Source organism: Citrobacter sp. Awk 4 (genome assembly GCF_028069725.1).
GTDB lineage: Bacteria > Pseudomonadota > Gammaproteobacteria > Enterobacterales > Enterobacteriaceae > Citrobacter_D.
The window spans coordinates 1-52,001 of the sequence record NZ_JANEWG010000032.1 but is presented as its reverse complement, the minus strand read 5'-3'; the positions used below and the strand labels follow the sequence as shown (position 1 = coordinate 52,001).

The window sequence follows — 52,001 nt, the reverse complement described above, 5'->3', positions numbered from 1 at the left end:
ATCTATGTGTTTTTAAATGAATTTTTGTATTTTTCGGAAGGAGGTAAACAAAAAGCCGCTTAGCGGCTTTAAGGTCAAGGTAAGTTGGTTATTTTTGCATCAACCACGACGCCTATAATTCGGCAATTCCCGTTTATGGGAATGATTGGGTATTGAGGGTTCAGCGGCTTAAGGAACCGTTGCCCTGCATCGACAACCAGCTTTTTGAAGGTGGCTTCATTGTTACCTTCAAGTTTAGCAACAACCAGTTTACCGTTGATGGGCTCTACTTGTGGATCAACCAGTATAGCCATACCTTCCGGTATGCTCAGGCCTGCAGGCGATGTCATCGAATCTCCCCGGACATCCAACCAGAATGAATCCTCTGAACATTCCACGGTTGTATCATACCAGCGATCTATCGAGCGCCTGTGATATGGCTCCACAGCTTCCATCCAATCCCCTGCGCTCACCCAACTGATTACAGGGTAGCTTCCTTTTGACTCGTTGATTCCGTGAAATGACACATTGTGATCCGCTCTTGCGTCGCTCACCGTGCCGTCAGCATTTACTACAAAACCAGGCATTTTTAAAATGTTAAAAATTTTGGCTATGACCTCCAGATTAGGCTCTCGTCTCGCATTCAACCAATGACCCAGCCCACCCTGGGTAACACCGAGTGTTTCTGCGAGCTGTTCTTGAGTCATTCCGACTTGTTTCATCCTGGATTTAGCCAGGTCCTGCCATCTCTGTTTCATACCCATGATTATTACAATCCGTATTTTTTGAGCAACTTCCATTTTGTATTATTGATTTCAGTGTGCATAGTACATTATGTATTATTTAGATGGGAACTATCCGAATGAGCGGAATCAAGAGCCTTAGGCTGAAAGCCAAGGTTACACAGGGAGAGTTGGCAGCGTTGATCGCCAGTTCTCAGGGGGCCGTGAGCCACTACGAAACAGGTCGACGAACCCCTGACATTGAGGTGGGAAAGCGAATTGTGAGCGCATTTAAAAAGCTCGGATATGAAACCAGCCTGGATGAGGTTTTTTCCGATGAACATACCGGAGAGCAACTTCGATAAGTCAATGCTGCCAGAAACCCACTCACAAGCGGATGCCGAGTGGATTAAGCAGCAGTTACTTAGCCTGACACCCACTGCACGACAAAAAGCTATCCAGCGTTATGCAGTTGTGTATCAGGAGACGTTCGAGGCTGAACCCGTTTCCTACCGCAAGGAGAACCGGGCAAGGCATGAAGCAAACACAAGGCTTCGCCTGTTTGTGAGAAATCAGGGCAGAGCCTTACAGGGGTATACCGCCGAACCTCCCCTGGCTGGATCGCAATCGCGCTCCTCATTGTTTCGGGTTTAAAGGTACCAGAGGACTGGTAAGCGCGTTCGACATTGATACTGCGGTTGGTGCCCAGCTCGATACCCTCGGGCTCTGGATTGGGCGTAGCCGCATAGTTAGCCAGCCGATTAGCGGCGTTTATTTCAGCTGGGACACCGATGGGCTTGGATATGACCAGGGCGTCTGGCAGGGGCCGTATGACCCGGACTCGGGCTATACGACCCTGAGCGATGACACCTACCGCATCATTCTGAAGGCGAAAATCGCTATCAACAACTGGGACGGTCGGAATGACTCGCTGCCGCCCATTCTTGACGCTGCGACGGCAGGCTCTGGTCTGAAGATGCAGATCGTCGACAACCAGGACATGACGATTTCGGTCTGGGTATTTCCTGAGACTGATATTTCGGACGTGTCTCTCGAACTGATCGCCGCTATTAAACAGGGCTATCTCACCGTAAAAGCTGCTGGCGTTTGGGCCGGTGATGTTGAAACGCCTTCGGTAGAAACACCATCCGAGGGCTCAAAATTCTTTGGGTTTGATTTAGATAACGAATACATCGGCGGGTTCGATGTTGGAGCATGGGGGACTTTACTCTAATGGCAACAAATAACTTTAAAGCATTCGCGCTTGATCCTAACGCTAACGTCATGTCACAGACTGACTGGGAAGCGCTACCGGCGCTGTTGTCTGGCTTTACTACCGGGAAGGCGGACAGTGCGCAGGTAAACAAAGCCATCCGCCAGTCGACAACTATCGCCGCACTTGTAGGGCAGTTTATTGCAAACTCTGGCGTGGATGCCCTGGACAATGCAGATGTTAACGGGCTGGTGACAAAGTTCACGAACGCGCTTATCACAAACCTCGGTTTGGGAGCGGGTGCACCAGCCATCGGCATTCCGTTCTTCTGGCCGTCCTCGGCGATGCCAAACACTGTCATGACAGAATGGGCCGATATGGTTTTTTTGAAGTTCAACGGGGCGACATTCTCAGCGGCTACTTACCCCAAGTTGGCGCTAATTATTCCTAGTCTTATCCTGACCGAAGCTCGCGGTGAGTTTCCTCGAATTTGGGATGATGGGCGTGGAGTTGATTCTGGGCGTGGATTAATGAGCTTCCAGGCTGATGCCCAACAAAATATGACTGGCAACTTTGGTATCAACGTGAATGGATTATTTTCTGTTGGGTCCGGTTCATTCACTCTTGCTGGAAACACTGTCAGCTCAGAGCCTGCCAATACTCCTAGCGCAGGAACAACAAGGTCGCAAATAAACCTAGACGCATCACGTCAAATTAGAACGTCGACAGAAGTTCGTCCTCGCAACATCGCTTTTAATTTTTTAGTAAGGGCTAAATAATGAAACCTGTTTTCGATGAAAATGGATTGGCAACTGAGCCAGGAAAAGTACGTTGTTTTTATTACAACGCGATGACTTCGGAATATATGGGATGGTCAGACGAATATATTAATATTGGTGTCAGTATGCCAGGGCATTCAACAGATATTGATCCTGGTGATGAGGTGGCCGGGGAAGTTGCTGTATTTACAAATGGTGCCTGGAGTCAGGAAGAAAACCATCGGGGCGAGATTGTCTACTCAACCACTGACGGAATGCCCACCACCATTGATTATATTGGCCCTGTGCATGATGGTTACACTACCATCGCGCCTTCAGGTTCGTATGATAAATGGGATGGTGAAAAGTGGGTAATGGATACTGATGCTCAGCACGCAGCTGATGTTGAAGCGGCGGATCAGCAAAAGACCGTATTGCTGACAGAAGCACAGGAAACAATCAGCATCTGGCAGACAGAGCTACAGTTAGGAATTATCAGCGATGAAGATAAAGCCAGCCTGATCGCGTGGATTAATTACATTAAGGCAGTGAAAGCCGTCGACACGTCAACGGCTCCCTATATTACCTGGCCTACACCTCCGGCGCAGTAGGCCATTCGATATCCGGTGCGCTAGCAGTATCGACTGCTTCCAGCGCATCCAGATAATCAAGCCATAAATTATACTGAGTCAGTTCATCTCCCCTTAGCCTGCCGATCGCTGCTTTGCCGGGCCATTGTTTACTGTTCATGTAATCGTTGGCCTGATGAATCAGTGTCTGTTTCTGTGATTCAGCAACTGCAATTTCCTCTTCATGTGTTGCCGGTGGTAAATCAATCCAACAAGGTTGGTTATTTTCATCATGTGACAACGTTTTACCCTGAGGGAATTGCTGGCTAAATTCTTCTGCCGTTTCGTCAGATATTTCGACTGGATCATTCGGCCAAGTACCCGCATCAACATAATATTGTTTCAGTGCGATTGGAATGATCATGTTTTGTGACGGACTATAAATATAATTGCTCATTAATAACCAACCCCCCATACCGTTACAGTAGATTGAGATTTTGAATATGCTGACGCGACTTTAAATTTTGACCGGTCCACAATACTTGCGCTTGAAAATGGGGTCCCGTTTGTTGCGTAAATAAGTGAATTATTCAGCGCCTGCATTATTGACATACAATCAGTAGGAAAGGGAACAGGCCACGTGGAATCAACCACAAGAAGAGAACCATCAGAAGATTGCGGAACTGATACCGTTCTCCACTGGAAGAATACAGATCTCTGAGAGCCTCCTATCAACACAGGGATAGAAATATAGCCCACAGCGCTGTTTAACGCGGTTGCAGCAGGCATTTTCGAGCCTGTTCCCAAACCGAGGTTTTAGATAATGAAAAATTCCCCTTCGTCTGGCATTGTTCCGACTTTTGTCTGGGGGGAATAGCGTGCTTATTGGCTATGTAAGGGTGTCAACAAATGACCAAAATACGGCTTTACAGAGAAATGCACTCGATAGTGCAGGATGTGAGCTGATATTTGAGGACAAGATTAGCGGCAGAACGTCGGACAGACCAGGACTAAAAAAGGTACTCCGGACACTATCAGAAGGCGATACGCTGGTGGTCTGGAAACTGGATCGGCTCGGGCGCAGCATGCGGCATCTTGTCGTTCTGGTAGAGGAGCTCCGAGAGAGGGGAATAAACTTTCGTAGTCTGACCGACAGCATAGATACTTCTACCCCAATGGGGAGATTCTTCTTTCATGTTATGGGCGCATTGGCAGAAATGGAAAGGGAGCTGATTGTTGAACGTACCCGAGCCGGGTTAGCAGCTGCTCGCGCAGAAGGTCGGATCGGCGGCCGAAAGCCAAAGTTAACGGGTGAGCAATGGGCGCAGGCAGGGAGATTGATTGCGTCCGGGGAAACGCGTCAGCGCGTGGCGATCATTTACGACATCGGTGTCTCGACGCTTTATAAAAAATTTCCAGCCAAACAAGGGAAATAGCGGCAACTGTACCGTATGCAAGAGCAGAGCTGCGGCTATCCGGCGATCGTTCGATATAACGATGAAAATGGAGCTCCAACCCGACGGCAGAGCCGGGTTGGTATTCATTTAGTGAACTATGTTTATTAGCTGCCCCGTAGATACATGATTATTTTCAGTAACCTCAAGGTAGTTAATAGTGAGTGAGGATTCCTGAGCTACTGCATCGGTAAACTCTTTTAGCTCATCTGTTGAGGTAATTTCTGAGCTTGTTTTGATTATAAAAGTTTCACCATTTGATGCTCGTGTAACTGTAATACTAATATCTTGATTTGTAGGACCTGTACGGGTGACGCCCTTGATATAAAATTCATCCTTGCGAGTAAGCTTTTGCCTGTCAACTGATTGCCTTTGAGTGTAGGTATTCAATTGGTCCCTCGAAATGGTTTCGTCACCTAACTTAACGGTAGAAACCTTGGGATCTTGAGCAATATTTTTCAGGAATTTATTCCTGCCGTCCTCTCCGTGAGCTAAAACAGCTCTACTGACATTAGTCTGACCAGTTGTTAGCAGTTGGAGTGTATTCGTTTGAGATTTGTTAAGTGCGTCAGCAGTTGCCTTAACAAGCGATATCTGGTCAGAGGATGATTGCCTTTGTGTATCCCAATACTCATCGGCAACCTTCCACCCAACCGTTCCTGTGGCTATAACAATAGCAACGACGGCACAAAGAGCCTGTCGGCCTGTCATTTTACCTATCGCTTCTTTAAGCACGCTCACAGCTCCGTTTACGATAGCATCTGATTCGCCATCTGCTTGACTTGAACCTTCACTAATATGGTAGACAATGTCTAGTAAGTTCTTGTCTGGATTAGTTAATTTTTGTCTGTTATGGGTGTCATGCCGGATAACAGTAAAGGCTTTTTGAATTTCATTGGTTAGCTCAGCCATACCAAAAAGCATTGATGCTGTTAGCGATGAGCTATACCTCTTTTTATCACCTTTAACATTAATACTTATCGTTGGCCATCCTTTGAATTCTACGTCAGGAAACTCGAACTCATCGGAATCTAAATCCTTTCTAGATAGCATTGAGGCTAAAAAAGAATCAAAATCGCTTTCACTCTGTATGAGATATTTTGCTGCAGCAGTCATAAAATTTACCTGAACAATCCTTCGTCAAAGCCATGCTATCTGGTCTTTGGGCCAGATTTGTACGGCACGTGTTGTAACAGCATAATTAACCGTCGATTCAGATTGGAAGGGATTCGACAGGTATGGTTCTGATTAATTTTATCCCACTGGAAAGGATTGGATAACCTGGTAATTTCCTCAGTCATTAGTAGAGTGAGCGACTAAAAGTAAACTGCTAATCATCAATAAGCCACATATCAGCTTCTTCAAACATTTCCTCCAGCATGCGGTTTAGCTTTTCTCGATCGCTTTTGCTGGCATCACTATTCAGGCTGTTCGCTTGCATCGGTTTAACCTTCACATCGGCATCAGGGAAGATCTGATGCACTCGCTTCGTCAACTCAGCCTGGATGATCTCTCTGGCCCCCTCCAGCCCCTCAACATTTCGCTTGTCATAGATCAGTTCAACGAACATAACAGCCTCCAGAATTACTTGGTTTACATAAATAATTTATACTGTTTATTTGTACAGTGTCAATGATGGCGTGAGAGTGTTTTGGTGGGTTGTTTTGGGGCATCTGTGGGGCAAAAAATACTGAAATGGGACAGATTTGGGGCATTACTTAACATATGAACTTTAGCGAATTACGTGCGCTTTTGTTTTTATCTATCTGAATACGCTAAAGAAAACTCATGCTCTTGGGCGTTCTTTAGTGGTTTTTAAAAATCCCGCTTCACGCAATTGAAGTGACGGGCATATTCTTCAAGGCTGGTAATCCCCAGGCGTACCCACTTTGGGTGCGACCATTGTGGTAATCCGATGTAAATCATAGTGCCTGGAGGATCTCTTCCACACGACGCACGCGGGCAATGCGCGGGAAAATGTGCGTGACGCTGCTTTGGTGTTGTTCAGGACTTCCTGCGCTGCAGGCATCTTCGGCAATGATCAGACGAAAGCCTAGTTCCCAGGCGTTGCGGGCCGTGGATTCCACGCCGATATTGGTGGCGATCCCGCACAGGACGAGCGTGTCAATGCCGCGACGCCGCAGTTGCAGTTCCAGGTCGGTGCCGTAGAACGCTCCCCACTGGCGTTTAGTGACCTCAATATCGCTGTCGGTTTTGCCCAATGCCGCCGGGTAGCGCCACCAGTTTTCCGGCAACGTTTTTGCCGGGGATGGCGCATCGACGGGTTGTTTTAGGGCTTCTGCGTAATCCGATGACCAGCCGACACGCACCATCACCACCGGTGAGCCGTGAGCACGGAATTTTTCCGCCAGACGCGCGGCGCGTTCCACGACGTCTGGTGCGGTATGTGGGCCTGCGGCGAAGGGTAAAATCCCCTCCTGTAAATCAATGACCACCAGCGCGGTGGTTGAGGCGTTCAGTTCCAGCATGATGACTCCCGTATTTTCAACGCTATTGCGGTCTATCTTAGTCGCGGTGTTAGGGGCGTGGGGCAACAAATTTTGTGAATTTATTTGCGTATACGCAATACCTGTGTTGCAAACACGCGTACAGTCAGTGTCTGGTTCGGAGTCTGTTCTGGTTCAAAGTGGTAAGTAATCGAGCCTTGATGGGATAGACTCTTATCGTGCGGCGGAATTTCCAGTATAATAGCCGCCTTTTTTCATTCAGTTGTGACATTCAGCTAACGCTGCGACTTCGTCACCTGCGAGGCAGGCGACATTCCGCCTGCGGCAAAGTTAAGGGATATCTCATGCGTACAGAATATTGCGGACAGCTACGTCTGTCCCACGAGGGGCAGCAGGTGACTCTGTGTGGTTGGGTCAACCGTCGTCGTGATCTTGGTAGCCTGATCTTTATCGATATGCGCGACCGCGAAGGTATCGTGCAGGTATTTTTCGATCCGGATCGTGCGGACGCATTAAAGCTGGCCTCCGAACTGCGTAATGAGTTCTGCATCCAGGTTACAGGTACCGTACGTGCGCGTGACGCGAAAAACGTTAACGCCGATATGGCGACCGGTGAAATTGAAGTACTGGCCTCCGATCTGACCATTATTAACCGTTCAGAATCACTGCCGCTGGACTCTAATCACGTTAATACCGAAGAAGCGCGTCTGAAATATCGCTATCTGGATCTGCGTCGTCCGGAAATGGCGCAGCGTCTGAAAACGCGTGCCAAAATTACCAGCCTGGTGCGTCGCTTTATGGACGACCACGGTTTCCTCGATATCGAAACCCCAATGCTGACCAAAGCCACGCCGGAAGGCGCGCGTGACTATCTGGTGCCTTCGCGCGTTCATAAAGGTAAGTTCTACGCGCTGCCGCAGTCTCCGCAGTTGTTCAAACAGCTGCTGATGATGTCTGGCTTTGACCGCTATTATCAGATCGTAAAATGCTTCCGCGACGAAGACTTACGTGCCGATCGTCAGCCTGAATTTACCCAGGTAGATGTGGAAACTTCCTTCATGACGGCACCGCAGGTGCGTGAAGTGATGGAAGCGCTGGTGCGTAATTTGTGGCTGGAAGTGAAAGGTGTGGATCTGGGTGATTTCCCGATCATGACTTTCGCTGAAGCTGAGCGTCGTTACGGTTCCGATAAACCGGACCTGCGTAACCCGATGGAACTGGTGGATGTTGCCGATCTGCTGAAATCCGTCGATTTCGCCGTATTCTCCGGTCCGGCGAACGATCCGAAAGGCCGCGTGGCTGCTCTGCGTGTGCCGGGTGGCGCCAGCTTAAGCCGTAAGCAAATCGACGACTACGGCAACTTTATTAAGATCTACGGTGCGAAAGGTTTGGCTTACATTAAAGTCACCGAGCGTGCGAAAGGTCTGGAAGGGATCACCAGCCCTGTTGCCAAGTTCCTGAACGCTGAAATCGTGGAAGCCATTCTGGATCGTACCGCTGCGCAAGATGGCGATATGATTTTCTTCGGCGCTGACAACAAGAAAGTGGTTGCCGACTCTATGGGCGCGCTGCGCCTCAAACTGGGTAAAGATCTGAACCTGACCGACGAAACCAAATGGGCGCCGTTGTGGGTTATCGACTTCCCGATGTTTGAAGACGACGGTGAAGGTGGTCTGACGGCGATGCACCATCCGTTTACTGCGCCGAAAGACATGACGGCTGCTGAGCTTCAGGCCGCGCCTGAAAATGCTGTTGCCAACGCGTACGATATGGTGATCAACGGTTACGAAGTGGGCGGCGGTTCCGTTCGTATCCACAACGGCGACATGCAGCAAACTGTGTTTGGCATTCTGGGCATTAACGAACAAGAGCAGCGTGAGAAGTTCGGCTTCCTGCTGGATGCGCTGAAATACGGTACGCCGCCGCATGCAGGCCTGGCGTTTGGTCTGGATCGTCTGACCATGCTGCTGACGGGTACTGATAACATTCGTGACGTTATTGCCTTCCCGAAAACAACGGCAGCTGCCTGTCTGATGACCGAAGCGCCAAGCTTTGCTAATGAAGTTGCGCTGGCAGAACTGAGTATTCAGGTTGTGAAGAAGGCCGAGAATAACTGATATGGCTGCTGTACACGAAATCATTCGCGTTGCATCGCGGCGGCAACTGAGTGAATACCCATGAGCATAGAGAACTATGTGAATGGGATGAACGATGGCAGCCAACAAAGAGGCAGCGTGAAGGATAAAGTGTATAAGCGTCCCGTTTCGGTTCTGGTTGTTATTTTTGCAGAAGATACGAAGCGGGTGCTGATGTTACAGCGACGCGACGATCCTGATTTCTGGCAGTCGGTCACCGGCAGTCTGGAAGAGGGTGAAACCGCGTCGCAAGCCGCCATGCGCGAAGTAAAGGAAGAGGTCACCATTGATGTTGCGACAGAGCAACTGGCCTTAATTGACTGCCAGCGCACGGTGGAGTTCGAAATTTTTAGTCATTTACGCCATCGCTATGCGCCAGGGATCGTACGTAATACTGAATCCTGGTTTTGCCTGGCACTTCCCTCTGAACGAGAGATCGTGTTCACCGAACATCTGACCTATCGTTGGGTTAATGCGGTTGAGGCTGCACAGTTAACCAAGTCGTGGAGTAACCGGCAAGCGATTGAAGAATTTGTTATTAACGTCGCCTGAGAAGGCGCGCTTTTGGAGATACTATTTATGGCAGGTCATAGTAAATGGGCCAACACCAGACATCGTAAAGCTGCGCAAGATTCTAAGCGCGGCAAGATTTTCACCAAGATCATTCGTGAGCTGGTGACGGCTGCCAAGCTGGGGGGCGGCGATCCGGACGCTAACCCGCGTCTGCGTGCAGCTATAGATAAAGCGCTGTCCAACAACATGACACGCGACACTCTGAACCGTGCAATCGCGCGTGGCGTGGGCGGTGATGAAGATACAAATATGGAAACCATCATCTATGAAGGTTATGGTCCTGGCGGCACCGCGGTGATGATTGAATGTCTGTCCGACAACCGTAACCGTACGGTAGCGGAAGTGCGTCACGCATTCAGCAAAACCGGTGGCAACCTGGGTACCGACGGTTCCGTGGCGTATCTGTTCAGCAAAAAAGGTGTTATCTCCTTTGAAAAGGGTGATGAAGACACCATCATGGAAGCGGCGCTGGAAGCTGGTGCTGAAGACGTTGTAACTTACGACGATGGCGCGATTGATGTCTATACCGCGTGGGAAGAGATGGGCAAAGTGCGTGATGCTCTGGAAGCCGCCGGTCTGAAAGCCGACAGCGCTGAAGTCTCTATGATCCCGTCGACCAAAGCGGATATGGATGCGGAAACCGCACCTAAACTGATGCGTCTGATCGACTTGCTGGAAGATTGTGATGACGTGCAGGAAGTTTACCACAACGGTGAAATCTCCGATGAGGTTGCCGCTACCTTAGAATGACGTGGTTGAGCGATAAGATAACAGGAGATGCGTGATGTCCATTATTCTCGGCATTGATCCGGGTTCGCGCATCACCGGTTATGGCGTGATCCGCCAGGTAGGCAGACAACTGACCTACCTGGGCAGCGGATGTATTCGTACTAAAGTGGATGATTTACCGTCGCGTCTGAAACTGATTTATGCGGGCGTGTCAGAAATCATTACCCAGTTTCAGCCGGACTACTTTGCCATTGAGCAGGTCTTTATGGCGAAGAACGCGGATTCCGCGCTCAAGCTGGGTCAGGCGCGTGGTGTGGCGATTGTCGCTGCCGTAAATCAGGATCTACCGGTGTTTGAATATGCGGCACGTCAGGTCAAGCAAACCGTCGTCGGGATCGGCAGCGCGGAGAAAAGCCAGGTGCAGCATATGGTGCGTACCTTGCTTAAACTCCCTGCTAACCCGCAGGCAGATGCCGCCGATGCGCTGGCGATTGCGATCACTCACTGCCATGTGAGCCAAAATGCGATGCAAATGAGCGAATCGAGGCTTAATCTGGCGCGTGGACGATTGCGATAATAGCAAATCAGGCTGGATAAATATCCAGCCTTTTTTTATGATATCGCATTACCTTTTTAGCCATTAACGCAGGAGCGTCATGTGATAGGCAGACTCAGAGGCATTATTCTCGAAAAACAACCCCCGTTAGTACTGCTGGAGACGGGCGGTGTCGGCTATGAAGTGCATATGCCGATGACCTGCTTCTATGAGCTGCCGGAAGCGGGGCAGGAGGCGATTATCTTCACCCATTTTGTGGTGCGTGAAGATGCCCAACTGCTGTATGGCTTTAACAACAAACAGGAACGTACCCTGTTTAAAGAATTGATTAAGACGAACGGCGTCGGCCCGAAGCTGGCGCTGGCAATCCTCTCTGGCATGTCGGCGCAGCAGTTTGTGAATGCGGTTGAACGCGAAGAGTTGGGCGCGCTGGTCAAACTGCCGGGCATTGGTAAGAAAACGGCTGAACGTTTGATTGTCGAAATGAAAGATCGTTTCAAAGGCCTGCATGGCGATCTGTTTACGCCTGCCGCCGATCTGGTGCTGACCTCTCCAGCCAGCCCGGCAACGGATGATGCTGAACAGGAAGCGGTTGCTGCGTTGGTGGCACTGGGCTATAAACCTCAGGAAGCCAGCCGGATGGTCAGCAAAATTGCCCGCCCGGATGCCAGCAGCGAAACAATGATCCGCGAAGCGCTCCGCGCCGCGCTGTGAGGTAGAGGATGATAGAAGCAGACCGCCTGATTTCAGCAGAAAGCACATTGCCAGAAGATGTGGCAGACCGGGCGATTCGTCCCAAACTGCTGGCGGAGTACGTTGGCCAGCCGCAGGTGCGCTCGCAGATGGAGATTTTTATCCAGGCGGCGAAGCTGCGCGGCGATGCGCTTGACCACCTGCTGATTTTCGGTCCGCCGGGTCTGGGTAAAACCACGCTGGCGAATATTGTCGCCAATGAAATGGGGGTAAACCTGCGCACCACCTCCGGTCCTGTACTGGAGAAAGCAGGGGATCTGGCGGCGATGCTCACCAACCTCGAGCCTCACGACGTTCTGTTTATCGACGAAATTCACCGCCTGTCTCCGGTGGTCGAAGAGGTCTTGTACCCGGCGATGGAGGACTATCAGCTCGATATCATGATTGGCGAAGGCCCTGCTGCGCGCTCGATAAAAATCGATCTGCCTCCTTTTACCCTGATTGGCGCAACCACCCGCGCCGGTTCATTAACCTCCCCGTTGCGCGATCGTTTTGGTATCGTTCAGCGCCTGGAGTTTTACCAGGTTGCGGATCTACAGCATATCGTTGGGCGTAGCGCCCGGTATATGGGGCTGGAGATGAGTGATGACGGTGCGCTGGAAGTCGCCCGCCGTGCGCGCGGCACGCCACGTATCGCCAACCGTCTGCTGCGCCGCGTGCGTGACTTTGCCGAAGTGAAGCACGACGGCACCATCTCGGCGGATATTGCCGCTCAGGCGTTGGATATGCTCAACGTTGATGCGGAAGGGTTCGACTATATGGACCGCAAACTGTTGCTGGCGGTGATCGATAAGTTCTTTGGTGGGCCTGTCGGGTTAGATAACCTGGCTGCGGCTATCGGTGAAGAGCGCGAAACGATTGAGGACGTACTGGAACCGTATTTGATTCAGCAAGGCTTTTTGCAGAGAACACCGCGCGGGCGAATGGCGACGGTGCGAGCGTGGAATCACTTCGGAATTGCGCCGCCGGAAATGCCCTGATCTTAGCGCCGGATGGCGCATCTTATCTGCGCCATCCGGCAAAAATACAGGCCTCAACTGGCCTGTTTTTTCATCATGGTGAGGATAAACAGCAGCGCAGCGCACAGAACGACCGAAGGGCCGGCTGGCGTGTCATAAAATGCCGAAAAGGTCAGCCCGCCTGTAACCGCTACCATTCCTACAATTACCGCAACGCCCGCCATCTGCTCTGGCGTTCGGGCAAAGCGACGCGCCGTGGCTGCCGGGATAATCAGCAATGAGGTGATGATCAGCGCACCGACAAACTTCATTGCCACCCCTATCGTTAACGCTGTCACTAGCATCAGCAGCAGTTTCACGCGCTGAATTTTCACCCCATCCACAAACGCCAGATCCGGGCTGATGGTCATGGACAGCAAATTACGCCACTGCCAGAACAAAATCGCCAGAACAATGATGACGCCAATGGCGATGGAGATCAGATCTTCAGGCGTTACCGCCAGTAAATCGCCAAACAGGTAAGCCATCAAATCTACACGGATGTTCGACATCAGACTGACCACCACCAGACCCAGCGACAGGGCGCTGTGCGCCATAATGCCGAGCAAAGTATCGATAGCAAGGTGAGGGCGCTTCTCAAGCCACACCAGACCTGCCGCCAGTATCAGCGTGACGGCGATGACCGCGTAAAACGGATTAACATCCAGCAGCAGACCAAATGCCACGCCTAACAGCGAAGCGTGCGCCAGCGTATCGCCAAAATATGACATCCGACGCCAGACCACGAACGAGCCCAGCGGACCTGCGGCGCAGGCCAGCATGATCCCGGCTAACCAGCCAGGTAACAAGAATTCAATCATGAGTGACCATTTCCCCGGCGTAATACAATACGGCCCTGTAAATCATGGCGATGATTATGATGATGGCGATAAATGCCTAACTGCTCTGCGCCGCGCGGCCCAAACATGGAGATAAACTCCGGGTGCATTGAGACAATTTCCGGCGTACCGGAGCAGCAAATGTGGTGATTCAGACACAGCACTTCGTCTGTTTTGGCCATCACCAGGTGCAGGTCATGCGACACCATCAACACCGCGCAGTCGAGCTCGCGACGCAACTGGTCGATGAGGTCGTAAAGCGCCACCTGGCCGTTAACATCGACACCCTGTGTCGGCTCATCCAGCACCAGCAACTGAGGTTGATTCAATAATGCGCGCGCTAACAGGACACGTTGCGTTTCCCCGCCAGATAACTTTTGCATTGGCGCGTTAATCAAATGGCCTGCCTGAACGCGTTTAAGCGCAGGCAGAATGTCTGATTTATGTGTACCAGGACGTAAGCGTAAAAAACGGTTTACGGTGAGTGGGAGCGTGGTATCGAGATACAGTTTCTGCGGGACATAGCCGACGCGCAGCTGGCCGTTGCGCTTGATAACGCCTTCATCAGGTGTTACGAGCCCTAATACTACGCGTACCAGGGTGGACTTTCCGGCACCGTTAGGGCCAAGGAGAGTCAAAATTTTGCCGGGTCTGAGTTCAAGCGACACGTCAGAAAGGACGCGGCGTTGACCATAAGAGACCGAAACATTTTCCAGTGAAACCAAAGTCGTCATGTCAATTTTAGGCTTGCAGAAGTTATAGAATGTTATAATATCACATTCCACATATTCATTACGATGATTAGTTGCATTATGTTACATAAAAATACGCTTCTTTTCGCAGCATTATCCGCTGCTCTCTGGGGGAGTGCAACACACGCCGCAAATGCCGCCGTCGTCGCCTCTCTCAAGCCGTTAGGTTTCATCGCTTCCGCGATTGCAGATGGTGTGACAGAGACCGAAATTTTATTGCCGGATGGCGCCTCGGAACACGATTACTCACTGCGTCCATCTGACGTAAAACGCTTACAGGACGCGGACTTAGTGGTCTGGATTGGTCCACAGATGGAAGCGTTCATGGAAAAGTCAGTAAAGAATATTCCTGAATCAAAACAGGTAACGATTGCGCAGCTTTCGTCGGTGAAACCGTTGCTCATGAAAGGGGGGGACGATGATGACGATGGGCATGATCATGACCCTGCCCATGATGAAAAAGGTGACGACCATCACCAACACGGCGACTACAACATGCATCTTTGGCTTTCCCCAGAGATAGCGCGGTCCTCAGCGGTTGCAATCCATGAAAAATTAGTGGAACTTATGCCGCAAAGTCGAGGCAAACTTGACGCCAACCTGAAGGATTTTGAGGCACAATTAGCCCGAACCGATAAACAGGTCGGTAACGAGCTCGCACCGCTCAAGGGGAAAGGGTATTTCGTTTTTCATGATGCTTATGGTTACTACGAAAAACACTTCGGACTGACGCCGCTTGGTCACTTCACTGTCAACCCTGAGATTCAACCTGGTGCGCAGCGTTTACACGAAATAAGAACACAGTTGGTTGAGCAAAAAGCAACCTGCGTTTTTGCTGAGCCACAGTTCAGGCCAGCGGTCGTTGAAGCCGTTGCGAGAGGGACATCCGTTCGAATGGGAACGTTGGATCCCCTCGGAACGCGTATTACACTGGGTAAAACGAGCTATTCAGCGTTTCTGACTCAATTAGCGAACCAGTATGCGAGCTGCCTGAAAGGAGATTAACGAGGAAGTGAATACGTGCAACAGATAGCCCGCTCTGTCGCCCTGGCATTTAATAATCTGCCCAGACCCCACCGCGTTATGCTGGGGTCTCTTACTGTTCTGACGCTTGCTGTCGCGGTGTGGCGCCCATACGTTTATCATCCAGAGTCCGCGCCGATCGTCAAAACCATCGAACTGGAAAAAAGTGAGATTCGGTCGCTGTTGCCTGAGGCGAGCGAACCTATCGATCAGGCTGCGCAGGAAGATGAAGAGATTCCTCAGGATGAACTGGATGATAAAACCTCAAGTGAGGTGGGTGTCCACGAATATGTGGTCTCCACTGGCGATACGCTGAGCAGCATCCTGAACCAGTATGGTATTGAGATGGGCGATATCAGCCAGCTTGCTGCCGCAGACAAAGAATTGCGTAACCTGAAAATTGGTCAACAACTCTCCTGGACGTTAACCGCCGACGGCGATTTACAGCGTCTGACCTGGGAAGTCTCCCGCCGCGAAACCCGGACTTACGATCGCACGGCTGCCAATGGCTTCAAAATGAGCAGCGAGATGCAGCAAGGTGACTGGGTTAACAGCCTGATGAAAGGCACCGTAGGCGGCAGTTTTGTCTCCAGTGCGAAAGAGGCAGGTCTCACCAGCGCAGAAATCAGTGCGGTGATCAAAGCCATGCAGTGGCAGATGGACTTCCGCAAACTGAAAAAAGGCGATGAATTCTCGGTACTGATGTCGCGTGAAATACTGGATGGCAAACGTGAGCAAAGCCAGTTGTTGGGTGTGCGGTTACGCTCTGACGGTAAAGACTACTATGCGATTCGCGCCGAGGATGGAAAATTCTACGATCGCAACGGTACCGGCCTTGCTAAGGGATTCATGCGTTTCCCGACGGCGAAACAGTTCCGTATTTCGTCTAACTTTAATCCTCGTCGTCTGAACCCGGTTACCGGACGTGTTGCGCCGCATAAAGGCGTCGATTTCGCCATGCCGCAAGGTACGCCGGTGTTGTCGGTGGGTGACGGTGAAGTTGTCGTGGCAAAACGCAGCGGTGCGGCGGGTTACTACGTCGCGATCCGTCATGGACGCACCTACACCACACGTTATATGCACTTGCGTAAACTGTTGGTGAAACCGGGGCAAAAAGTGAAACGCGGCGATCGCATCGCCCTTTCAGGGAATACCGGAAGATCAACCGGTCCGCATCTGCACTACGAAGTATGGGTCAACCAACAGGCGGTGAACCCGCTGACGGCGAAACTGCCGCGTACTGAAGGGCTGACAGGTTCGGATCGTCGTGATTATCTGGCCCAGGTGAAGGACGTCCTGCCGCAGTTGCGCTTCGACTAACCCGTTTAAACGGTTCCTCTCAAGCCGGTACACGATGTGTACCGGCTTTTTTTGTTTCTGCCAGACAGCTCGCCAGAAACAGTGGGTTGCTTCAGGAGAAAGAAATGGCTATAAGCGCAGCACCAGATACGCTTTTACTTAATAAATCGCGGGTTAAAGTTGAAAGAGCGTGAGTAACTCGCTCATACTCTATACTCGCAATCTGGCTCAGCGTAGCATGGTGAAACGTAAGGGCTAATTATGAAAAAGGAAAACGTCGTGGCAGAAGAAACTATTTTCAGCAAAATCATCCGTCGTGAAATTCCCTCGGATATCGTGTATCAGGACTCCCTGGTCACTGCATTTCGTGATATCTCTCCCCAGGCGCCGACACATATCCTCATTATTCCTAATATTCTGATCCCAACCGTCAATGACGTTACGGCTGAACACGAGCAGGCGCTGGGTCGGATGATCACGGTGGCGGCGAAAATCGCTGAACAGGAAGGTATTGCTGCTGACGGTTATCGTTTAATCATGAATACCAATCGTCATGGCGGACAAGAGGTATATCACATCCATATGCACCTGTTAGGCGGTCGCGCACTGGGTCCAATGCTTGCGCATAAAGGTCTCTGATGATGACGAGAGGATGCGTTGCACTGTCATTGGCTGTGCTGTTGCTCGCCGGCTGCCGTTCTCATCCTGAAATACCGGTGAGTGATGAGCAGACGCTGGTTATGGAATCAACGTTACTGGCGGCGGGGATCACCGCAGAGCCTCCGGCGTTGACGACGTCCGATATTCAGACTTCGGCCTCCTCACGACTTTATAATGAAAGACAAGAACCTGTTACCGTTCATTATCGTTTTTATTGGTATGACGCCAGAGGACTGGAAATGCACCCTCTGGAGAAGCCGCGTAGCGTAACAATCCCGGCGCATTCGTCGGTTACGCTGTACGGAAGCGCCAATTATCTGGGGGCGCATAAAGTTAGACTTTATCTTTATTTGTAAGAGGTGAATCTTGATAACTAAAATACATCGCTACGCTCTGGTAGCCGCGCTGGCGATATTCCTCTCGGGTTGTGTGGCCCAACGAGAACAACCCGCGCCCGTTGATGAGGCAAAACCGACACCGGAACAGCCTGTACAGCCGGAGCAACCTGTGCCTGTCGTACCGACGGTGCCGACGGTTCCTCAGCAGCCGGGTCCCATTGAGCATGAAGATCAGACTGCGCAGCCCGCACCGCGCGTTCGTCACTATGACTGGAACGGCGCCATGCAGCCGATGGTCGGAAAAATGTTGCAGGCGGGCGGGATCGCGGCAGGTAATGTTCTGCTGGTTGACAGCGTAAACAACCGTACCAATGGCTCCCTCAATGCGGGTGAAGCGACGGAAACGTTACGCAATGCGCTGGCGAATAACGGCAAATTTACGCTGGTCTCGGTGCAACAGTTGTCACTGGCGAAACAACAGTTAGGTTTGTCTCCGCACGACAGTCTGGGTACCCGCAGTAAAGCCATCGGGATTGCCCGCAACGTTGGCGCGCAGTATGTGCTCTATTCTAGTGCTACGGGTAACGTCAATGCCCCAACGCTGCAAATGCAGCTTATGCTGGTTCAGACTGGCGAGATAATCTGGTCAGGTAAAGGTGCAGTCCAGCAACAATAATCGGCTGACGCGCGACGAGGTTTTGTCGCGCTATTTTCCGCAATACCATCCCGTCGCCGCGAACAACCGCGGATTAAGCGGCGGGAGTGTCATCATTGAATATGCGACCCATCGTCTGGTTCTTCGCTGTCACCATGACCCTCAGGCGCCGGAGTCGCATTTTTTGCGACAGTACCGGGCGCTCTCCCGCTTGCCCGATACGCTTGTGACCCGTCCCCGATTCTATACGCCAGGCTGGATGGCCGTGGACTATTTAGCGGGCGAGGTAAAATCCAGATTACCGGACGCCGACGCGCTGGCGGGCTTGCTGTATCATCTGCATCAGCAACCGTGTTTTGGCTGGCGGGTAACGCTGTTGCCGTTGCTGGAGCAATACTGGCAGTGTTGCGATCCGGCGCGTCGGACGCCTGGCTGGTTACGACAGTTAAAACGGCTGCGAACAGCGCGTGAACCCCGTCCTCTGCGTCTCGGTCCTTTGCATATGGATGTTCATGGCGGCAATCTGGTGCACACGGCGTCAGGGTTACGATTGATTGACTGGGAATATGCCGGAGACGGCGATATTGCTCTGGAACTGGCGGCGGTGTGGGTGGATGATGCGTTCCAGCATCAGCAGTTAATCGCCGCTTATGCTAAGCGCGCGCATATTGATCCCCGATGCCTCTGGCGACAGGTCCGATTATGGCTACCCTGGGTAATGATGCTGAAAGCAGGGTGGTTTGAGTACCGCTGGCAACAGACCGGCGAACAACAATTTATCAGGCTGGCCGATGAAACCTGGCGTCAGCTAACAACGAAAAAATAAGGAGAGCAGTGTGGGCCCAGTAATGTTGGATGTTGAAGGATTTGAACTGGATGCCGAAGAGCGCGAGATCCTTGCGCATCCGCAGGTAGGCGGTCTCATTCTCTTCACCCGTAATTACCATGATCCGAAACAGCTGCGAGAACTGGTGCGCCAGATTCGGGCTGCGTCGCGCAATCATCTGGTCGTGGCAGTCGATCAGGAAGGCGGACGCGTGCAGCGTTTTCGCGAAGGCTTTACTCGCTTACCGGCCGCGCAATCTTTTGCCGCGTTGCTGGGGCTGGAAGAGGGCGGAAAGCTGGCTCAGGAGGCGGGCTGGCTGATGGCCAGTGAAATGATCGCTATGGATATCGATATCAGCTTTGCTCCGGTTCTTGATGTCGGACATATCAGCGCGGCCATTGGTGAGCGTTCTTATCATGCCGAACCGGAAAAAGCGTTGGCAATGGCGACGCGCTTCATTGACGGTATGCATGCCGCTGGCATGAAAACCACCGGCAAACACTTCCCGGGCCACGGGGCTGTTACGGCGGACTCCCATAAAGAAACGCCTCGCGATCCCCGCCCGGAAGCGGAAATCCGCGCCAAAGACATGTCTGTTTTCCAGGCGTTGATCACCGGGAACAAGCTTGATGCCATTATGCCAGCACACGTGATTTACAGCGATGTGGATCCGCGCCCGGCGAGTGGCTCTGCGCACTGGCTGAAAACAGTACTGCGCGGTGAGCTGGGGTTTGACGGCGTGATTTTCTCTGACGATTTGTCGATGGAAGGTGCGGCGATTATGGGCAGCTACGCAGAACGTGGTCAGGCTTCACTGGATGCAGGTTGCGATATGATCCTGGTCTGCAATAATCGTAAAGGTGCGGTCAGCGTGTTAGATAATCTGTCGCCGATCAATGCAGAACGTGTTACACGTTTGTATCATAAAGGTTCATTTTCGCGCCAGGAACTCATGGATTCTGAGCGCTGGAAAACCGTCAGCGCCCAGCTTATCCAACTGCATGAACGCTGGCAGGAAGAGAAAGCAGGTCATTAATACTCCCGTCAGGGGAGTCGGGTTTTGGTGAGGATGCGATGATTATCTATTTACACGGTTTTGACTCGAACAGTCCGGGTAACCACGAGAAAGTGCTGCAACTGCAATTTATTGACCCGGATGTCAGGCTGATCAGCTACAGCACGAGGCATCCTAAACATGATATGCAGCATCTGCTTAAAGAAGTGGACAAAATGTTGCAGCTCAACGTGGACGACCGCCCTTTAATTTGCGGTGTGGGTCTTGGCGGCTACTGGGCGGAACGGATCGGTTTTCTCTGTGATATCCGCCAGGTGGTGTTTAATCCTAATCTGTTCCCGTATGAGAACATGGAAGGCAAAATTGACCGTCCGGAAGAGTACGCCGACATCGCCACCAAGTGCGTCACCAACTTTCGGGAAAAGAACCGCGATCGTTGCCTGGTGATCCTTTCTCGCCATGATGAAACCCTGAACAGCCAACGTTCGTCAGAAGAGTTACACCATTTCTACGAAATAGTGTGGGATGAAGAGCAAACTCACAAGTTCAAGAATATCTCGCCTCATTTACAGCGAATTAAAGCCTTTAAGACCCTGGGTTAATACGGTCAGACGGTTTTGCAAGACCAGCCTTCGGGCTGGTTTTTTTGTGTCCGTAGCACGTGTTGTTTAACTTTTCAGCGAGAAAACTTGATACATATCAATTTTGGTATGACCAATGCACCGTTCGTGTTATTCTCACTGTCGAAGTCGTTTTTCATTGTCGTAACTTGTTGTTAATTAAAGGCTATGTCTATAACGTTTAATTAACAATTGGTTAATTAATTTGAGGGGGTCACCTTGACTACACCATTGAAAAAAATCGTGATTGTCGGCGGTGGTGCTGGCGGGCTGGAAATGGCGACGCAGTTGGGTAAAAAACTGGGTCGCAAGAAAAAAGCGAAAATTACGCTGGTGGACAGAAACCACAGCCATCTGTGGAAACCGCTGCTGCACGAAGTGGCGACCGGTTCGCTGGATGAAGGTGTGGATGCGCTGAGCTACCTGGCACATGCGCGCAATCATGGCTTCCAGTTTCAACTCGGGTCGGTGATGGATATCGATCGTGAAGCAAAAACGATAACCATTGCTGAACTGCGTGATGAAAAAGGTGACCTGTTAGTACCGGAGCGTAAGATAGCCTATGACACACTGGTGATGGCGCTGGGAAGTACCTCCAATGACTTCAATACGCCTGGCGTGAAAGAGCACTGCATTTTCCTCGATAACCCCCATCAGGCGCGTCGTTTCCATCAGGAAATGTTGAACCTGTTTTTGAAATACTCCGCAAACCTGGGGGCGAACGGCAAGGTTAACATCGCCATTGTCGGCGGTGGCGCAACGGGCGTTGAACTCTCAGCAGAACTGCATAATGCGGTGAAACAACTGCACAGTTACGGTTACAAAGGGCTGACCAACGAAGCGCTGAATGTGACGCTGGTTGAAGCCGGAGAACGTATTCTGCCAGCATTACCGCCGCGTATTTCCGGCGCAGCGCATAGCGAATTGACCAAACTGGGCGTACGGGTGTTGACGCAGACGATGGTGACCAGTGCTGATGCAGGCGGACTTCACACCAAAGAGGGCGAATACATCGAAGCCGATCTGATGGTGTGGGCGGCAGGTATTAAAGCGCCAGACTTTATGAAAGATATCGGCGGTCTGGAAACCAACCGTATCAATCAGCTGGTGGTGGAACCGACCCTGCAGACCTCGCGTGATCCTGATGTGTACGCCATTGGCGACTGTGCATCCTGTGCGCGTCCGGAAGGGGGCTTTGTACCGCCACGTGCTCAGGCGGCGCACCAGATGGCAACCTGCGCGATGAATAACATCCTGGCGCAGATGAACGGCAAACCGCTGAAGGCGTACCAGTACAAAGATCACGGTTCTCTGGTGTCACTGTCCAACTTCTCTACCGTGGGGAGTTTGATGGGAAATCTGACGCGCGGATCCATGATGATAGAAGGGCGCATCGCCCGCTTCGTCTATATTTCGCTGTACCGTATGCACCAGATTGCATTGCACGGTTACTTCAAAACCGGGTTGATGATGCTGGTTGGCAGCATAAACCGTGTGATCCGCCCTCGTCTGAAACTTCATTAATGATCTCTTTACTCACCGGCCGTTTGTGCCGGTGAGTTTTTACAGAAAATCCTCCCATCAGTTAACACCGGCCATTTAAGCTAATGAATGAGGGGAAACACCGGGATTTGGTTCCCGGAGGGACGCCAAACCCGGTGGTCGCCCCGGATATCTCGGTTTTAAACTAACGGTGTTATCGCGCCAGTCCTTGTTATGCGCTTCGGAGTACTCCGAATCATCCTGTTTCGCCGCTCAAACCCCTACTTTTCATCCGTTGTCTGATTTGCTTACTCTCCCACCCGTTGCAAAATTGTTACTAATAGCAAAAAAGGAGGAGTTCCCGTGAATAAATCAATGTTGGCGGGTATCGGGATTGGCGTAGCGGCTGCGCTGGGCGTTGCGGCTGTCGCCGGTCTTAATGTCTTAGACCGTGGCCCGCAGTATGCTCAGGTTGTCTCTGCGACACCGATTAAGGAAACGGTTAAGACTCCGCGTCAGGAGTGCCATAACGTGACGGTCACGCATCGTAAACCGGTACAGGATGAAAACCGTATCGCCGGCTCTGTACTGGGTGCGGTTGCGGGTGGCGTCATTGGTCATCAGTTTGGCGGTGGTCGTGGTAAAGATGTGGCTACGGTCGTGGGTGCGCTGGGCGGCGGTTATGCTGGTAACCAGATCCAGGGCTCAATGCAGGAAAATGACACATATACCTCCACCCAGCAGCGTTGCAAAACGGTGTATGACAAGTCTGAAAAAATGCTGGGTTATGATGTCACTTACAAAATTGGCGACCAGCAGGGCAAAATTCGCATGGACAAAGATCCTGGTGCGCAGATCCCTCTGGATAATAACGGCCAGCTCATTTTGACTAACAAAGCGTAAAAATAGCTGTACTCTGCACACTTGCCCCTCATTCGCTCAGGCTGAGGGGCTTTTTTATGTCCACCACTCAACAACGGCTAGTGGTGTAGCGAAACAAGAGAGCCATGTTCCCTGGTTAACGTACTATTTCAGCATCTCAGGCCACAGTTTTAGCGTGGTGCGAGTGATCAACATCAGCCTCTCAAAGGTTGCACCTTCGCGGGCGCTTATCGACATCCCCTGCAATATACAGTTCAGAAACTCTGCCAGACTCTGCGGATCACAATGCGCTGGAATTTCGCCGCGCTCTTGTCGTTGACGGAGGAATTGGGCCAGTGTCTGTTCCTGCATTGCATGGCGTGATTTGACCGTATGCGCAATATCACGGGAGGAGGCTGCCAGCGTCGCGGAAGTATTAATCATAAAGCATCCGGCGGGGGTCTCTTTGCTGGTAAAGCAGGTCGCAACGGCGGTGAAATAATCTTCGAGCGCCGATTCAACACTTTTTTCTTCGCAGAAGAGCTGCGCCTCGTGCTTTGCCGCAAAGCGGCTAATGTAGCGATCCAGCACGGCGCGAAATAGCCCTTCCTTGTTGGTAAATTCCGCATACAGCGTTGGCGCTTTCGCACCGGTTGCTTCTACGAGGTCGGAGAGTGATGTCGCTTCATAGCCATGTTGCCAGAAGAGTGTCATGGCCTTATCAAGCGCGGCTTCCCTGTCGAACACTTTTGGTCGGCCACGGCTTTTTTTTGCGCAACTTGTCGGGGTAGTTGTCATGGTGCCGTTGTACCTGGTTGGGTTTATTGAACAACCATTATAAAAATAAACGCGCTCAGTCTCCAGCGCATTCAGGATAAAAATAAATTAATCTTACCGTGCTGAAAAATAAGGTATTTATAATTTAATTAACGTGCGTTACAAAAATACATTGACGTGTGACCTGGATCACATCTATGATTTAACTATCGATCGTTAAGTTAATGCTGACGACATCATTCATCTGCTACAGGTCACTATCATGAAAAACGTAAAAACCCTTATCGTTGCTGCTGTTCTGAGTTCACTTTCTTTTGCAAGCGTCGCGGCTGTTGAAGTTCAGTCAACGCCTGCCGGTCAACAAAAAGTGGGCACTATCTCTGCGAATGCAGGGACCAATCTGGGTTCTCTGGAAGATCAACTGGCACAGAAAGCGGATGAGATGGGGGCAAAATCCTTCCGTATTACTTCCGTTACCGGTCCTAACACGCTGCACGGGACGGCGGTTATTTACAAATAAGCATTACCCCTCATTAATGCCCTTTTGTTTGCCATAAAAAACCCCGCGATATTGCGGGTTTTTTACGTGCTGAGTCTCTACATAGACTGCGGTACGGCACCCTGATGACGGGTGACATCCACCGGCATACCGGAGCGCAGTTCCATAACATGCTCCATGACCGCTGCATCGGTTTGCGCTGAGGCTTTAAATGCCTGCATTGCGCTGTTCAATTCAATGGGCAATACCTGCGGGTCATCGTTCAGATTCTTCGACAACGGCTGATGAACTTCCACCAGACGCACACCTCCCGGTTCCACTGAGGCTTTGATTGGCGTATTGATGATATTCACTTTTGTCCCGGGCGTGACCTGGCGGAACAGTGTCTCAATGTCACCGTCACGTAAGCGAATACACCCTGAGCTGACGCGCATACCGATACCAAAATCGGCATTGGTGCCATGCAACAGATAGACCCCACCGTAGGCGGCTAAGCGAATCGCATGATGCCCCATCGGGTTATCCGGCCCGGCAGGGACCACTGCAGGGAGATCAACCCCTTGCGCTTTGTAACGGGCGCGAATATTCGCTGTTGGGGTCCAGGTCGGATTGGCGCGTTTGTCAGAGATGGTTGTCACCATTGTTGGCGTCAATGTATCGCCGCCTAACTGACCGATACCGATCGGGTAGACGGTGACCGTGTTTTTCCCCGGCGGGTAATAGTACAGACGTAACTCCGCCAGGTTGATCACGATACCTACGCGCGGCGCGTCTGGCAGGAGCGTTTGCAAGGGGATGGTTAGCACGCTGCCCGCGCGTGGAACATAAGGATCAACCCCAGGGTTTGCCTGTAACAGCGCCAGAAAACCCACATTGTATTTCTTTGCGATCGATTCCAGCGAGCCGCCGTTGTTTTCAACGACGTGAAATTTGTTTTCGCCCACCAGCTTGCTACCCGCCGGAGGCAGTGGCCAGGTGTTCGCTTTGGCTGGTAGTGCAACCGCCACGGTGGCAGCGAGGGCACAAAATGCCAGCCAGCGAGAAAAACGCATGTGTAATTTCATTACCATAAATCCATGTAAATCACAGGGTTATTGTTGCGATAACGTAAACAGGGATTATGACGGCTGGCTATGTCGGGAAGTGCAGGGGAAATGCAAAGAGTTTGTAAATCCTGTGCCGGGTGAGCCGTGGCGCCACCCGGCACAGTGATTACGCGACTGCGTTTTCTTCCAGTTGCCGCATGAACTGACGTACCCATTCGATGCGGGTTTTACGTTCACCCAGTTCCTGAATAAACTTCAGCCGGGTGGGGCCGTCCAGACGGAAGTGCTGTGGCTGTTTCTGCAACAGACCGATAAGCCAAACCGGATTGACGTGGTTTTTCTCGGCGAATTCGATGATGCCGCCTTTTTCGTTGCCCTCCAGCTTTTTAATGCCGAGTTTTTGCGCCTGCTGGCGCAGACGGGCAATCTCCAGCAGCGTGCGGGCGGGATCAGGCAACAGCCCAAAGCGGTCGATCAGTTCTACCTTGATCTCTTCCAGTTCGTTTTCACTTTTTGCACTGGCGATACGTTTGTAGAAAGAGAGACGGGTGTTTACATCAGGGATAAAATCGTCCGGCAACAGCGACGGCATGCGCAGTTCAACTTCCGTCTGTTGGCTGGTGAGGTCTTCCAGTGACGGTTCACGTCCGGCTTTCAGTGCATCGACGGCGTTTTCCAGCAGCTCCATATAGAGCGAGAAACCGATGGTTTCCATCGAACCGCTCTGATCTTCGCCGAGTAATTCCCCCGCGCCGCGAATTTCGAGATCGTGCGTTGCCAGTGCAAAGCCCGCCCCCAGATCCTCAAGCGACGCGATGGCCTCGAGGCGTTTTTGCGCATCGGGGGTCATGGCTTTTGGATGCGGCGTCAGCAGCCAGGCATACGCCTGATGATGCGAGCGACCCACACGGCCACGCAACTGGTGCAATTGCGCCAGACCGAAGTGATCGGCGCGTTCGATAATAATGGTGTTGGCGGTGGGAATGTCGATCCCGGTTTCGATAATCGTGGTACACACCAGGACGTTAAAGCGTTGATGGTGGAAGTCATTCATCACGCGTTCCAGCTCGCGCTCGCGCATCTGTCCGTGACCAATCGCGATCCGCGCTTCGGGCACCAGTTCCGCCAGGCGGTCCGCCGTTTTCTGAATATTCTCCACATCGTTGAACAGGTAATACACCTGGCCGCCACGCAACACTTCACGCAGGATTGCCTCACGCACCACCAGGTTGTCGTATTCACGGACAAAGGTTTTGACCGCCAGACGACGGGCGGGCGGGGTGGCGATAATAGAGAGATCGCGCATACCGCTCATCGCCATATTCAGCGTACGCGGGATCGGCGTCGCCGTCAGCGTCAGAATGTCCACATCTGCGCGCATGGCTTTAATGCGCTCTTTGTGACGGACGCCAAAACGGTGCTCTTCATCGACAATCAACAGGCCTAAATCTTTCAGTTTTACATCGTTTTGGAGCAGTTTATGGGTGCCAATCAAAATGTCGATCTTACCTTCGGCGACTTGCTCAAGGATTTGCGTCTGCTCTTTGGCGCTCCGGAAGCGAGAGAGCATCTCAATACGCACCGGCCAGTTGGCAAAGCGATCGCGGAAGTTATCGAAATGTTGCTGGGCAAGCAGGGTTGTCGGGACCAGCACCGCCACCTGTTTGTGGTTTTCCACCGCCAGAAACGCCGCGCGCATCGCCACTTCGGTTTTACCAAAACCAACGTCGCCACAGACTAAACGGTCCATCGCCAGCGGCTGGCACATATCACTGAGAACCGCATTGATGGCCTGTGCCTGGTCAGGCGTGGTTTCAAACGGGAAGCTGTCGCAGAATAACTGGTATTGTTCACGATCGTGTTTAAAGGCGAAGCCCTCTTTGGCCGCGCGTTGGGCATAAATATCCAGCAATTCTGCCGCCACATCGCGCACTTTTTCTGCCGCTTTCTGTCTGGCGCGCGACCACGCGTCACCGCCCAGTTTATGCAGCGGCGCATTTTCTTCCGCTCCGCCCGCGTAACGGCTGATCAGGTGCAGTGACGATACCGGAACGTACAATTTGGCGTCATTGGCGTAGGTGAGCATCAGATATTCACCTTTGATACCACCCGCTTCCAGTGTGGTCATACCGGCATAACGACCCACGCCATGCTCCAGGTGAACGACAGGCTGGCCCGGATGCAACTCCGCCAGGTTGCGAATAAGCGTATCCGGGTTGATGGTGCGGCGGGTATCCTGACGACGCCGCGCGACGCGCTCACCGAGCAGATCGCTTTCACAAATCAGCGCCAGATTACGCTGCGTGTCGATAAATCCGTGTTCCGCCGCGCCAATCATCAGGTAGCGGCCTGCATCGCTCGCTTCATCCAGACGTAGGATTCGCTTAGGCGCAATCTTGATGCGGGCTAGCAGTTCACCGAGGGCTTCCCGGCGACCTTCGCTTTCTACGGAGAAAATGACCGGACCGGTAAAGGCTTCCAGGAACTTACGCAGGGCATCCAGCGGGGCTTTTTGCTGCGCCTGCACCGCCAGGTCGGGGAGTTTCTGGAAACCCAGATTGGTATTGGCGGCTTTTTCCGGCAGATGCTCGGTTTTGAGTTGTACGCGGGGCCAGCGTTTAAGCTCGGAAAAAAGTTCATCAACGCGAAGCCAGAGCGATTCCGGCGGTAAAAGCGGGCGCATGGGGTCAACGCCGCGATTTTCGAAACGTGACAGGGTATCGGCCTGGAAGCGCTCTGCGCTGGTTTCCAGGTTCCCGGTGTTCACCAGTAGCGTATTCGCCGGAAAGTAACTAAACAGCGGCGGCAGCGGCTCGCTGAAAAACAGCGGCTGCCAGTATTCGATTCCCGCCGGTAACGTGCCTTTGCTAACCTGCTGATAAATATGTTCAGGGTCGCGTTTCACCTCAAAGGTGTCGCGCCACTGGCTACGGAACAACTCAATGGCCGCTTTGTCCGTCGGGAATTCGTGCGCAGGCAGCAGGTTAATCGCCGAAACTTCTTCCAGCGTGCGTTGGGTGTCGGTGTCGAACAGACGCAGGCTGTCTATCTCATCATCAAAGAAATCGAGACGATAAGGTTGCTCGCTGCCCATCGGGAACAGATCCAGCAACGCGCCGCGGGTGGCGTATTCGCCGTGTTCCATAACCTGATCAACATGACGATACCCGGCGCTCTCCAGTTGCGCGCGCAATGCATCGCGCGACAATTGCTGACCTTTTTTCATCACCAGCGCGTGACCATGCAGATAATTGTGGGGGCAGACGCGCTGCATCAGGGTATTGACCGGCACGATCAGTACGCCGCGTTGCATCGACGGGAGCTGATACAGCGTGGAGAGACGCGAGGAGATTATCTCCTGGTGCGGCGAAAAACTGTCGTAGGGGAGCGTTTCCCAGTCTGCCAGATTCATCACCATCTGATCGGTGAACTGGCCAATTTCATCATGCAGTCGCAGGGCATTCTGCATATCCGGCGCAATAAGCACGATGGGGCCCGCGTGACGCTCGGCAATCTCCGCGACCTGTGTGGCGCAAGCCGCACCGGTAAGCTCACCCAACTGGCGCTGATCGCCGGCCTTCGTCGGCAGAGTATAACGTTGTTTTTCAGGCATTCGGTTGTCAGGATCTCTTTTGGGTATACACCACACTATGGGGGCATATGACTGATAAGCAATGCTCTTTATTATCCTTGATCATTACTCATTAGCAAATGATTCGCCCCCGAACAGGGGCGAAAAACTTACGCGGACGGACTCGTTGCGACCAGGCGGGAAGGGGGCGAGAAGAAGAGATCGGCAAAGAGGTTCTGCGAGACGGTACGCACGGCAAGTCCCGCCAGGGTACACAGCAGCAGACTGAGGAAGGGATAGGTAAGCAACAGAGTAAGCTCAATCTGAGGCGACCATAACGCCTGATTCAGTTTTGGGATCAGGGTTAAGCTGAGCGCTTCAACCAGAATACGGTGGGTCGTGTAGATAGCAATGGTGTTGGAGCCGATGACGTTGAGCAGACCAGTAGAACGCATGCCGTAACGCTGTTCGAACTGATAAAACGCTTTCGTGATCAGTACGATTGAAACAAACGAAAGGAGCAGGGCGATGTTTGCCAGCCATGCGACAACGGCTGCCACGGCGAGGGTCAGCATAGCAACAGGATGACGCCGTAGCGGCGTCTGTTTAATTTCCGCCATGAGCGACGCGCCAAACCAGGCGCCGAGGCTGTACCAGGGAAGATTACGGATGACGCTGTTCATCCCCCACCACGGGGTCGGGAGAAAATTGATCGTGACGCTCAGTAAAACAAAGAGGGCGAACAGGGGTTTTGCCCAGCGGGCGAAGAGTTTACACAGGACAAAATAGGCGATCAGCGCATATAGGTACCACAGGCTGGTACTGGCAGTGAGCATCCCGTGCAGGAACGCGTTTACGCTGGTGGCGTAGGCCGCATTCGCGCTACTGCTGAGATCCCGGTCTGGCGCCAGCCAGTGATTGAGCGAGGTTAATGCCAGCCATTGCACAACGCCCCACAGCGCGAGGACCCACAAAATACTCCAGATGCGTTTTTCCACACACGCCTTCCAGGGAACAGCGTCAATATAACGGCGGATTAAATACCCCGAAATAAAGAAAAAAACGGGCATACGAAACGGCGCAAGGTAGAGATTGAAATAGATCCAACATTTAGACAGCACTTGCGAAAAGGGATGCTGGAAGGTAGTGAGGTGAGGATAAAAGGTGATTACCGAGTGATAGATGACCACCAGACAAATGCATAACCCTTTGATTTGGTTAATCCATAATTCTTTTTGTTTCATAAAAACGGCCTGCCCGTATTGTTCGACGTAGCCTGCGATCCTGCGGGTCATGCGCGTTGCTGTAATGCGTAACAATCTGCTTTTTATATTTTTAAGATAAAGATCAGGTCAGGATGAGGGCTCGGAGTGGGTCACTTTAGTAAATTGATTTGTGGATACTTTTAGGAATAACACTGACGAACACTTGCGGTTCAGTCATTTACCCATTCCGCTTTCGCTTATATACTCGTGACTTTGCTAACCGCAACCAGACGGATTTCATGTATCAACCTGTCGCTCTATTCATCGGCCTGCGCTACATGCGTGGGCGTGCAGCAGATCGCTTCGGTCGCTTTGTCTCCTGGCTCTCCACCATTGGCATTACCCTTGGGGTGATGGCGCTGGTGACGGTATTGTCGGTCATGAACGGTTTTGAACGCGAACTGCAAAACAATATTCTTGGCCTGATGCCTCAGGCCATTCTCTCGTCTGAGCAAGGTTCCCTCAATCCTCAGCAGTTACCGGAAAAAGCCGTCGTCTTAAATGGCGTGAATCGTATTGCGCCTCTGACGACGGGCGATGTCGTCCTGCAAAGTGCGCGCAGTGTGGCGGTAGGGGTTATGCTGGGTATCGATCCGGCGCAAAAAGATCCGCTAACGCCGTATCTGGTCAATGTGAAGCAAACCTCCCTCGAACCGGGCAAGTATAATGTCATCCTTGGCGAGCAGCTCGCCGGGCAGTTGGGGGTGAATCGCGGCGATCAAATTCGCGTGATGGTACCTTCCGCCAGCCAGTTTACCCCGATGGGACGGCTGCCAAGCCAGCGCTTGTTTACGGTGATTGGCACCTTCGCGGCAAACAGCGAAGTCGATGGCTACCAGATGCTGGTCAATATTCAGGATGCCTCGCGTTTGATGCGCTATCCGGCCGGGAATATCACCGGCTGGCGTTTGTGGCTGAATGAACCGCTGAAAGTCGACACCCTCAGTCAGCAAACGTTGCCGGCAGGGACAAAATGGCAGGACTGGCGTGAGCGCAAAGGCGAACTGTTCCAGGCGGTAAGAATGGAAAAGAACATGATGGGGCTGTTGTTGAGCCTGATCGTGGCAGTCGCCGCATTCAACATTATTACTTCGCTGGGCTTGATGGTGATGGAAAAGCAAGGAGAAGTGGCTATTTTGCAAACGCAGGGACTGACGCCGCGCCAAATCATGATGGTCTTTATGGTTCAGGGGGCGAGTGCTGGTATCATCGGCGCGCTGCTGGGGGCGGCATTGGGCGCATTACTGGCCAGTCAGTTGAATAATCTGATGCCAGTGATTGGCGCGATCCTGGACGGCGCCGCGCTGCCTGTGGCCATTGAGCCGCTGCAGGTGATTGTCATCGCGCTGGTGGCAATGGCTATCGCACTGCTTTCTACGCTTTATCCTTCCTGGCGCGCTGCCGCCACTCAACCCGCTGAGGCTTTACGTTATGAATAAGATCCTGTTGCAATGCGACAACCTGTGCAAACGCTATCAGGAAGGCACTGTGCAAACCGACGTGCTGCATGATGTCAGTTTTAGCGTAGACGAAGGCGAAATGATGGCGATCGTGGGCAGCTCCGGTTCGGGTAAAAGTACCTTGCTGCATCTGCTGGGCGGACTGGATACGCCGACTTCGGGCGATGTGATTTTTAGCGGCCAACCGATGAGTAAGCTCTCCTCGACCGCAAAAGCGGAGTTGCGCAATCAAAAACTCGGCTTTATCTATCAGTTCCACCATCTGCTGCCGGATTTCAGCGCGCTGGAAAACGTTGCCATGCCGTTACTGATCGGCAAAAAGAAACCGGCGGAAATTAGCGAACGCGCGCGTGAAATGCTGAAAGCGGTGGGACTGGATCATCGCGCCAGCCACCGTCCTTCTGAGCTTTCCGGCGGCGAGCGCCAGCGTGTGGCGATTGCGCGTGCGCTGGTCAACAATCCACGACTGGTACTGGCAGATGAACCCACAGGGAACCTGGATGCGCGTAACGCCGACAGTATTTTCCAGCTTTTAGGCGAGTTGAATCGTTCTCAGGGCACCGCCTTTTTGGTCGTGACCCACGATCTGCAACTGGCGAAACGGATGAACCGTCAGCTTGAAATGCGTGATGGTCGCCTGACGGCGGAATTGAGCCTGATGGGAGCAGAGTAATGGCTTCGCCTTTATCGTTATTGATTGGGCTGCGTTTTAGCCGTGGCCGTCGGCGCGGCGGTATGGTCTCGCTGATCTCTGTGATTTCGACTATCGGTATTGCGCTGGGGGTGGCGGTGCTGATCGTCGGTTTAAGCGCGATGAACGGTTTTGAACGTGAGCTGAACAACCGTATTCTGGCAGTGGTTCCGCACGGTGAAATTGAAGCGGTGAATCAGCCGTGGACTAACTGGCGCGAAGCGCTGGAGAACGTGCAGAAGGTGCCGGGCATTGCGGCGGCGGCACCGTATATCAACTTTACCGGACTGGTGGAGAGCGGTGCTAATCTGCGCGCCATTCAGGTGAAAGGGGTTGATCCGAAACAGGAACAGCAGCTGAGCGCGCTTCCCTCGTTTGTGCAAAACCATGCCTGGAATAACTTTAAAGCCGGTGAACAGCAAATTATTATCGGCAAAGGTGTGGCAGACGCGCTGAAAGTCAAACAGGGCGACTGGGTCTCGATCATGATCCCAAATTCCAATGCGGATCATAAACTGATGCAGCCTAAACGCGTGCGCCTGCATGTCGCGGGGATTTTGCAATTGAGCGGCCAGCTTGATCACAGTTTTGCGATGATCCCGATGACCGATGCGCAGCAGTATCTGGATATGGGGTCCAGTGTTTCCGGTATTGCTATCAAAGTTAACGATGTCTTTAACGCCAACAAACTGGTACGTGACGCAGGCGAAGTGACCAATAGCTACGTTTACATTAAGAGCTGGATTGGGACTTACGGTTATATGTATCGCGATATTCAGATGATCCGCGCCATTATGTATCTGGCGATGGTGCTGGTGATCGGCGTGGCCTGTTTTAATATCGTCTCGACTTTAGTGATGGCGGTAAAAGACAAGAGTGGCGATATTGCCGTATTAAGAACACTGGGCGCCAAAGACGGTTTGATTCGTGCCATTTTCGTCTGGTATGGATTGCTGGCGGGGCTGTTTGGTAGCCTGTGTGGAGTGGTTATTGGCGTTGTCGTTTCATTGCAACTGACCCCCATCATTGAAGGTATTGAGAAGATTATCGGCCATCAGTTTTTGTCCGGGGATATCTATTTTATCGACTTCCTGCCATCCGAATTACACTGGCTGGATGTTATTTATGTGCTGGTCACGGCATTGTTGCTGAGCTTGTTAGCCAGTTGGTATCCGGCGCGACGCGCCAGTAATATCGATCCAGCGAGAGTTCTCAGCGGCCAGTAACTGCGGTACACAGAAACAAGGAGCGGCGATGTATTACGGGTTTGACATTGGCGGGACCAAAATTGCGTTAGGCGTGTTTGATACCCAACGGCATTTGCAGTGGGAAAAGCGCGTGCCAACCCCTCGCGACAGTTATGACGCTTTTCTGGATGCCGTGTGTGATTTGGTTGCTGAGGCCGATGCGCGATTTGGCGAGAAAGGCAGTGTTGGCATCGGTATTCCCGGAATGCCTGAGACGGCGGACGGTACGCTGTACGCCGCCAATGTGCCTGCCGCCAGCGGCAAACCTCTGCGTGCCGATCTCAGCGCACGTCTGGACCGCGATGTTCGCCTGGACAACGATGCCAACTGTTTTGCCCTTTCCGAAGCCTGGGACGATGAGTTTACGCAATATCCGCTGGTGATGGGGCTTATCCTCGGCACCGGTGTCGGCGGTGGTCTGATCATCAATGGGAAACCGATCGCTGGGCACAGCTACATTACCGGTGAATTTGGTCATATACGCTTACCCGTGGATGCACTCACGCTGATGGGTTTTGACTTCCCGTTGCGCCGCTGTGGCTGTGGTCAACTGGGCTGTATCGAGAACTATCTTTCCGGGCGTGGATTTGCATGGCTATATCAGCATTACTATCATCAACCTTTGCAGGCTCCTGAAATCATTGCGCTGTGGGAGCAGGGCGATGTTCAGGCGCGAGCCCACGTTGAACGCTATCTGGATTTATTAGCGGTCTGTCTGGGCAATATTCTGACTATCGTCGATCCCGATCTGGTCGTGATCGGCGGCGGTTTATCGAATTTCACAGCGATAACAACGCAGTTGGCGGACCGATTGCCAAATCATCTCTTGCCTGTCGCCCGGGTGCCGCGTATTGAACGCGCACGTCATGGTGATGCGGGTGGAATGCGCGGCGCCGCCTTCTTACATCTTACCGACTAATAAAAGAGGTTGTTATGCAGTCGCGTCGGGGTCATCGATTAAGTCGTTTTCGTAAAAATAAACGCCATTTACGCGAACGTCTGCGTCAACGGATCTTTTTCAGAGACAGAGTGGTGCCGGAAATGATGGAAAAACCAAGAGTATTAGTACTTACAGGGGCAGGGATTTCAGCTGAATCCGGCATTCGTACGTTTCGTGCAGCCGATGGTCTCTGGGAAGAGCATCGCGTTGAAGATGTGGCGACCCCGGAAGGATTTGCGCGCAACCCTACACTGGTTCAGTCATTTTATAACGCGCGTCGACAGCAACTGCAGGGAGCAGAAATCCAGCCTAACGCGGCGCATATCGCACTGGCAAAACTGGAAGAAGCTCTCGGCGAAAACTTCTTACTGGTGACGCAGAATATCGACAATCTCCATGAGCGCGCGGGCAGCGAAAATATTATCCATATGCATGGTGAGTTGTTGAAGGTGCGTTGTTCCCAAAGCGGGCAGATCCTGGACTGGACTGGCGATGTCACCCCCGAGGATAAGTGTCACTGTTGCCAGTTCCCGGCGCCGTTGCGCCCGCATGTGGTGTGGTTTGGTGAAATGCCGCTGGGGATGGATGACATCTACATGGCGCTGGCAATGGCGGATATTTTTATCGCGATTGGCACCTCGGGCCACGTTTATCCGGCGGCGGGTTTTGTCCATGAAGCACGACTGCATGGCGCACATACCATCGAGCTAAACCTTGAACCGAGCCAGGTCGGCAGTGAATTTGAAGAGAAGTATTACGGTCCTGCGAGTCAGGTAGTGCCGGAATTTGTCGAGAAGTTGTTGAAAGGTTTGTAACGTGAAAGGCCCGGTTCGCATTGCGACACCGGGCCTTCTTGCTGAATTAGCGTCCTGCTTTCAGCTTCTGGTAATACTCTTCATAAATTGCGCTGGCCGCGCCGACATCATTCTGCCATTCCCCTTTTTTGATGGTCTCTGCATCAGGGTACAGCGATTTGTCGTTGGCGACGTCCGGGCTTAACAGTTTGCGGGCCGCCAGGTTAGGCGTCGGATAACCGATGGTTTCCGCCACTTGTTTCGCGACGTCCGGGCGCAGCAGGAAGTTAATCAGCTTCAGCGCGCCTTCTTTGTTTTTGGCGTTTGCCGGAATCGACAAGCTGTCCATCCAGAAGATCCCGCCTTCTTTTGGCCAAATGACTTCCAGCGGTGTTCCGGCCTGACGCGCAACCCATGCAGAGCCGTTCCACACCATTCCCAGATTCACTTCGCCTTCCATATACGGGTTAGCCGGGTTGTCGGAGTTAAACGCCGCCACGTTTGGCATCAGTTTTTTCAGCTCGTTGTAGGCCGCTTCAATCTCTTTCGGATCGGTCGTATTGCCAGAATAACCCAGCTTACGCAGCGCCACCTGGAACACTTCACGCGCATCATCCGTCAGCAACAGACTGCCTTTGTACTCCGGTTTCCACAGATCGGCCCAGCTGGTAACGGTTTTCGGGTCAATGGTCTCACTGTTGACGCCAATCGCCGTGGCACCCCAGATGTAAGGGATTGAGTAGTCGTTGTTCGGGTCAAACGGCTTGTTGAGCATCTCGGGGTCGAGATTGTTGAAGTTGGTTAACGCCGACTTATCGATCTTCTGGATCATGCCCTCTTTACGCATTTTGTCGACGTAGTAGGTAGAAGGGACTACCAGGTCGTAGGCACCGTCTTTGTACGTTTTGAGCTTGGCGTACATGGTTTCATTCGACTCGTAAGTCGAATAGATAACCTTAATGCCGGTCTCTTTGGTGAACTGCTCGAGCAGTCCTGGCGGTACATACTCGGTCCAGTTATAGAAATAGAGTGTGTTGTTGTCTTTGGCGTGAGCAGCGCTCATGCCCAGTGCCAGAGCACCCGCGGCAAGCAGGTGGCGTGACCATTTTTTCATTTAACGTCCCCTGAATTACAGGCCCTAACGGCCCTTCGTTTTATCACGAGCAATAAGCTGGCTGGCAATGACCATCACCAGCGACAGAACTAACAATATCGTTGCCAGCGCATTCACTTCGGGTGATACGCCCACTTTCACCATTGAATAGATCTTCAACGGTAAAATTTCATAGCCTGGTCCGGTGACAAATGACGACACCACAACGTCATCCATCGACAAGGTAAAACTCAGTAACCAACCGGCCGCCACGGCGGGCATGGCCAGCGGTAAAATGATCTTGCGCAGAATAGTGACTTCGCTGGCGCCCAGATCTTTTGCGGCTTCCAGCATCCGTACATCAAAGCCTTTCAGACGTGAATAGACGGTCACGACGACAAACGGCAGGCAGAACGTGATATGGGAGAAGAGCAGCGACCAGAACCCCAGTTGAATGCCAAGCAGCATAAACAGCACCAGCAGGGAAATGGCCATCACGATATCCGGTGACATCATGACGACAAACAACATACCGCTGACGAAGGGTTTGCCGCGAAAGCGGTAGCGGTACAGTGCGACGGCAGTGAGCGAACCAATGAGCGTGGCAAAGGTTGCCGAGACAACGGCCATCGTGAGTGAATGCTGTGCAGCCTGCAGCAGACTGTCGTTGTTGAGCAATAAGTTGTACCAGTTTGTGGTAAACCCTTGCCAGTTGATGCCAAAGCGCGAGCTGTTAAAGGAGTTCACAATCAAGATGATGATTGGAATATACAGATAAGCATAAATGGTGGTCATAAAACCACCGCGAAGCAGTCTACCGATCATTCGAGATCCACCTCCTTGCGTTGCAGAGGGGACAGTTTCAGAGTATTGAAATTATTCAATTTTTCCTTTATCTCCAAAATATCTCCAACACTCGTTGATTAAATAGTGCGCAAAAAAAAGCGGCCATTACGTGAGGCCGCGCATTTTACAACAATTTTCCTGGCGATCGGGAAAAAATGGCTGATTTAATGACGGGCGTTATACGTTTTGCCCGCTAATTCAGCCAGGTGGAGGATTACTGTACGATGACCCCCATCACCATCCCGTTACTCTGATTCATCTCAAACCTGGCGCTAAAACCGGATTTGCGCCAGCGAATTCGCTTTTCGGTTTACTGCGGTGGTTTACTCGCTGAGTTCGCTTGCTTTTCTGTTCAGCAGACGCGATGCACGCCAGTAAACCAGTAGCATCAGTCCCATCACAACGGTCAGCGTAATGCTGGTGGCGGCGCCAAATGGCCAGTCGCGGATGTTCAGGAACTGCACCTTAATGACATTGCCAATCAGCAGGTTTTTGGCGCCACCCATCAGATCTGAAACGTAGAACAGACCCATTGCAGGCAGCATCACCAGCAGACAGCCTGCAATAATCCCCGGCATGGTCAGTGGAATGATAATGCGGATAAAGGTTTGCAACTTGCTGGCCCCTAAATCGCGCGCCGCTTCTAACAGCGGCTTATCCAGTTTTTCAATGCTGGAGTAGAGCGGCATCACCATAAAAGGCAACAGGATATAAACCAGACCAATAATGACGGCGCTGGGGGTAAACATGATGCGAATCGGCGTGTCGATAACGCCCAGCCAGAGCAGGAACTCGTTGAGATAGCCTTTGGTGCTCAGGAAAATTTTCAGGCCGTAGATGCGGATCAGTGAGTTAGTCCAGAACGGGACGATCAGCAAGAACAGCAATAGCGGACGCACTTTTTCCGGCAATTTTGCCAGAAACCAGGCGAACGGATAACCGAGTACCAGGCAGGCAAGGGTGGCAATCAGCGCCATATTGAGCGAGTGCAGCAGCACCTCAAAATAGAGCGGATCGAGCAGACGTGCGTAGTTCTCCAGCGTAAAGACCATTTTGACGAAACTGGTGTCATCGCGAGTCAAAAAACTGGTACCAATGATCATCAGGTTGGGCAAAAAGACAAACAACACAAGCCAACCGACGATGGTGATAATCACCACATTCTGGAACTTACTCGTGTTCTTCATCAGCCAGTACGACCTCCCAGCTTTCTACCCAATTAATGGCCATTTTTTGGTCGAGAGAGTGATCAAAATCGGGATCGTCTTCATTGAAGAATTCGCTCACCATGACCATTTTGCCGTTTTCCAGTTCGACGACCGATTCCAGCGTCATTCCTTTGTAGTTGCGCTCGCGAACGTAACCAATCAGGCCTTCAATGTGATTATCGTCATTGATTTCATCGACGCGCAGATCTTCCGGGCGCAGCAAGACATGTAACTTTTGCCCTGGGACAACGGCAAAATTGACGTAAATGTTGCATTCGCGACCTTCCACATTCGCACGAACGCGTTGCTCGTCAAGACGCTCGATCACGGTGGCGTTAAACATATTGATCTCACCGATAAAACCGGCCACGAAGAGGTTTTTCGGTTCTTCGTAGATCTCGCGCGGGGTGCCGTCCTGTTCAATCACGCCGTCACGCATCACCACGATACGGTCTGACATGGTCAACGCTTCTTCTTGATCGTGGGTAACAAACACAAAGGTGATACCGAGTTTACGCTGCAACGCTTTCAGTTCGTTTTGCATCTGCTTGCGCAACTTGTAATCCAGCGCAGACAGCGATTCGTCCAGCAGAAGCAAACGCGGTTTGTTCACCACTGCACGGGCGATTGCCACGCGTTGTTGTTGTCCGCCGGAGAGTTGATGCGGCTTACGCTGGGCAAACTCTTCGAGTTGCACCATGCGCAGCGCGTCGGTAACGCGGGGCGTGATTTCAGCAGCGGGGGTTTTCTGCATGCGTAACCCGAACGCCACATTTTCAAACACTGTCATGTGCGGGAATAACGCATAACTTTGGAATACCGTATTCACATAACGGTTCTCTGCCGGAACATCGGTAATGTCCTGGTTATCCAGCATGATATGACCGGAATCCACATTTTCCAGACCGGCAATCAGGCGTAGAACGGTTGTTTTACCGCAGCCAGAGGGGCCAAGCAGCGTGAGGAATTCACCATTATTAATGGTCAGATTCAGGTTAGAAATGACCTCTTTGCCATCGAAACTTTTGCGAATTCCCGCCAATTGCACCAGCGGTGAAAGCGAACGCGGTTGTTTATTCAATTTTTTACTCTGTCCCATGTAGACGCAACGGATGGCTGACCGATGCGGGGTTTGTGGTTGACCACCTTGGTGACTCTTAATGAGGGCGGTTATTCTACGGCAAACCACTGAAATCGCCAATCCTTGTTGCGAATTGCGGGGTTAGCTTTATATTCAGGAAGGGCTGTGGGTCGAAATATTCTCGTTTAGGGGATAAAAGTGACCTGACGCAATATTTGTCTTTTCTTGCTTATTGATAATGTTGTCACAAAAAGTGAGGGTGACTGCATGGATAAATTACTTGAGCGTTTTTTGCACTATGTGTCGTTGGATACCCAGTCAAAACCGGGTGTGCGACAGGTTCCCAGCACCGAGGGACAGTGGAAGCTATTACAGTTACTCAAACAACAGCTCGAAGAGATGGGGCTGGTTGACGTTACGTTAAGTGACAAAGGGACCGTGATGGCGACGTTGCCAGCGAATGTTCCTGGCGATATTCCTGCCATCGGTTTTATTTCCCATGTGGATACCTCACCGGATTTCAGTGGTAAAAACGTGAATCCGCAGATTGTGGAAAATTATCGCGGCGGCGATATTGCGTTGGGTATTGGTGATGAAGTGTTATCGCCGGTGATGTTCCCGGTTTTACATCAACTGCTGGGACAAACGCTGATCACCACTGACGGTAAAACGCTGCTCGGCGCGGATGACAAAGCGGGTGTGGCGGAAATTATGACCGCACTGGCGGTACTGAAGCACAAAGCGATCCCGCACGGCGATATTCGAGTCGCTTTCACGCCAGATGAAGAGGTTGGCAAAGGGGCGAAACACTTTGATGTTGCCGCTTTTAATGCGCAATGGGCTTACACCGTTGATGGCGGCGGCGTTGGTGAGCTGGAGTTTGAAAACTTCAACGCTGCTTCCGTCAATATCAAAATCGTGGGTAACAATGTGCATCCGGGCACCGCAAAAGGTGTGATGGTGAATGCGCTGTCGTTGGCTGCGCGAATTCATGCGGAAGTTCCGGCGGATGAAAGTCCTGAAACCACAGACGGTTACGAAGGCTTCTACCATCTTGCGAGCATGAAGGGCACCGTCGATCGGGCCGATATGCACTACATTATTCGCGATTTTGACCGCAAGCAGTTTGAAGCACGTAAGCGCAAAATCATGGATATCGCCAGGAAGGTCGGTAAAGGACTGCACCCGGACTGCTACATTGAGCTGGTGATCGAAGATAGCTATTACAACATGCACGAAAAGGTTGTTGAACATCCGCACATTCTGAATATTGCTCAGCAGGCAATGCGTGATTGTGACATAGAGCCGGTAATGAAACCGATCCGTGGCGGTACTGACGGGGCGCAACTGTCGTTCATGGGCTTACCGTGTCCGAACCTTTTCACCGGCGGTTACAACTATCATGGTAAGCATGAGTTTGTGACGCTGGAAGGGATGGAAAAAGCGGTGCAGGTGATTGTGCGTATCGCAGAACTGACGGCAAAGCAAAAGTAATGGATATCGGTAGATGCCGGATAAGCGAATCGCCATCCGGCATCTGGCGTAAAAACTTACCCTTCGAAGAACCAGTACCCACTGTTGACCAGCGCGGCCAGCATCGCAAGGAATGACGGATCGTCCAGCGCGTCCTCAAAGTTTTCGGCAGTCAGCACGATATGGCTGGCAAGCGCTTCCAGTGCCGGACGGTGTGGAGAATCAATTTTCTCGCCGTTAGCGTAGATATCGTCACCAATGCGCAGTACACGCAACCCGCCAAGACGAACCAGCACATCGCCTTGCTTCAGAGCATCATAAATCTCATCGGGCTGATAGGGCGGCTCTGGCGGCGCGATGTCCAGTTCGTGGCGAGACTGGGAAATAAACTCACCAAACCACTGTTTGAAATGTTCCGGCTGATTGATTAACCCGAGCATCATTTCGCGTAACTTATCCATTTCCTGCGGCAGAATGTCGGCAGGATGATCGCGAGGCGGCATATCGGGGTCGCTGTAATACGTGCTGCCCAGTTCACGCTGCAGAACATAATCGGCAAAACCGCTGATCAGCTCGCGAGTATTAGGCGCGCGGAACCCGACAGAGTAGTTCATGGCATTTTCCAGCGCATAACCCTCGTGTGGGAATCCCGGTGGAATATATAGAATATCGCCTGGTTCCAGCTCTTCATCAATAATGGCGTCGAAAGGATCAACCTGTAACAGGTCGGGATGCGGGCAATGCTGCTTCATCTGCAGCTTTTCGCCCACCCGCCAGCGACGACGGCCCGTTCCCTGAATAATAAAGACGTCGTACTGATCCAGATGGGGGCCTACACCGCCGCCGGGAACGGAAAAAGAGATCATCAGGTCGTCGATACGCCAGTCAGGCAACGCACGGAAAGGGCGCATCAGCGCGGCAGTCGGTTCATGCCAGTGGTTCACGGCCTGCACCAGCAGCGACCAGTTGTTCTCGCCAAGATGGTCGTAGCTTTCGAAGGGGCCGTGGCTCACCTGCCATTTGCCGTCCTGATGACTGACAAGACGGCTGTCGACTTCACTTTCCATTGCCAGTCCTGCCAGTTCATCAGGAGAGAGCGGATCAATAAAGTTGGTGAACCCGCGCTTCAACACCACTGGGCGTTTTTGCCAGTGGCGTTCGAGAAACTCGGGCCAGTTGAGGTTTAATTGGTATTCCATATAAAGTATCCGCAGGCTGGTATCTGACACCGATTATAACGGATGCGTAACCCGATGCGGTGAACTATGTACACAAATATTACATATCGATTCACTCGTCTTTCTGGCCTGGGTGCTGTCGACCGAAAATAACCTCCATGCGTGCGCCGCCCAGCAAACTGTCGTTGGCGATGATTTGCCCGTCATACTGTTCGGTAATCTCGCGAGCCACCGCCAGCCCCACGCCTTGTCCCGGTCGCAGCGTATCAACTCGCTGGCCACGATCAAAGACCAGCGCTCGCTTACTGTGCGGGATCCCTGGTCCGTCATCCTCAACCAAAATATGCAAGTGATCGTCGGTCTGGCGGGCTGAGATTTCGACAAACTCAAGACAGTATTTGCAGGCATTGTCGAGCACATTGCCCATCACTTCGACAAAATCGTTCTGCTCGCCGACAAAACTGATTTCTGGCGAAATATCGAGACTGATATTAACCCCTTTACGCTGGTAGACCTTGTTCAGCGCAGACGTCAGATTATCCAAAAGCGGCGCGACAGGGTGCAGTTCACGACTGAGCAAAACGCCGCTGCCGCGCATGCTGGCGCGGTGCAGGTAATAACCAATCTGCTGCGAAATACGGCTAATTTGTTCCAGCATCACCGGTTCGGCTTCGCTGACGCTCATCTTTTCGCTGCGCAGGGAACGCAGCGTACTTTGCAGCACCGCCAGCGGGGTTTTCAGGCTGTGTGTAAGGTCGGTCAGGGTCGTGCGATATTTGTCGTAACGTTCGCGCTCGCTTTTCAGCAATCGGTTGAGGTTACGCACAAGGCTGGTCAGTTCGCGCGTTGTTTCAGGGTTAAGCATATCGCGGTGATGATCTTCCAGCTCACGCACCTCTCGCGCCAGCGCCTCAATAGGTCGCAGGCTCCACCAGGCGGCGACCCAGAGTAGAGGGATCACTAACAGCAGGTTGGCGGCCAGTACATAGATAAACCAGCTCCACACCATATAAGAGCGTTTCAGCTCGATGGGGATAGTATCAACAACGACGATAGTGAGTTGCGGCATGCGCGCGGTAGCGGGGTAAATATTCACTGCCACAGAGTGGGTCATCTCGGCATCGTCATCCTCCTCCCGCACTTCTTTAAGTTGCTGCTGGACGGAATGATCGTTACTCAGCAATGCGCTGGTCGCGTCGACATCGGCCTCAATTTCGTGAAAACCATTGGTTTTCAGCCAGTCAGCATGGACCCGCTTGACCAGCCACGGCACGTCGCGCTGCGCCCATAACAGTTTGCCGTTCTCGTCATAAATCAATGACATCGTTGGGCTTTGCATATCGAGGTGCTCAGGGAGTTCTACCTGAAGTTTGTTGTTTTCCCATTTTGCGAGGGTATAGAAAAGATTGCTTTCCCCACGCAGCAGGCGGAACGTTGTCTTATCGAAGCTAACGCTGTAACCGATCAGCGCCACCATGCCGTAAGCCAGGGAAAGGACCAGCACAACGCCCGCTGTCGCCAGTAAAAAGCGGACCCGCAGCGACAGGGGAAAAAAGTGACGCAGTAATTTATTCATTAGCGCAGTTCGAAAAGATATCCCTGACCACGCACGGTGGTGATCACGTCGTTAGGGTACTGAGCCTGGATTTTCTTGCGCAGACGCCCCATAAGTACATCAATAGTATGACTTTCGCGAAGTTCGGCATCCGGATAAAGCTGCAACATCAACGAATCTTTGCTGACAACTTTGCCACTATTGCGGATCAGTGTTTCCATAATGGTGTACTCAAACGCCGTCAGCTTAATCACTTCGTCATTGACCGACAGTTCGCGGCGGGAGAGATCGACCTGAAAAGGGGGGAGTGAAATGACCTGGGACGCCAGACCACTGTTGCGGCGCATTAATGCCTGCATACGCGCCATCACCTCTTCAATATGAAAGGGTTTGGTGACGTAGTCGTCGGCTCCGGCACTGAGCACTTCGACTTTGTCCTGCCAGCCTTCACGCGCGGTGAGTACGAGGACGGGCAGAGAAACTTCGCTGCTACGCCAGCGGCGAATGAGAGAAAGCCCATCTTCATCCGGGAGACCTAAATCGACAATCGCAATATCAGGCAGGTGTTCATTAAGGTAATAATCGGCTTCCTTTGCATCTTCTGCGTCATCCACCTGGTGCCCTAAATCCTGTAGTTGAACCTTTAGGTGGTGACGTAACAACGCATTATCCTCAACAACCAGTACGCGCATTTTCTTTTCTCCCTAAGTAAATGGTATGAATAGTTTAACGCTGATTATGTTGTTGTGGTGATAAACATTTAGTAAACCGGGGAGAGGGAAGTGCCGGATGGCGACGCAAACGCCTTATCCGGCCAACACGATCGTAGGCCCGGTGAGCGTCGGCGCCACCGGGCAATGTATTTACTTCAGCTCGTCAACCATGGTGATGGCGCGACCAATGTAGTTCGCTGGGGTCATGGCTTTCAGACGCACTTTCTCTTCTTCCGGCAGTGCCAGACCGTCGATAAACTGCTTCATACCTTCGGCATCGACACGTTTACCACGGGTCAGCTCTTTCAGTTTCTCATACGGTTTTTCAATGCCGTAACGACGCATGACGGTCTGGATCGGCTCTGCCAGCACTTCCCAGTTGTGATCCAGTTCGTCCAGCAGACGATCGCGGTTCACTTCCAGTTTGCTCACGCCTTTCAGGGTGGACTGATAGGCGATCAGCGCATAACCGATACCGACACCCAGGTTACGCAGGACGGTAGAGTCCGTCAGGTCACGCTGCCAGCGGGATACCGGCAGTTTGCTCGCCAGATGTTGCAGTACTGCGTTAGACAGGCCCAGGTTGCCTTCGGAGTTTTCGAAGTCGATTGGGTTCACTTTGTGCGGCATGGTGGAAGAGCCAATTTCACCAGCGATGGTTTTCTGCTTGAAGTGGTTCAGCGAGATGTAACCCCAGACGTCACGATCGAAGTCGATCAGAATGGTGTTAAAGCGGGCGATACAATCAAACAGCTCTGCAATGTAATCATGCGGTTCAATCTGGGTGGTGTACGGGTTCCACTGGATCCCCAGCGAAGTGACAAACTCTTCGCTGAACTGGTGCCAGTCAACTTCCGGATACGCGGCGATGTGTGCGTTATAGTTGCCGACCGCGCCGTTGATTTTACCGAGAATTTCGACCTGATTTAACTGGCGGAACTGGCGCTCCATACGATACGCCACGTTAGCCATCTCTTTGCCGATGGTGGACGGTGTGGCTGGCTGACCATGGGTGCGCGACAGCAGCGGAATATCGCGATACTGTACTGCCAGATCTTTAATGCCATCAATCAACTGACGCCAGTACGGAAGGATCACTTCATCACGGGCAGTTTTCAGCATCAATGCGTGAGACAGGTTGTTGATGTCTTCAGAGGTGCAGGCGAAGTGGATGAATTCGGAAACCGCATGCAGTTCTTGGTTTCCGGCCACTTTTTCTTTCAGGAAATACTCTACTGCCTTCACATCGTGGTTTGTCGTGCGCTCAATGGTTTTGATACGCGCGGCATCGTCTTCATTGAAGTTCGCCACGATGGTATCAAGGAAACCGTTTGCGTCGGCAGCAAAAGCAGGAACTTCCTTGATCGCTGCGTGCGCGGCCAGTTTCTGCAGCCAGCGTACTTCAACTTGTACACGGAATTTCAGCAAACCGTATTCGCTGAAAATCCCGCGCAGCGCGCTGACTTTATCGCCGTAGCGTCCATCGACAGGGGAAACGGCGGTCAGTGAGGATAATTCCATAGATCATAACTCCGGGGTTAAATGAGCAAGAATTTGTTTGGCCTGAGTGGTCAGACGATTACGATAAAACATTAATTGCAGACGGCCACCGCCGACCTGATGCCAGAGCACGGCCGCACGGATACCTGCAAGGAGAGAGGCGCGAACTTTTGCCTGAACCTGAGGACTTTGCAAAACAGCAGGAGAACCGGTCACCTGAATGCGCGGCCCCAGTGGGCTAATGACGTCAACATAGATGCCCGCCATGGCGCTCATCAACGTTTCAGACTGCAAATCAAAATGGTCGAGCTGGCGCTGCAAGCCGTTGATTCGCTCGCCCAGCGTATCCATCGCGCCTTTTGCTGCTGACAGCTTGCGCTCCAGCACCATCAGGCTCAGGGTATAACGGGTGAGTTCTGCGTTTAAGCCCTGACGGCTGCTGGCGTTGAGCACGCCGAGCAGAGTCTCCAGTCCGAGGCGCAGATTGGCCTCGCTGCCACCGAACACGCCCAGCGTTGAACTGGGGTTCATGTCAATGACGCTATTCAGTGAAACGTGTAGCGCATCAGCATCACAGTGTCCCTGGTGCGCCAGTTCTTGGACCAGGCGTGCCGACTGGCAAATACCGGCCAGCGCGAGGGTGATGTCATAAAAATTCTTTGCCACGGTCACTGCTTCCTTGTATCAGTCTAAGAGAATAATTATACCGGCAGGGGCAGGCGCTGCTCGATAATACCGCCGCCGAGGCACACTTCACCCATGTAAAAGACCGCGGACTGACCCGGCGTAACGGCTGCGACCGGCTCATCAAAGACAACTTCAATGCGATCGTCGTCCAGAGCGTTAACCGTGCAAGGGATGTCGGTTTGACGATAACGGGTTTTCACCGTGCAGCGCAGAGTTCCGCTGAACGGCTCGCGATCAACCCAGTGCAATTGTTGCGCGATCAACCCGACAGACATCAGACGCGGGTGTTCATGACCCTGAGCCACAACCAGAATGTTGTTCTCAACATCTTTGTCTACGACATACCACGGATCTTCAGACCCTTCTTTGGTTCCGCCAATCCCCAGCCCTTTGCGCTGGCCCAGCGTGTGGTACATCAACCCCTGATGCTGGCCAATCTCGTCGCCATCAACAGTAATGATTTTGCCAGGTTGTGCCGGGAGATAGCGACCTAAGAATTCACGGAATTTACGCTCACCGATAAAGCAGATACCGGTGGAATCTTTTTTCTTCGCGGTGATGAGCCCCAGATCTTCGGCAATTTTGCGTACCTGCGGTTTCTCAAGCTCACCCACCGGGAACAAACTTTGCGCGATCTGCTCATGGCCGAGCGTATAGAGGAAATAGCTCTGGTCTTTATTGCCATCAAGGCCACGCAGCAGGCGGCTTTTGCCGTCTACATCGGCACGACGCACGTAGTGGCCGGTGGCGATGTAATCGGCACCTAAATCTTCAGCGGCAAATTCGAGGAAGGCTTTAAATTTGATTTCTTTGTTGCACAGAATATCCGGGTTCGGCGTGCGGCCAGCTTTGTACTCTTCGAGGAAGAGTTCAAAAACGTTGTCCCAGTATTCTGCGGCAAAGTTAACCGTGTGCAGTTCAATGCCGAGCTTGTCGCAGACGGCCTGTGCATCCGCAAGATCGGCGGCCGCTGTGCAATATTCCTCACCGTCGTCCTCTTCCCAGTTCTTCATGAACAGGCCTTCTACCTGATAACCCTGTTGCAGCAACAGCCAGGCGGAAACGGAGGAATCGACACCGCCGGACATGCCGACGATCACTTTTTTTGGGCTTTCAGACATTGGAATACTCACGACATTGAACTTCAAGGCGGCGTATTCTATCACGCAGCCCTTTACTTGACACCCTCTGTAAACGGCCAGTTAAATTCACCGATCATCTCCAGTGGGTAACGTTGTCCGCTCTGGTAACAGCGCACACTCTCAGCAACCAGCGGAGAACGCAGGTTTGGCGCATTGAGTATCTCTTGTGCGCTCACCCAACGACAGCAATCTATATCGCTGTCATGGGGTTCGGTATCGCACATCGTGGCAAGCTCAATGCAAAACAGAAAACGTAAGAACGGCGTTTTATCGGGAGCGATCCACTGGTGCATACGAATAAAATGCTGAGGCTGCGCGCTGATGCCGGTCTCTTCCCACAATTCACGCGCGACGGCTTCTGCTAATGTCTCATCTGCTTCCAGATGTCCGGCGGGCTGGTTCCACAGTGCTTTGCCGTTGATGGTTTCCTCAACGACTAAAAATTTTTCCTCTGCATGCACAATGCAGGCAACGGTGACGTGCGGTTTAAACATCGGTTACCTCTTATTCTTCTTCAAATCCTTCAGCGACATCCGGCCAGTTAATCGCGCCGCTGGTCTTATCGATACTAATGTAGGCCGTTGGCGGAGAGGTGGCGGGATCGGCACCCCCACGGCACAACGCGGTCTGGTGGTCTTCGCGAACGATAAACTCAATAGCCTTTTTAGCGTTCCAGCTCTCATAAAAGACACATTGATAGTCGTGACGCAAATTGAGTGTGGCTATCCGTGTCGCCTTATCTGTAGATAACGGATTGATATCTTCTCGATAACGATCACCGCTGTTTACAGGCTGCAACTGCGATTTTTTTAACCAGCCGCGCACAACGTGGCGATCGGCGGTGTAATACGCCACCTCAAGAAAATCATCTTCTGATTGTTCTTGTGCGGAAACGGTATCGCCGGGGATCAGGAATAGGGAGGGACTGCGGCACTGTTCATTCGGCATCGTATAAAAAGAGGCGCGTCCGCCAGCCTGAACCTGATAGTGGTTATCCGCCGCCGGTGCGTGGCTGACGCGTACTGGCATTGCCTTCTGCGCCCATTGTTGACAGGTTTCATTAACCGGCAACGCATTCGGCAGTGGAGTCAGACTCGCTGCGGGCAGCCATCCGGTCGCAAACAAGCCTTTAGCATCACGATAACGCACGTAGCGATATGTGTGGACTGGCGCATCATCTGATGACTTATATTGCAGGCTTCGCAGTACTTCCACCGTGTCACCGTTGATCAGATGTGCGGGAAGTCGGCATTCTGCGTGTGGCGCGGAGTAAAAATGCAGACGAGAGTCTGTTTTCACCTTCGCTGTTTCATAAACATAATCCGCCGCGCCTGCGCTGTCGCCCGCAATGGCTTCGCAATCCTGCTTCGCAATGCAAAATGGCGATACGGTCAATAAGGTTAACGCGGCGAAAACACGGGTATCCATAATTTTTCTTCCATGATGATGTCGGGCACTACGCGTCTTCAGACAGTGTGTGACGAAGGATGTTCCCGCCACTCGCCGTTAGCCAGTCCATCAAGCGTATAGTCGCCCATTGCGTAGCGGATCAGCCGCAGCGTCGGATGCCCAACATGCGCGGTCATTCGACGAACCTGGCGATTACGGCCTTCATATAACGTGATTTTAAGCCACGTGGTAGGAATGTTTTTGCGTTCGCGAATCGGCGGGTTTCTTGGCCAGAGCCATTCCGGCTCAACCACAATATCCACGCCTGCGGGCAGGGTGGGACCATCATTCAGCGTAACGCCGTGACGCAGGGCGTTCAGCGCCTCGACGCCGGGTTCCCCCTCAACCTGCACATAATAAATTTTGCCGGTGCGTTTGCCTGGCTGCGTGAGTCTTGCCTGCAATGCGCCGTCGTTGGTGAGAACCAGAAGTCCTTCGCTGTCTCTGTCGAGACGGCCTGCGGCATAGACCCCCTGCACGGGAATAAAATCTTTCAACGTGCTGCGGCCCGCTTCATCGGTAAATTGTGGCAAAACATCGTAAGGTTTATTGAACAAAACCACGCGTTTTGGCTGGTTTTCTTTGCGCTGCCTGGTGGTTTGTCGCGAGCTGAATCGCTCAAGGCGGTGATTTCTAAAAGAAGTTTTTTGCATGGTATTTTCAGGCCTTATCAATTGACGCATTATAGCCTAATAACGAGTGTCTTTCATGGCGACAAACAATAGGGTAGTATTGACACGCTCATTACAAAACATTAACAAAAAATTGCTCTAACGCATCCGTGTAGCAGGACGCAATTGCACATGCAGCGTGATGACAGACGAGCAAACCAGAAGCGCTCGAAGGAGAGGTGAATGGAAAGTAAAGTAGTTGTTCCGGCTGAAGGCAAAAAGATCACCCTGCAAAACGGCAAACTGAACGTGCCGAATAATCCGATTATCCCATTCATTGAAGGCGACGGCATCGGTGTTGATGTAACCCCTCCGATGATCAAAGTTGTGAATGCTGCAGTCGAGAAAGCCTATAAAGGCGAGCGTAAAATCTCCTGGATGGAAATCTACACCGGTGAGAAATCCACTCAGGTATACGGTCAGGACGTCTGGCTGCCTTCTGAAACTCTGGATCTGATTCGTGATTACCGCGTAGCCATTAAAGGTCCCCTGACGACCCCAGTCGGTGGCGGTATTCGCTCTCTGAACGTTGCACTGCGTCAGGAACTTGACCTGTACGTGTGCCTGCGTCCGGTTCGTTATTATCAGGGCACCCCAAGCCCGGTTAAACATCCTGAACTGACCGACATGGTCATCTTCCGTGAAAACTCTGAAGACATCTACGCGGGTATCGAATGGAAAGCAGACTCTGCTGATGCAGAGAAAGTGATTAAATTCCTGCGTGAAGAGATGGGCGTGAAGAAAATTCGCTTCCCGGAACATTGTGGCATTGGTATCAAACCGTGCTCCGAAGAAGGGACTAAACGTCTGGTGCGTGCGGCGATTGAATATGCCATCACCAACGACCGTGACTCTGTGACGCTGGTTCACAAAGGCAACATCATGAAGTTCACCGAAGGCGCGTTCAAAGACTGGGGTTACCAGTTAGCGCGTGAAGAGTTTGGCGGTGAACTGATTGATGGCGGCCCGTGGGTTAAAATCAAGAACCCGAACACCGGCAAAGAGATCGTGGTCAAAGACGTGATCGCCGATGCATTCCTGCAGCAAATCCTGCTGCGTCCGGCTGAGTACGACGTTATCGCGTGTATGAACCTGAACGGTGACTACATCTCCGATGCGCTGGCAGCTCAGGTTGGCGGTATTGGTATCGCGCCGGGCGCAAACATCGGTGACGAATGTGCACTGTTTGAAGCTACCCACGGTACGGCACCGAAATATGCGGGTCAGGATAAAGTGAACCCGGGTTCAATTATTCTGTCTGCCGAAATGATGCTGCGCCACATGCAGTGGTTCGAAGCTGCTGATTTAATTGTTAAAGGTATGGAAGGCGCGATCGCCGCGAAGACCGTAACCTATGACTTCGAACGCCTGATGGACGGCGCTAAACTGCTGAAATGTTCAGAGTTTGGTGACGCGATTATCGAAAACATGTAATCAGATTTTTTGATTGTGTGTCGACGGGAGCCAAGTGCTCCCGTTTTTTTTGTCTTTTGTCTCGTGGTTATCAAAATTTTATCAAAACTAGTTAACAAAACTTGTGAGGAATGATGAAGGTTGTTTTGTCCATTTCGATAACGGTTGTTGTGTTGTGTGCGCTTTACGCAGTTCTAAGCTATCAATTAATATTTCCTTTCGAAGGATGGACTCGCGAATCGTTAGGTCAATTTGGCGATTCTTGGGGAGGGTTGACATCGATTTTTTCTGCGGCAGCATTTTGTGGTGTCCTATGGACAATTAAGCTTCAGAAAGACTCTATGATTTATTTAGAAGAAGAATCTAGGAAACAGCATGAATCAGACATAGTAAGAGATTTTGAAAATTCTTTTTTTAATATGGTG

55 protein-coding genes and 1 pseudogene are annotated in these 52,001 nt (G+C 52.0%); 31 read left to right on the top strand and 25 right to left on the bottom strand.

What is annotated here, in order from left to right; genetic code table 11:
- Positions 1 to 74: 74 nt before the first annotated feature.
- The gene (locus NNO04_RS14690) at positions 75 to 743 is read right to left on the bottom strand and encodes a LexA family protein (RefSeq protein ID WP_271445293.1); all 669 of its coding nucleotides are present in this window, start codon (positions 741 to 743) and stop codon (positions 75 to 77) included.
- Positions 744 to 841: 98 nt separating this feature from the next.
- Between NNO04_RS14690 and NNO04_RS14685 the strand changes: the two genes are divergently transcribed.
- The 5 genes from NNO04_RS14685 to NNO04_RS14665 are packed head-to-tail and all read left to right on the top strand — an operon-like array spanning position 842 to position 3,283.
- On the top strand, positions 842 to 1,066 hold the full coding sequence (locus NNO04_RS14685; protein ID WP_271445292.1) for a helix-turn-helix transcriptional regulator: 225 nt from the start codon (positions 842 to 844) through the stop codon (positions 1,064 to 1,066).
- Positions 1,038 to 1,355 carry a hypothetical protein gene (locus tag NNO04_RS14680; protein WP_271445291.1) on the top strand — a complete coding sequence of 106 codons (318 nt, stop codon included), beginning with the start codon at positions 1,038 to 1,040 and terminating at the stop codon, positions 1,353 to 1,355. Before NNO04_RS14685 ends, NNO04_RS14680 begins: the two co-directional genes overlap by 29 nt.
- Positions 1,318 to 1,935: a DUF2612 domain-containing protein gene (locus NNO04_RS14675; RefSeq protein WP_271445297.1), complete on the top strand. Its 618-nt coding sequence runs from the start codon at positions 1,318 to 1,320 to the stop codon at positions 1,933 to 1,935. Before NNO04_RS14680 ends, NNO04_RS14675 begins: the two co-directional genes overlap by 38 nt.
- Positions 1,935 to 2,693 carry a phage tail protein gene (locus NNO04_RS14670; protein ID WP_271445290.1) on the top strand — a complete coding sequence of 253 codons (759 nt, stop codon included), beginning with the start codon at positions 1,935 to 1,937 and terminating at the stop codon, positions 2,691 to 2,693. The genes NNO04_RS14675 and NNO04_RS14670 overlap by 1 nt, the downstream gene beginning before the upstream one ends.
- Entirely contained in the window at positions 2,693 to 3,283 is a 591-nt protein-coding gene (locus NNO04_RS14665; RefSeq protein WP_271445289.1) for a tail fiber assembly protein, read from the top strand. Before NNO04_RS14670 ends, NNO04_RS14665 begins: the two co-directional genes overlap by 1 nt.
- Here NNO04_RS14665 and NNO04_RS14660 read toward each other — a convergent pair.
- Positions 3,264 to 3,698 carry a tail fiber assembly protein gene (locus tag NNO04_RS14660; RefSeq protein WP_271445288.1) on the bottom strand — a complete coding sequence of 145 codons (435 nt, stop codon included), beginning with the start codon at positions 3,696 to 3,698 and terminating at the stop codon, positions 3,264 to 3,266. The genes NNO04_RS14665 and NNO04_RS14660 overlap by 20 nt on opposite strands.
- A 421-nt stretch (positions 3,699 to 4,119) precedes the next feature.
- Between NNO04_RS14660 and NNO04_RS14655 the strand changes: the two genes are divergently transcribed.
- Positions 4,120 to 4,677, top strand: a complete 558-nt coding sequence (locus NNO04_RS14655) for a recombinase family protein (protein ID WP_271445287.1) — start codon at positions 4,120 to 4,122, stop codon at positions 4,675 to 4,677.
- Positions 4,678 to 4,785: 108 nt separating this feature from the next.
- Here NNO04_RS14655 and NNO04_RS14650 read toward each other — a convergent pair whose 3' ends face one another.
- The 4 genes and pseudogenes from NNO04_RS14650 to NNO04_RS14635 form a co-directional block, all read right to left on the bottom strand.
- A complete protein-coding gene (locus NNO04_RS14650) occupies positions 4,786 to 5,811 on the bottom strand; it encodes a hypothetical protein (RefSeq protein WP_271445286.1) in 1,026 nt (341 codons plus the stop codon).
- A 214-nt stretch (positions 5,812 to 6,025) separates the two neighbouring features.
- A complete protein-coding gene (locus tag NNO04_RS14645) occupies positions 6,026 to 6,265 on the bottom strand; it encodes a DinI family protein (protein ID WP_271445285.1) in 240 nt (79 codons plus the stop codon).
- A 257-nt stretch (positions 6,266 to 6,522) separates the two neighbouring features.
- Positions 6,523 to 6,621 (bottom strand): annotated as a pseudogene (locus NNO04_RS14640) (DUF72 domain-containing protein); the annotation flags it as partial.
- The gene (locus tag NNO04_RS14635; protein WP_271445284.1) at positions 6,618 to 7,184 is read right to left on the bottom strand and encodes a hydrolase; all 567 of its coding nucleotides are present in this window, start codon (positions 7,182 to 7,184) and stop codon (positions 6,618 to 6,620) included. The gene NNO04_RS14635 and the pseudogene NNO04_RS14640, both read right to left, overlap by 4 nt.
- A gap of 323 nt (positions 7,185 to 7,507) precedes the next feature.
- Between NNO04_RS14635 and aspS the strand changes: the two genes are divergently transcribed.
- From aspS to ruvB, 6 genes are all read left to right on the top strand, one after another.
- Positions 7,508 to 9,280, top strand: a complete 1,773-nt coding sequence (gene aspS, locus NNO04_RS14630; protein WP_271445283.1) for an aspartate--tRNA ligase — start codon at positions 7,508 to 7,510, stop codon at positions 9,278 to 9,280.
- A gap of 117 nt (positions 9,281 to 9,397) precedes the next feature.
- Positions 9,398 to 9,850, top strand: a complete 453-nt coding sequence (nudB, locus tag NNO04_RS14625) for a dihydroneopterin triphosphate diphosphatase (protein WP_271445296.1) — start codon at positions 9,398 to 9,400, stop codon at positions 9,848 to 9,850.
- Between the two features lie 27 nt (positions 9,851 to 9,877).
- The gene (locus NNO04_RS14620) at positions 9,878 to 10,621 is read left to right on the top strand and encodes a YebC/PmpR family DNA-binding transcriptional regulator (protein ID WP_271445282.1); all 744 of its coding nucleotides are present in this window, start codon (positions 9,878 to 9,880) and stop codon (positions 10,619 to 10,621) included.
- A gap of 34 nt (positions 10,622 to 10,655) precedes the next feature.
- A complete protein-coding gene (ruvC, locus tag NNO04_RS14615; RefSeq protein ID WP_006176048.1) occupies positions 10,656 to 11,177 on the top strand; it encodes a crossover junction endodeoxyribonuclease RuvC in 522 nt (173 codons plus the stop codon).
- Between the two features lie 81 nt (positions 11,178 to 11,258).
- Positions 11,259 to 11,870: a Holliday junction branch migration protein RuvA gene (gene ruvA, locus NNO04_RS14610; protein ID WP_162383565.1), complete on the top strand. Its 612-nt coding sequence runs from the start codon at positions 11,259 to 11,261 to the stop codon at positions 11,868 to 11,870.
- An 8-nt stretch (positions 11,871 to 11,878) separates the two neighbouring features.
- Complete coding sequence (ruvB, locus tag NNO04_RS14605; RefSeq protein WP_271445281.1) at positions 11,879 to 12,889, top strand: Holliday junction branch migration DNA helicase RuvB; 1,011 nt, start codon at positions 11,879 to 11,881, stop codon at positions 12,887 to 12,889.
- A gap of 53 nt (positions 12,890 to 12,942) precedes the next feature.
- Here the strand turns inward: ruvB and znuB are convergent, their stop codons facing one another.
- Both znuB and znuC read right to left on the bottom strand, forming a co-directional pair.
- Positions 12,943 to 13,728, bottom strand: a complete 786-nt coding sequence (gene znuB, locus NNO04_RS14600) for a zinc ABC transporter permease subunit ZnuB (protein ID WP_271445280.1) — start codon at positions 13,726 to 13,728, stop codon at positions 12,943 to 12,945.
- Entirely contained in the window at positions 13,725 to 14,480 is a 756-nt protein-coding gene (gene znuC / locus NNO04_RS14595) for a zinc ABC transporter ATP-binding protein ZnuC (protein ID WP_192612494.1), read from the bottom strand. The genes znuB and znuC overlap by 4 nt, the downstream gene beginning before the upstream one ends.
- 78 nt (positions 14,481 to 14,558) lie before the next feature.
- Here znuC and znuA point away from each other — a divergent pair, with 78 nt between their 5' ends.
- From znuA to NNO04_RS14545, 10 genes are all read left to right on the top strand, one after another.
- Positions 14,559 to 15,503: a zinc ABC transporter substrate-binding protein ZnuA gene (znuA, locus tag NNO04_RS14590; RefSeq protein WP_271445279.1), complete on the top strand. Its 945-nt coding sequence runs from the start codon at positions 14,559 to 14,561 to the stop codon at positions 15,501 to 15,503.
- A 15-nt stretch (positions 15,504 to 15,518) separates the two neighbouring features.
- Entirely contained in the window at positions 15,519 to 16,841 is a 1,323-nt protein-coding gene (gene mepM, locus NNO04_RS14585; RefSeq protein ID WP_271445278.1) for a murein DD-endopeptidase MepM, read from the top strand.
- Positions 16,842 to 17,099: 258 nt separating this feature from the next.
- Entirely contained in the window at positions 17,100 to 17,459 is a 360-nt protein-coding gene (gene hinT / locus NNO04_RS14580; RefSeq protein WP_271445295.1) for a purine nucleoside phosphoramidase, read from the top strand.
- Positions 17,460 to 17,461: 2 nt separating this feature from the next.
- On the top strand, positions 17,462 to 17,836 hold the full coding sequence (locus NNO04_RS14575) for a YcfL family protein (protein WP_271445294.1): 375 nt from the start codon (positions 17,462 to 17,464) through the stop codon (positions 17,834 to 17,836).
- A 13-nt stretch (positions 17,837 to 17,849) separates the two neighbouring features.
- Positions 17,850 to 18,494: a penicillin-binding protein activator LpoB gene (gene lpoB, locus NNO04_RS14570; protein ID WP_162383581.1), complete on the top strand. Its 645-nt coding sequence runs from the start codon at positions 17,850 to 17,852 to the stop codon at positions 18,492 to 18,494.
- The gene (gene thiK, locus NNO04_RS14565) at positions 18,475 to 19,299 is read left to right on the top strand and encodes a thiamine kinase (RefSeq protein ID WP_271445277.1); all 825 of its coding nucleotides are present in this window, start codon (positions 18,475 to 18,477) and stop codon (positions 19,297 to 19,299) included. Before lpoB ends, thiK begins: the two co-directional genes overlap by 20 nt.
- A 10-nt stretch (positions 19,300 to 19,309) precedes the next feature.
- Complete coding sequence (nagZ, locus tag NNO04_RS14560) at positions 19,310 to 20,335, top strand: beta-N-acetylhexosaminidase (RefSeq protein ID WP_271445276.1); 1,026 nt, start codon at positions 19,310 to 19,312, stop codon at positions 20,333 to 20,335.
- A gap of 38 nt (positions 20,336 to 20,373) precedes the next feature.
- Positions 20,374 to 20,916: an alpha/beta hydrolase YcfP gene (ycfP, locus tag NNO04_RS14555; protein ID WP_271445275.1), complete on the top strand. Its 543-nt coding sequence runs from the start codon at positions 20,374 to 20,376 to the stop codon at positions 20,914 to 20,916.
- Between the two features lie 237 nt (positions 20,917 to 21,153).
- A complete protein-coding gene (ndh, locus tag NNO04_RS14550; protein WP_271445274.1) occupies positions 21,154 to 22,458 on the top strand; it encodes an NADH-quinone dehydrogenase in 1,305 nt (434 codons plus the stop codon).
- Positions 22,459 to 22,779: 321 nt separating this feature from the next.
- The gene (locus NNO04_RS14545) at positions 22,780 to 23,319 is read left to right on the top strand and encodes a glycine zipper 2TM domain-containing protein (RefSeq protein ID WP_271445273.1); all 540 of its coding nucleotides are present in this window, start codon (positions 22,780 to 22,782) and stop codon (positions 23,317 to 23,319) included.
- Between the two features lie 123 nt (positions 23,320 to 23,442).
- Here NNO04_RS14545 and comR read toward each other — a convergent pair whose 3' ends face one another.
- Positions 23,443 to 24,075 (bottom strand): TetR family copper-responsive transcriptional repressor ComR, encoded by a 633-nt coding sequence (gene comR / locus NNO04_RS14540; protein ID WP_271445272.1) that lies wholly within the window; start codon positions 24,073 to 24,075, stop codon positions 23,443 to 23,445.
- 241 nt (positions 24,076 to 24,316) lie between these two features.
- Here comR and bhsA point away from each other — a divergent pair, with 241 nt between their 5' ends.
- Positions 24,317 to 24,574: a multiple stress resistance protein BhsA gene (gene bhsA, locus NNO04_RS14535; RefSeq protein ID WP_271445271.1), complete on the top strand. Its 258-nt coding sequence runs from the start codon at positions 24,317 to 24,319 to the stop codon at positions 24,572 to 24,574.
- 77 nt (positions 24,575 to 24,651) lie between these two features.
- On the opposite strand, the gene ldtC is transcribed toward bhsA, so the two are convergent.
- The 3 genes from ldtC to NNO04_RS14520 form a co-directional block, all read right to left on the bottom strand.
- On the bottom strand, positions 24,652 to 25,617 hold the full coding sequence (ldtC, locus tag NNO04_RS14530; protein ID WP_271445270.1) for a L,D-transpeptidase LdtC: 966 nt from the start codon (positions 25,615 to 25,617) through the stop codon (positions 24,652 to 24,654).
- A 148-nt stretch (positions 25,618 to 25,765) separates the two neighbouring features.
- Positions 25,766 to 29,212: a transcription-repair coupling factor gene (gene mfd / locus NNO04_RS14525; protein WP_271445269.1), complete on the bottom strand. Its 3,447-nt coding sequence runs from the start codon at positions 29,210 to 29,212 to the stop codon at positions 25,766 to 25,768.
- A 128-nt stretch (positions 29,213 to 29,340) separates the two neighbouring features.
- A complete protein-coding gene (locus NNO04_RS14520) occupies positions 29,341 to 30,414 on the bottom strand; it encodes an acyltransferase family protein (RefSeq protein ID WP_271445268.1) in 1,074 nt (357 codons plus the stop codon).
- A gap of 260 nt (positions 30,415 to 30,674) precedes the next feature.
- On the opposite strand from NNO04_RS14520, the gene lolC reads away from it, so the two are divergent.
- The 5 genes from lolC to cobB are packed head-to-tail and all read left to right on the top strand — an operon-like array spanning position 30,675 to position 35,588.
- Positions 30,675 to 31,874 (top strand): lipoprotein-releasing ABC transporter permease subunit LolC, encoded by a 1,200-nt coding sequence (lolC, locus tag NNO04_RS14515; RefSeq protein ID WP_271445267.1) that lies wholly within the window; start codon positions 30,675 to 30,677, stop codon positions 31,872 to 31,874.
- A complete protein-coding gene (lolD, locus tag NNO04_RS14510) occupies positions 31,867 to 32,568 on the top strand; it encodes a lipoprotein-releasing ABC transporter ATP-binding protein LolD (protein ID WP_271445266.1) in 702 nt (233 codons plus the stop codon). Before lolC ends, lolD begins: the two co-directional genes overlap by 8 nt.
- Positions 32,568 to 33,812: a lipoprotein-releasing ABC transporter permease subunit LolE gene (gene lolE / locus NNO04_RS14505; protein ID WP_271445265.1), complete on the top strand. Its 1,245-nt coding sequence runs from the start codon at positions 32,568 to 32,570 to the stop codon at positions 33,810 to 33,812. The genes lolD and lolE overlap by 1 nt, the downstream gene beginning before the upstream one ends.
- Positions 33,813 to 33,840: 28 nt before the next feature.
- Positions 33,841 to 34,752: an N-acetylglucosamine kinase gene (nagK, locus tag NNO04_RS14500; RefSeq protein ID WP_271445264.1), complete on the top strand. Its 912-nt coding sequence runs from the start codon at positions 33,841 to 33,843 to the stop codon at positions 34,750 to 34,752.
- 14 nt (positions 34,753 to 34,766) lie between these two features.
- On the top strand, positions 34,767 to 35,588 hold the full coding sequence (gene cobB / locus NNO04_RS14495; protein WP_271445263.1) for a Sir2 family NAD+-dependent deacetylase: 822 nt from the start codon (positions 34,767 to 34,769) through the stop codon (positions 35,586 to 35,588).
- 46 nt (positions 35,589 to 35,634) lie between these two features.
- On the opposite strand, the gene potD is transcribed toward cobB, so the two are convergent.
- The 4 genes from potD to potA form a co-directional block, all read right to left on the bottom strand.
- Complete coding sequence (gene potD / locus NNO04_RS14490) at positions 35,635 to 36,681, bottom strand: spermidine/putrescine ABC transporter substrate-binding protein PotD (protein ID WP_271445262.1); 1,047 nt, start codon at positions 36,679 to 36,681, stop codon at positions 35,635 to 35,637.
- A gap of 24 nt (positions 36,682 to 36,705) precedes the next feature.
- The gene (gene potC, locus NNO04_RS14485) at positions 36,706 to 37,485 is read right to left on the bottom strand and encodes a spermidine/putrescine ABC transporter permease PotC (RefSeq protein ID WP_162380599.1); all 780 of its coding nucleotides are present in this window, start codon (positions 37,483 to 37,485) and stop codon (positions 36,706 to 36,708) included.
- A gap of 344 nt (positions 37,486 to 37,829) precedes the next feature.
- The gene (potB, locus tag NNO04_RS14480) at positions 37,830 to 38,693 is read right to left on the bottom strand and encodes a spermidine/putrescine ABC transporter permease PotB (protein ID WP_271445261.1); all 864 of its coding nucleotides are present in this window, start codon (positions 38,691 to 38,693) and stop codon (positions 37,830 to 37,832) included.
- A complete protein-coding gene (potA, locus tag NNO04_RS14475; protein ID WP_162380597.1) occupies positions 38,677 to 39,813 on the bottom strand; it encodes a spermidine/putrescine ABC transporter ATP-binding protein PotA in 1,137 nt (378 codons plus the stop codon). Before potA ends, potB begins: the two co-directional genes overlap by 17 nt.
- Before the next feature lie 249 nt (positions 39,814 to 40,062).
- On the opposite strand from potA, the gene pepT reads away from it, so the two are divergent.
- On the top strand, positions 40,063 to 41,289 hold the full coding sequence (gene pepT / locus NNO04_RS14470) for a peptidase T (RefSeq protein WP_271445260.1): 1,227 nt from the start codon (positions 40,063 to 40,065) through the stop codon (positions 41,287 to 41,289).
- A gap of 56 nt (positions 41,290 to 41,345) precedes the next feature.
- Here pepT and roxA read toward each other — a convergent pair whose 3' ends face one another.
- The 9 genes from roxA to rluE form a co-directional block, all read right to left on the bottom strand.
- Positions 41,346 to 42,467: a [50S ribosomal protein L16]-arginine 3-hydroxylase gene (roxA, locus tag NNO04_RS14465; RefSeq protein WP_271445259.1), complete on the bottom strand. Its 1,122-nt coding sequence runs from the start codon at positions 42,465 to 42,467 to the stop codon at positions 41,346 to 41,348.
- A gap of 91 nt (positions 42,468 to 42,558) precedes the next feature.
- A complete protein-coding gene (gene phoQ, locus NNO04_RS14460) occupies positions 42,559 to 44,022 on the bottom strand; it encodes a two-component system sensor histidine kinase PhoQ (protein ID WP_271445258.1) in 1,464 nt (487 codons plus the stop codon).
- Positions 44,022 to 44,693 (bottom strand): two-component system response regulator PhoP, encoded by a 672-nt coding sequence (gene phoP / locus NNO04_RS14455; RefSeq protein ID WP_271445257.1) that lies wholly within the window; start codon positions 44,691 to 44,693, stop codon positions 44,022 to 44,024. The genes phoQ and phoP overlap by 1 nt, the downstream gene beginning before the upstream one ends.
- Before the next feature lie 171 nt (positions 44,694 to 44,864).
- On the bottom strand, positions 44,865 to 46,235 hold the full coding sequence (gene purB, locus NNO04_RS14450; RefSeq protein ID WP_271445256.1) for an adenylosuccinate lyase: 1,371 nt from the start codon (positions 46,233 to 46,235) through the stop codon (positions 44,865 to 44,867).
- 3 nt (positions 46,236 to 46,238) lie between these two features.
- Complete coding sequence (gene hflD / locus NNO04_RS14445; protein WP_271445255.1) at positions 46,239 to 46,880, bottom strand: high frequency lysogenization protein HflD; 642 nt, start codon at positions 46,878 to 46,880, stop codon at positions 46,239 to 46,241.
- A gap of 35 nt (positions 46,881 to 46,915) precedes the next feature.
- Entirely contained in the window at positions 46,916 to 48,022 is a 1,107-nt protein-coding gene (gene mnmA / locus NNO04_RS14440) for a tRNA 2-thiouridine(34) synthase MnmA (RefSeq protein ID WP_271445254.1), read from the bottom strand.
- 53 nt (positions 48,023 to 48,075) lie between these two features.
- On the bottom strand, positions 48,076 to 48,537 hold the full coding sequence (locus tag NNO04_RS14435; protein WP_271445253.1) for an NUDIX hydrolase: 462 nt from the start codon (positions 48,535 to 48,537) through the stop codon (positions 48,076 to 48,078).
- Positions 48,538 to 48,547: 10 nt separating this feature from the next.
- Positions 48,548 to 49,471 carry a hypothetical protein gene (locus tag NNO04_RS14430; protein WP_271445252.1) on the bottom strand — a complete coding sequence of 308 codons (924 nt, stop codon included), beginning with the start codon at positions 49,469 to 49,471 and terminating at the stop codon, positions 48,548 to 48,550.
- Positions 49,472 to 49,509: 38 nt separating this feature from the next.
- Positions 49,510 to 50,175, bottom strand: a complete 666-nt coding sequence (gene rluE, locus NNO04_RS14425) for a 23S rRNA pseudouridine(2457) synthase RluE (RefSeq protein ID WP_271445251.1) — start codon at positions 50,173 to 50,175, stop codon at positions 49,510 to 49,512.
- 171 nt (positions 50,176 to 50,346) lie between these two features.
- Between rluE and icd the strand changes: the two genes are divergently transcribed.
- Together icd and NNO04_RS14415 are read left to right on the top strand one after the other, a co-directional pair.
- On the top strand, positions 50,347 to 51,597 hold the full coding sequence (gene icd / locus NNO04_RS14420; protein ID WP_271445250.1) for an NADP-dependent isocitrate dehydrogenase: 1,251 nt from the start codon (positions 50,347 to 50,349) through the stop codon (positions 51,595 to 51,597).
- 110 nt (positions 51,598 to 51,707) lie between these two features.
- On the top strand, positions 51,708 to 52,001 hold a 294-nt coding region (locus tag NNO04_RS14415), incomplete at its 3' end, for a hypothetical protein (protein ID WP_271445249.1).

Excerpts from the sequence above, each read along its gene's own strand:
- mnmA (WP_271445254.1), bottom strand. The coding sequence starts at position 48,022 with ATGTCTGAAAGCCCAAAAAAAGTGATCGTCGGCATGTCCGGCGGTGTC.
- comR (WP_271445272.1), bottom strand. The coding sequence starts at position 24,075 with ATGACAACTACCCCGACAAGTTGCGCAAAAAAAAGCCGTGGCCGACCA.
- NNO04_RS14685 (WP_271445292.1), top strand. The coding sequence starts at position 842 with ATGAGCGGAATCAAGAGCCTTAGGCTGAAAGCCAAGGTTACACAGGGA.
- NNO04_RS14670 (WP_271445290.1), top strand. The coding sequence starts at position 1,935 with ATGGCAACAAATAACTTTAAAGCATTCGCGCTTGATCCTAACGCTAAC.
- lolC (WP_271445267.1), top strand. The coding sequence starts at position 30,675 with ATGTATCAACCTGTCGCTCTATTCATCGGCCTGCGCTACATGCGTGGG.
- lolD (WP_271445266.1), top strand. The coding sequence starts at position 31,867 with ATGAATAAGATCCTGTTGCAATGCGACAACCTGTGCAAACGCTATCAG.
- lolE (WP_271445265.1), top strand. The coding sequence starts at position 32,568 with ATGGCTTCGCCTTTATCGTTATTGATTGGGCTGCGTTTTAGCCGTGGC.
- phoQ (WP_271445258.1), bottom strand. The coding sequence starts at position 44,022 with ATGAATAAATTACTGCGTCACTTTTTTCCCCTGTCGCTGCGGGTCCGC.
- NNO04_RS14645 (WP_271445285.1), bottom strand. The coding sequence starts at position 6,265 with ATGTTCGTTGAACTGATCTATGACAAGCGAAATGTTGAGGGGCTGGAG.
- NNO04_RS14660 (WP_271445288.1), bottom strand. The coding sequence starts at position 3,698 with ATGAGCAATTATATTTATAGTCCGTCACAAAACATGATCATTCCAATC.
- potD (WP_271445262.1), bottom strand. The coding sequence starts at position 36,681 with ATGAAAAAATGGTCACGCCACCTGCTTGCCGCGGGTGCTCTGGCACTG.
- potC (WP_162380599.1), bottom strand. The coding sequence starts at position 37,485 with ATGATCGGTAGACTGCTTCGCGGTGGTTTTATGACCACCATTTATGCT.
- ycfP (WP_271445275.1), top strand. The coding sequence starts at position 20,374 with ATGATTATCTATTTACACGGTTTTGACTCGAACAGTCCGGGTAACCAC.
- pepT (WP_271445260.1), top strand. The coding sequence starts at position 40,063 with ATGGATAAATTACTTGAGCGTTTTTTGCACTATGTGTCGTTGGATACC.
- ldtC (WP_271445270.1), bottom strand. The coding sequence starts at position 25,617 with ATGAAATTACACATGCGTTTTTCTCGCTGGCTGGCATTTTGTGCCCTC.
- rluE (WP_271445251.1), bottom strand. The coding sequence starts at position 50,175 with ATGCGTCAATTGATAAGGCCTGAAAATACCATGCAAAAAACTTCTTTT.
- potB (WP_271445261.1), bottom strand. The coding sequence starts at position 38,693 with ATGAAGAACACGAGTAAGTTCCAGAATGTGGTGATTATCACCATCGTC.
- potA (WP_162380597.1), bottom strand. The coding sequence starts at position 39,813 with ATGGGACAGAGTAAAAAATTGAATAAACAACCGCGTTCGCTTTCACCG.
- NNO04_RS14650 (WP_271445286.1), bottom strand. The coding sequence starts at position 5,811 with ATGACTGCTGCAGCAAAATATCTCATACAGAGTGAAAGCGATTTTGAT.
- nagK (WP_271445264.1), top strand. The coding sequence starts at position 33,841 with ATGTATTACGGGTTTGACATTGGCGGGACCAAAATTGCGTTAGGCGTG.
- znuA (WP_271445279.1), top strand. The coding sequence starts at position 14,559 with ATGTTACATAAAAATACGCTTCTTTTCGCAGCATTATCCGCTGCTCTC.
- cobB (WP_271445263.1), top strand. The coding sequence starts at position 34,767 with ATGCAGTCGCGTCGGGGTCATCGATTAAGTCGTTTTCGTAAAAATAAA.
- NNO04_RS14430 (WP_271445252.1), bottom strand. The coding sequence starts at position 49,471 with ATGGATACCCGTGTTTTCGCCGCGTTAACCTTATTGACCGTATCGCCA.
- bhsA (WP_271445271.1), top strand. The coding sequence starts at position 24,317 with ATGAAAAACGTAAAAACCCTTATCGTTGCTGCTGTTCTGAGTTCACTT.
- NNO04_RS14690 (WP_271445293.1), bottom strand. The coding sequence starts at position 743 with ATGGGTATGAAACAGAGATGGCAGGACCTGGCTAAATCCAGGATGAAA.
- roxA (WP_271445259.1), bottom strand. The coding sequence starts at position 42,467 with ATGGAATACCAATTAAACCTCAACTGGCCCGAGTTTCTCGAACGCCAC.
- NNO04_RS14620 (WP_271445282.1), top strand. The coding sequence starts at position 9,878 with ATGGCAGGTCATAGTAAATGGGCCAACACCAGACATCGTAAAGCTGCG.
- NNO04_RS14520 (WP_271445268.1), bottom strand. The coding sequence starts at position 30,414 with ATGAAACAAAAAGAATTATGGATTAACCAAATCAAAGGGTTATGCATT.
- NNO04_RS14680 (WP_271445291.1), top strand. The coding sequence starts at position 1,038 with ATGAACATACCGGAGAGCAACTTCGATAAGTCAATGCTGCCAGAAACC.
- znuB (WP_271445280.1), bottom strand. The coding sequence starts at position 13,728 with ATGATTGAATTCTTGTTACCTGGCTGGTTAGCCGGGATCATGCTGGCC.
- NNO04_RS14575 (WP_271445294.1), top strand. The coding sequence starts at position 17,462 with ATGACGAGAGGATGCGTTGCACTGTCATTGGCTGTGCTGTTGCTCGCC.
- NNO04_RS14665 (WP_271445289.1), top strand. The coding sequence starts at position 2,693 with ATGAAACCTGTTTTCGATGAAAATGGATTGGCAACTGAGCCAGGAAAA.
- znuC (WP_192612494.1), bottom strand. The coding sequence starts at position 14,480 with ATGACGACTTTGGTTTCACTGGAAAATGTTTCGGTCTCTTATGGTCAA.
- ruvC (WP_006176048.1), top strand. The coding sequence starts at position 10,656 with ATGTCCATTATTCTCGGCATTGATCCGGGTTCGCGCATCACCGGTTAT.
- phoP (WP_271445257.1), bottom strand. The coding sequence starts at position 44,693 with ATGCGCGTACTGGTTGTTGAGGATAATGCGTTGTTACGTCACCACCTA.
- aspS (WP_271445283.1), top strand. The coding sequence starts at position 7,508 with ATGCGTACAGAATATTGCGGACAGCTACGTCTGTCCCACGAGGGGCAG.
- NNO04_RS14635 (WP_271445284.1), bottom strand. The coding sequence starts at position 7,184 with ATGCTGGAACTGAACGCCTCAACCACCGCGCTGGTGGTCATTGATTTA.
- ruvB (WP_271445281.1), top strand. The coding sequence starts at position 11,879 with ATGATAGAAGCAGACCGCCTGATTTCAGCAGAAAGCACATTGCCAGAA.
- icd (WP_271445250.1), top strand. The coding sequence starts at position 50,347 with ATGGAAAGTAAAGTAGTTGTTCCGGCTGAAGGCAAAAAGATCACCCTG.
- NNO04_RS14435 (WP_271445253.1), bottom strand. The coding sequence starts at position 48,537 with ATGTTTAAACCGCACGTCACCGTTGCCTGCATTGTGCATGCAGAGGAA.
- mfd (WP_271445269.1), bottom strand. The coding sequence starts at position 29,212 with ATGCCTGAAAAACAACGTTATACTCTGCCGACGAAGGCCGGCGATCAG.
- purB (WP_271445256.1), bottom strand. The coding sequence starts at position 46,235 with ATGGAATTATCCTCACTGACCGCCGTTTCCCCTGTCGATGGACGCTAC.